The 57341-nt window shown below is 61.8% G+C and carries 57 protein-coding genes; 29 read left to right on the top strand and 28 right to left on the bottom strand.

Translation table 11 applies throughout. From position 1 onward, the window contains the following. The first annotated feature begins 121 nt into the window (after positions 1–121). The 3 genes from ARTB_RS20255 (at position 122) to ARTB_RS20245 (ending at position 2769) form a co-directional block, all read left to right on the top strand. The gene (locus ARTB_RS20255; protein ID WP_243182109.1) at positions 122–1465 is read left to right on the top strand and encodes a ParB/RepB/Spo0J family partition protein; all 1344 of its coding nucleotides are present in this window, start codon (positions 122–124) and stop codon (positions 1463–1465) included. Positions 1466–1921: 456 nt separating this feature from the next. Continuing rightward, the gene (locus tag ARTB_RS20250; RefSeq protein ID WP_243182108.1) at positions 1922–2623 is read left to right on the top strand and encodes a hypothetical protein; all 702 of its coding nucleotides are present in this window, start codon (positions 1922–1924) and stop codon (positions 2621–2623) included. 5 nt (positions 2624–2628) lie between these two features. Continuing rightward, complete coding sequence (locus ARTB_RS20245) at positions 2629–2769, top strand: hypothetical protein (protein WP_243182107.1); 141 nt, start codon at positions 2629–2631, stop codon at positions 2767–2769. 343 nt (positions 2770–3112) lie between these two features. Here the strand turns inward: ARTB_RS20245 and ARTB_RS20240 are convergent, their stop codons facing one another. Next, positions 3113–3412, bottom strand: a complete 300-nt coding sequence (locus ARTB_RS20240; RefSeq protein ID WP_243182106.1) for a hypothetical protein — start codon at positions 3410–3412, stop codon at positions 3113–3115. Between the two features lie 221 nt (positions 3413–3633). Between ARTB_RS20240 and mobC the strand changes: the two genes are divergently transcribed. The 10 genes from mobC (at position 3634) to ARTB_RS20190 (ending at position 16749) form a co-directional block, all read left to right on the top strand. Continuing rightward, positions 3634–4026 carry a plasmid mobilization relaxosome protein MobC gene (mobC, locus tag ARTB_RS20235; RefSeq protein WP_243182105.1) on the top strand — a complete coding sequence of 131 codons (393 nt, stop codon included), beginning with the start codon at positions 3634–3636 and terminating at the stop codon, positions 4024–4026. Between the two features lie 2 nt (positions 4027–4028). Continuing rightward, a complete protein-coding gene (locus ARTB_RS20230) occupies positions 4029–5645 on the top strand; it encodes a relaxase/mobilization nuclease domain-containing protein (protein WP_243182104.1) in 1617 nt (538 codons plus the stop codon). A 29-nt stretch (positions 5646–5674) separates the two neighbouring features. Then, on the top strand, positions 5675–6907 hold the full coding sequence (locus ARTB_RS20225; RefSeq protein WP_243182103.1) for a hypothetical protein: 1233 nt from the start codon (positions 5675–5677) through the stop codon (positions 6905–6907). Between the two features lie 204 nt (positions 6908–7111). Further along, positions 7112–7804: a hypothetical protein gene (locus tag ARTB_RS20220; protein ID WP_243182102.1), complete on the top strand. Its 693-nt coding sequence runs from the start codon at positions 7112–7114 to the stop codon at positions 7802–7804. A 636-nt stretch (positions 7805–8440) separates the two neighbouring features. Beyond that, positions 8441–8944 (top strand): hypothetical protein, encoded by a 504-nt coding sequence (locus ARTB_RS20215; protein ID WP_243182101.1) that lies wholly within the window; start codon positions 8441–8443, stop codon positions 8942–8944. Positions 8945–9400: 456 nt separating this feature from the next. Further along, positions 9401–12610, top strand: a complete 3210-nt coding sequence (locus ARTB_RS20210) for an RHS repeat domain-containing protein (protein WP_243182100.1) — start codon at positions 9401–9403, stop codon at positions 12608–12610. 1403 nt (positions 12611–14013) lie between these two features. Then, a complete protein-coding gene (locus ARTB_RS20205; RefSeq protein WP_243182099.1) occupies positions 14014–14616 on the top strand; it encodes a hypothetical protein in 603 nt (200 codons plus the stop codon). A gap of 5 nt (positions 14617–14621) precedes the next feature. Continuing rightward, positions 14622–15176 carry a hypothetical protein gene (locus tag ARTB_RS20200; RefSeq protein ID WP_243182098.1) on the top strand — a complete coding sequence of 185 codons (555 nt, stop codon included), beginning with the start codon at positions 14622–14624 and terminating at the stop codon, positions 15174–15176. Between the two features lie 609 nt (positions 15177–15785). Further along, positions 15786–16247, top strand: a complete 462-nt coding sequence (locus tag ARTB_RS20195; RefSeq protein WP_243182097.1) for a hypothetical protein — start codon at positions 15786–15788, stop codon at positions 16245–16247. 40 nt (positions 16248–16287) lie between these two features. Then, positions 16288–16749, top strand: coding sequence for a hypothetical protein (locus ARTB_RS20190; protein ID WP_243182096.1), 462 nt, complete (start codon positions 16288–16290; stop codon positions 16747–16749). 211 nt (positions 16750–16960) lie between these two features. Here ARTB_RS20190 and ARTB_RS20185 read toward each other — a convergent pair whose 3' ends face one another. The 13 genes from ARTB_RS20185 to ARTB_RS20125 all read right to left on the bottom strand — a co-directional run bounded on the left by ARTB_RS20185 (position 16961) and on the right by ARTB_RS20125 (position 30697). Beyond that, positions 16961–17893: a hypothetical protein gene (locus ARTB_RS20185; protein WP_243182095.1), complete on the bottom strand. Its 933-nt coding sequence runs from the start codon at positions 17891–17893 to the stop codon at positions 16961–16963. A gap of 425 nt (positions 17894–18318) precedes the next feature. Then, positions 18319–18915, bottom strand: a complete 597-nt coding sequence (locus ARTB_RS20180) for an RNA polymerase sigma factor (RefSeq protein ID WP_243182094.1) — start codon at positions 18913–18915, stop codon at positions 18319–18321. A gap of 324 nt (positions 18916–19239) precedes the next feature. Next, entirely contained in the window at positions 19240–19677 is a 438-nt protein-coding gene (locus ARTB_RS20175; protein WP_243182093.1) for a DUF4913 domain-containing protein, read from the bottom strand. A gap of 14 nt (positions 19678–19691) precedes the next feature. Further along, positions 19692–21464 (bottom strand): type IV secretory system conjugative DNA transfer family protein, encoded by a 1773-nt coding sequence (locus ARTB_RS20170; protein WP_243182092.1) that lies wholly within the window; start codon positions 21462–21464, stop codon positions 19692–19694. A gap of 24 nt (positions 21465–21488) precedes the next feature. After that, positions 21489–23060 (bottom strand): ATP/GTP-binding protein, encoded by a 1572-nt coding sequence (locus ARTB_RS20165; RefSeq protein WP_308197262.1) that lies wholly within the window; start codon positions 23058–23060, stop codon positions 21489–21491. After that, positions 23060–24568 (bottom strand): SCO6880 family protein, encoded by a 1509-nt coding sequence (locus tag ARTB_RS20160; RefSeq protein WP_243182091.1) that lies wholly within the window; start codon positions 24566–24568, stop codon positions 23060–23062. The genes ARTB_RS20165 and ARTB_RS20160 overlap by 1 nt, the downstream gene beginning before the upstream one ends. Further along, the gene (locus tag ARTB_RS20155; RefSeq protein WP_243182090.1) at positions 24555–25823 is read right to left on the bottom strand and encodes a hypothetical protein; all 1269 of its coding nucleotides are present in this window, start codon (positions 25821–25823) and stop codon (positions 24555–24557) included. The genes ARTB_RS20160 and ARTB_RS20155 overlap by 14 nt, the downstream gene beginning before the upstream one ends. Before the next feature lies 1 nt (position 25824). Continuing rightward, the gene (locus ARTB_RS20150; RefSeq protein WP_243182089.1) at positions 25825–26580 is read right to left on the bottom strand and encodes a hypothetical protein; all 756 of its coding nucleotides are present in this window, start codon (positions 26578–26580) and stop codon (positions 25825–25827) included. Between the two features lie 27 nt (positions 26581–26607). Next, positions 26608–26877, bottom strand: coding sequence for a hypothetical protein (locus ARTB_RS20145; RefSeq protein ID WP_243182088.1), 270 nt, complete (start codon positions 26875–26877; stop codon positions 26608–26610). 11 nt (positions 26878–26888) lie between these two features. Next, positions 26889–27566 (bottom strand): DUF6668 family protein, encoded by a 678-nt coding sequence (locus ARTB_RS20140; RefSeq protein ID WP_243182087.1) that lies wholly within the window; start codon positions 27564–27566, stop codon positions 26889–26891. 34 nt (positions 27567–27600) lie between these two features. Next, a complete protein-coding gene (locus ARTB_RS20135; protein ID WP_243182086.1) occupies positions 27601–29082 on the bottom strand; it encodes a chromosome partitioning protein ParA in 1482 nt (493 codons plus the stop codon). Positions 29083–29123: 41 nt separating this feature from the next. Then, positions 29124–29633, bottom strand: coding sequence for a hypothetical protein (locus ARTB_RS20130; RefSeq protein ID WP_243182085.1), 510 nt, complete (start codon positions 29631–29633; stop codon positions 29124–29126). Beyond that, positions 29630–30697 (bottom strand): CHAP domain-containing protein, encoded by a 1068-nt coding sequence (locus ARTB_RS20125; RefSeq protein WP_243182113.1) that lies wholly within the window; start codon positions 30695–30697, stop codon positions 29630–29632. Before ARTB_RS20125 ends, ARTB_RS20130 begins: the two co-directional genes overlap by 4 nt. A gap of 277 nt (positions 30698–30974) precedes the next feature. On the opposite strand from ARTB_RS20125, the gene ARTB_RS20120 reads away from it, so the two are divergent. From ARTB_RS20120 to ARTB_RS20085, 8 genes are all read left to right on the top strand, one after another. Next, complete coding sequence (locus ARTB_RS20120) at positions 30975–31643, top strand: hypothetical protein (protein WP_243182084.1); 669 nt, start codon at positions 30975–30977, stop codon at positions 31641–31643. Beyond that, the gene (locus ARTB_RS20115; protein ID WP_243182083.1) at positions 31640–32404 is read left to right on the top strand and encodes a hypothetical protein; all 765 of its coding nucleotides are present in this window, start codon (positions 31640–31642) and stop codon (positions 32402–32404) included. The genes ARTB_RS20120 and ARTB_RS20115 overlap by 4 nt, the downstream gene beginning before the upstream one ends. A 12-nt stretch (positions 32405–32416) precedes the next feature. Then, positions 32417–32725, top strand: a complete 309-nt coding sequence (locus ARTB_RS20110) for a hypothetical protein (RefSeq protein WP_243182082.1) — start codon at positions 32417–32419, stop codon at positions 32723–32725. Positions 32726–32965: 240 nt separating this feature from the next. Then, positions 32966–33169, top strand: coding sequence for a hypothetical protein (locus ARTB_RS20105; protein ID WP_243182081.1), 204 nt, complete (start codon positions 32966–32968; stop codon positions 33167–33169). Between the two features lie 374 nt (positions 33170–33543). Next, a complete protein-coding gene (locus ARTB_RS20100; protein ID WP_243182080.1) occupies positions 33544–35160 on the top strand; it encodes a hypothetical protein in 1617 nt (538 codons plus the stop codon). 90 nt (positions 35161–35250) lie between these two features. Beyond that, positions 35251–36399, top strand: a complete 1149-nt coding sequence (locus ARTB_RS20095) for a ParA family protein (RefSeq protein ID WP_243182079.1) — start codon at positions 35251–35253, stop codon at positions 36397–36399. Beyond that, positions 36396–36764 carry a ParB family protein gene (locus tag ARTB_RS21820; protein WP_243182078.1) on the top strand — a complete coding sequence of 123 codons (369 nt, stop codon included), beginning with the start codon at positions 36396–36398 and terminating at the stop codon, positions 36762–36764. Before ARTB_RS20095 ends, ARTB_RS21820 begins: the two co-directional genes overlap by 4 nt. A 145-nt stretch (positions 36765–36909) precedes the next feature. After that, complete coding sequence (locus tag ARTB_RS20085; protein ID WP_308197261.1) at positions 36910–37263, top strand: histone-like nucleoid-structuring protein Lsr2; 354 nt, start codon at positions 36910–36912, stop codon at positions 37261–37263. 142 nt (positions 37264–37405) lie between these two features. Here ARTB_RS20085 and ARTB_RS21890 read toward each other — a convergent pair whose 3' ends face one another. The 5 genes from ARTB_RS21890 to ARTB_RS20060 form a co-directional block, all read right to left on the bottom strand. After that, positions 37406–37807 carry an HNH endonuclease gene (locus ARTB_RS21890; protein WP_368859403.1) on the bottom strand — a complete coding sequence of 134 codons (402 nt, stop codon included), beginning with the start codon at positions 37805–37807 and terminating at the stop codon, positions 37406–37408. Positions 37808–38144: 337 nt separating this feature from the next. Then, positions 38145–38756 (bottom strand): recombinase family protein, encoded by a 612-nt coding sequence (locus ARTB_RS20075; RefSeq protein ID WP_243182076.1) that lies wholly within the window; start codon positions 38754–38756, stop codon positions 38145–38147. Between the two features lie 236 nt (positions 38757–38992). Continuing rightward, positions 38993–39262, bottom strand: a complete 270-nt coding sequence (locus ARTB_RS20070) for a restriction endonuclease (protein ID WP_368859402.1) — start codon at positions 39260–39262, stop codon at positions 38993–38995. A gap of 763 nt (positions 39263–40025) precedes the next feature. Further along, a complete protein-coding gene (locus tag ARTB_RS20065) occupies positions 40026–40973 on the bottom strand; it encodes a hypothetical protein (RefSeq protein ID WP_243182075.1) in 948 nt (315 codons plus the stop codon). Positions 40974–41280: 307 nt separating this feature from the next. Continuing rightward, positions 41281–42675 (bottom strand): hypothetical protein, encoded by a 1395-nt coding sequence (locus ARTB_RS20060; RefSeq protein WP_243182074.1) that lies wholly within the window; start codon positions 42673–42675, stop codon positions 41281–41283. Positions 42676–42987: 312 nt separating this feature from the next. Here ARTB_RS20060 and ARTB_RS21885 point away from each other — a divergent pair, with 312 nt between their 5' ends. Continuing rightward, positions 42988–43458, top strand: a complete 471-nt coding sequence (locus ARTB_RS21885; RefSeq protein WP_368859401.1) for a DUF5956 family protein — start codon at positions 42988–42990, stop codon at positions 43456–43458. A gap of 16 nt (positions 43459–43474) precedes the next feature. Here the strand turns inward: ARTB_RS21885 and ARTB_RS20055 are convergent, their stop codons facing one another. Continuing rightward, positions 43475–44068 (bottom strand): hypothetical protein, encoded by a 594-nt coding sequence (locus ARTB_RS20055; RefSeq protein WP_243182073.1) that lies wholly within the window; start codon positions 44066–44068, stop codon positions 43475–43477. A 23-nt stretch (positions 44069–44091) separates the two neighbouring features. Next, on the bottom strand, positions 44092–44730 hold the full coding sequence (locus ARTB_RS20050; protein WP_243182072.1) for a DUF6308 family protein: 639 nt from the start codon (positions 44728–44730) through the stop codon (positions 44092–44094). A gap of 692 nt (positions 44731–45422) precedes the next feature. On the opposite strand from ARTB_RS20050, the gene ARTB_RS20045 reads away from it, so the two are divergent. Genes ARTB_RS20045 through ARTB_RS20015 form a run of 7 tightly spaced genes read left to right on the top strand, consistent with a single transcriptional unit; the run spans position 45423 to position 53857 of the window. Next, on the top strand, positions 45423–45869 hold the full coding sequence (locus ARTB_RS20045) for a DUF1643 domain-containing protein (RefSeq protein ID WP_243182071.1): 447 nt from the start codon (positions 45423–45425) through the stop codon (positions 45867–45869). A gap of 28 nt (positions 45870–45897) precedes the next feature. Beyond that, positions 45898–46218: a helix-turn-helix domain-containing protein gene (locus ARTB_RS21815; protein ID WP_308197260.1), complete on the top strand. Its 321-nt coding sequence runs from the start codon at positions 45898–45900 to the stop codon at positions 46216–46218. After that, positions 46215–47996 carry a DNA methyltransferase gene (locus tag ARTB_RS20035; protein WP_243182070.1) on the top strand — a complete coding sequence of 594 codons (1782 nt, stop codon included), beginning with the start codon at positions 46215–46217 and terminating at the stop codon, positions 47994–47996. The genes ARTB_RS21815 and ARTB_RS20035 overlap by 4 nt, the downstream gene beginning before the upstream one ends. Beyond that, the gene (locus ARTB_RS20030; RefSeq protein ID WP_243182069.1) at positions 47993–49828 is read left to right on the top strand and encodes a DNA methyltransferase; all 1836 of its coding nucleotides are present in this window, start codon (positions 47993–47995) and stop codon (positions 49826–49828) included. The genes ARTB_RS20035 and ARTB_RS20030 overlap by 4 nt, the downstream gene beginning before the upstream one ends. Before the next feature lie 60 nt (positions 49829–49888). Beyond that, positions 49889–50683 carry a hypothetical protein gene (locus ARTB_RS20025; protein ID WP_243182068.1) on the top strand — a complete coding sequence of 265 codons (795 nt, stop codon included), beginning with the start codon at positions 49889–49891 and terminating at the stop codon, positions 50681–50683. Continuing rightward, positions 50680–51846: an AAA family ATPase gene (locus tag ARTB_RS20020; RefSeq protein WP_243182067.1), complete on the top strand. Its 1167-nt coding sequence runs from the start codon at positions 50680–50682 to the stop codon at positions 51844–51846. The genes ARTB_RS20025 and ARTB_RS20020 overlap by 4 nt, the downstream gene beginning before the upstream one ends. A 4-nt stretch (positions 51847–51850) precedes the next feature. Continuing rightward, complete coding sequence (locus ARTB_RS20015) at positions 51851–53857, top strand: hypothetical protein (protein WP_243182066.1); 2007 nt, start codon at positions 51851–51853, stop codon at positions 53855–53857. 31 nt (positions 53858–53888) lie between these two features. Here ARTB_RS20015 and ARTB_RS20010 read toward each other — a convergent pair whose 3' ends face one another. From ARTB_RS20010 to ARTB_RS19980, 7 genes are all read right to left on the bottom strand, one after another. After that, positions 53889–54200 carry a hypothetical protein gene (locus tag ARTB_RS20010; RefSeq protein ID WP_243182065.1) on the bottom strand — a complete coding sequence of 104 codons (312 nt, stop codon included), beginning with the start codon at positions 54198–54200 and terminating at the stop codon, positions 53889–53891. A 141-nt stretch (positions 54201–54341) separates the two neighbouring features. Then, the gene (locus tag ARTB_RS20005) at positions 54342–54869 is read right to left on the bottom strand and encodes a hypothetical protein (protein ID WP_243182064.1); all 528 of its coding nucleotides are present in this window, start codon (positions 54867–54869) and stop codon (positions 54342–54344) included. Positions 54870–55105: 236 nt separating this feature from the next. Continuing rightward, a complete protein-coding gene (locus ARTB_RS20000) occupies positions 55106–55390 on the bottom strand; it encodes a hypothetical protein (RefSeq protein WP_243182063.1) in 285 nt (94 codons plus the stop codon). 42 nt (positions 55391–55432) lie between these two features. After that, positions 55433–55807: a hypothetical protein gene (locus ARTB_RS19995; protein WP_243182062.1), complete on the bottom strand. Its 375-nt coding sequence runs from the start codon at positions 55805–55807 to the stop codon at positions 55433–55435. A gap of 13 nt (positions 55808–55820) precedes the next feature. Beyond that, positions 55821–56129, bottom strand: a complete 309-nt coding sequence (locus tag ARTB_RS19990; protein WP_243182061.1) for a hypothetical protein — start codon at positions 56127–56129, stop codon at positions 55821–55823. Further along, positions 56110–56442 (bottom strand): hypothetical protein, encoded by a 333-nt coding sequence (locus ARTB_RS19985; RefSeq protein WP_243182060.1) that lies wholly within the window; start codon positions 56440–56442, stop codon positions 56110–56112. The genes ARTB_RS19990 and ARTB_RS19985 overlap by 20 nt, the downstream gene beginning before the upstream one ends. Before the next feature lie 267 nt (positions 56443–56709). After that, a complete protein-coding gene (locus ARTB_RS19980; protein WP_243182059.1) occupies positions 56710–56874 on the bottom strand; it encodes a hypothetical protein in 165 nt (54 codons plus the stop codon). Positions 56875–57341 lie beyond the last annotated feature (467 nt).

Here is a 57341-nt window from a genome sequence, read left to right as displayed (position 1 = left end):
CCGTCGGCCGCCGAGCAAGCGAGCTTGCCAGCAACCAAAAAACAACGGGGGGAGAGGGGACGCTGGCCGGTCATCTGAGCCGCCCCACCCGCCGAATCCTTGGGCAAAAAGGAGCAACACCATGAACACCACACCCACCCTTGAAATGCTCGACCCGGCCGCCCTGACCGTGGACATCAACGTCCGCAAAGACGCCGCCCTGACCGCTGACTTCATCGCCAGCATCAAAGAGCACGGCGTGATGGAACCCGTCATCGCCCACCGCAAAGACGACGGAGGCGTGCATGTCCTGATGGGACAGCGCCGCACGCGCGCCGCCGTCGAAGCCGGGCGCACCAGCATCCCGGTGATGATCATCGAGTCCCCCGAGGAAGCCGACCGCATCGTGACCCAGGTCGTGGAGAACATCCAGCGCGTCGAACTGACCGAAGCGGACGAAGCGGACGCCTACCACCAGCTGTCCCTGATCGGCGTGTCAGCCGCCGCGATCGCCAAGAAGACCGGGCGCACCAAGACCACCGTGGAAGGGGCACTGAAAGCCAAGTCCTCCGACGCCGGAGCCGCCGCCCTGGGCAAGGGATACACCATTGATGAAGCGCTCATCATGGCCGAGTTCGAAGGGGACCAGGACGCGACCGAGGAACTGGAGTCCGTGATCGCGGACGAACCCGATCAGCTCCTGCACGTCGCACAGATGCTCCGGGACCGCCGCGACAACGCCGCCGCCCTCTCCGCACTCATCGCCGGACTCGAGGCCGACGGCAAGACCATCGTCGAGGACGCCGGGCACTACGCCAACGAAGAGAACCTGTACGTCTCGGCCGCGAAGCGGGCCGACGGGGAACCGGCCACCGACGAGGACGCCAACGCCTACCTGATCAGCACCGACTACCGGGGCCAGCACAAAGCCAACCCCGTCATCACCGGCTGGAAGGATCTGGGCTTCACCCCGAAGTACGAACGCTACGACGGCGGCACGCAGGCCCAGAAAGGCCCGATGACCGAGGAACAGAAAGCCGAGCGGAAGACCCTGATAGCCAATAACCGCGAGATGGAAAGCGCCACCAAGGTCAGGCGTGAATTTGTGAAGACCCTGCTGTCGCGGAAGACCGCGCCGAAGGGCTGGCAGTACTTCACCGTCCACGCCATCACCCACGACCCCGAAACCGCCAGCGGCTACGACGGCAAGGTCGCCACCGAGATGATCGGGGCCAAGACCGGGGAGAACACCGACCGGTGGGGCTGGAACCCGCTCCGGGACCACACCGCCAAAACCACCGCACGGCCCGAGTTCTCCCTCATCGCCCTGATCTGCGCAGGGTATGAAAAGACCATCCAGAAAGACTCATGGCGGACCGCCGAAAAGCGGCACTTCCACTACCTGAACCAGCTCACCGACTGGGGGTACACGGCAAGCACCGTGGAGCAGATCATCCTCGACAAGCACACCACCGACACCGACTAATCAAAACGTGGGCCGGGCGGCTGAATCCCCCAATGCAGCCGCCCGGCCCACTCACCCCAGCAGGGCCAGGAACCGTCCAGAAGTGGGGCGGTCCGCCGCCCAGGGCGAACCACAGCAGCCACTCACCAGCGACGGACCGCCATTAACCGCGACAAAGCAACCGGTGGACCGTCAGCCGCGGGACCAGGAACAACGAGGTACCGAGCCCGCGGCAGCACCACAAACCATTCAGCTAAGCTGGACCACATATTTCCTTTGCCCAAGGGAACACCAGGAAGGGCCGGCGCCCAACGGCGCCGGCCCTTCCGCCTTTAAGAGGATCCGCACCCGGGCATGTCTCTCCGCTTGGTCGCCCCCTCTAGACGCCGGAATCCGCGCCGAACGAAAGCACCAGGAGGCCCACGACCGTTCTCTTCGCCAGCAGAAGCGAACCCGGCACGCTGATAGCTTGAAATCATGCTTGCCAATGACATCATCATGAACTTCATTCCGAGCCCCGGTATCGGGTGGCTTGCTCCCGTTCTAGCCTTCGTAGGTGCACTTATCGTTGCCGGTATCGCAGCGGTCAGCCTATGGCGGTCAGATGTCAGGAAGAAGAAGCAGGAGGATAGGCGCCGCTGGGACGAGGAATTGGTTAGCACCGTTATCGACATGCTTGTTCTCACCGATGACGTTGCCAGCACCGAGAAGGCACTTCGCAAGAAAAAGAAGGCCATTCTTGCCGGAGACCTGCCCCAGGAGCTGAACCGGCATCTCATCCACATCCGTCTACTAAGCAACCAGACCTTGGCGGACCAGGCCCAGCATGTCGTGACGCACTACCTTTCGGAACGCATCTCGATGCACAAGTTCCTGTCCATGGAAGTGTCAGAAGGCAAGAAACTCGATGACATTACGGAGGTTCCTAGTTACTCATTTGGTAGCACTACAAGCGAGGCTTACCACGATGCACGCCGATACTTCCTGAACCTCTTTCATCAACTCCTGGTATCCGTGTCTGCCCAAAAGTTCACCGCCGAGAGCTCGGTTGACTGGAAAAAGATGGTGAAGCTGGTGAATGAGGCTGAGAAGGAAATGAAAAAGAAGGAAGAGGAACCGAGACACCGCACGCAGGACGAACCTATCCCAGCCACGGCAGTCCGGCAAAGGATCAACTAGATAGGATGTCCGCAAGCACAACCAAGGCAAGAATTGGGAGCCGGTTCCGCGAGAGTGACCTCATGGCGTACATCGAGGATGCGTTCGCGAAGACCGCCGAACGCATCGCCGCGGGCCAGGTCGGGGAAGAAGACGTGGCAGCGTAAGACTAAACCAGATACAGACATGAAGAAGGCCGGCCCCTGAAAAGGATGCCGGCCTTCTTCGCGTTTGCCCACTGAGCGGCCTGTGGTCTATGGCTGAAAAGACCTGGCCAAACGCCCGGGCCGACGGCGGGGGGCGCTGAGTCTTGGTCCATGGGAAACGTTGCCGCTGGTGACCGGCCACAACACAGGATGTGCACGGCCGCCGGTCCCGGTGGCGAGGTGCCAGTCCGAGGTTCCCTGGCGGTTGTGTGCAGCCGGTCAGCTGGGTCCCGTCGTCCAGATGTGTGCGGGAAAAGCAGCGGAGCGATTGGGCTTTTGCCGTGCCCATGTGGGCGAGGGGTTACTACTCGGAGCTGCCAGCAATGGGAGAGGACTCGTGCGTGGTCTTGCGGCCGCGCGGACGGCCGCCGGCCTTTTTGGCGGGGGCGTCCAGACCGAAGCCGCGCAGGTCGGATTCAGTCCAGTCTGTGCGCAACGCTGCGTGGTAGTCCTTGGCGTATTTCTGCTCTGCTGCGGCAAGCAGCTGGGCAGCCTCCTGGACCTCGACACCGCTGGCAGCGGCCCTCTTCACAGCGTTTACTTTGGTGTCCCTGGCGGCGTCGATTTTCGCGGCGGCTTTTGCGGCAATGTCGTTGATGTCCATGCCCAAACCCTACCGGCCACGACTGACACCCGAGAGTAGGTTTCGGAGAGCATGCGCGGAAGGCGAAAAAACCCTCAAAGTCGACCGTACGGAGCAAGCTATACACTTACACGGGTGTAAGTGGCTTGTCGCGCTCGACACTGGCGGTCGAGTGCGGCACACTGGTCAGTGTGGTCCCCGGTTCCGGGGTCGCTGCGCTGGGCCTTGAAGGGATGGATTGAATGTCGGATGAGGGATTCACTCACCGTTTCAATCTGTCGCGCCGACGTCGGGAGAACACTCCCGCCGGCACCAAGAAGCGCCGTGACCTGTGGGTCACTGTGGAAGAGGAAGCTGCGCTTGTTGCAAGGGCCGAACGCGAGAAGGTGACCGTCCCGAACTTACTGATTACCTCGGCATTGTCCGAGGCGCAGGAGACGACTACCGAACGGCGGGCAGCTATCGCGGAACTGATGTCCCTGCACAATCTGCTGGCGCGTTCTTCGAACAACATCAACCAGCTCGCACGGCAGGCCAACGCCACGAGCGAGTTCCCCGCAGAGGCGCACGAAGCGTTGAAGCACATCCGCTCTGTTGCGATGCGCATCGACGATGCCATAGACGGGCTGATGTAGAGATGATTCCGAACATCACCCGCGGTTCGCGCATGGGCGGGCTCATGGTTTACCTGGCCTCTACGGACGCCAATAAGACGAAGAACGCACACAGCGATCCGCACTTGGTAGCCGGCGACGCTGCGATCATGGCGTGGTACGACGACGGTGTTCTGGACCGCGACGATGCCCTGGCTATCGCCAAGCATCTGGACCGTCCGCGCAAGGCTTATGGCGTATCGGTGCAGATCAAAGACATGCAGTGGGATGCGGCCAAGAAGGAGCGCGTCCACGTCGGCTACAAGGACGCCAGCGTGTGGCACTGCTCGCTGAGCCTGCGTGCCGAAGAGGGCGCACTGACGGATCAGCAGTGGGGCGATATCGCCAATGATTTCGTGGACTCCATGGGCTTCACCGAAACCAGCGGAAAGGCCCGCTGCCGGTGGGCCGCGGTCAACCACGGCACGAGTGAAAACGGCAACCACCACATCCACCTGGCCGTGTCCCTGGTCCGCGAAGACGGCACCAAAGCATCGACCCACGGGGACTACAAGAGGGCGCAGGAATCGTGCCGTGAGCTGGAGGTCAAGTACGGGCTGGAACAGCTCTCTACCGTGCACGCCACCCGCGGCTACGACCGGGCCGAGAAGGCCACCGCTGTCCGGGACGAGCGGGAGATGCACCGGTCCTCTTTGGCCCGGAAAGTCCGTGCCAGCGCCAGCTCTTCCGCGACAGAGGGTGAGTTCGTCCGGCGTGCCCGCGACACCGGGATGCTGGTCCGACCCCGCTATGCGAAGAACACCACCGAGGTCATCGTTGGCTACTCCGTGGCCGAACGCCCCAAGCAGGGCGAGCGGCCTATCTGGTTCGGCGGCGGCACCCTCGCCTCGGACCTGAAGCTGGGTGCTTTGCGTGAAGAGTGGATGGACTCACCGCACCTTGCAACAGAGGCTGCAGCTGAGTGGAACGCGGCAGCCCGCAACAGGCGCACCGTGTCCAGGACCGGCCCCGAGAACGGAACACCTCCGGCGGAAATGTGGGTGGAGTACACCCGGAACGCGACCGCGTTGGTTGAGCAGCTGCGCACCCTGCCCCGTGATGATCACGCGACCTGGGCGAAGGCAGCGCGGGAAGTCTCCGGCGCGTTCGCGGCATGGTCCCACCGGCTCGAACCGACGCCGGGTCCGCTGGCGGCCACCGCCGCCGAACTGTCCCGCACCGCCCAGCTCCGCGCACCACGCCAGCACAGCAAGCCCGTCGCCCTGCCGTCCATTGCCGGCACTGCCATGTTGTTCATGGCCGCGTCCAGCAAGAACAAGACGGCCGCCCAGTCGGCGCTCATGCTGCAGTTGGTCAACACTGCCTTTGCCATCCACGAAATGCACCAACAGTCCGGACGGACCCGTGAAGCGCAGCGGCTCCGGGCCGTCGTCACGGAACAACTGAAGCCGTTCGCGGCGACGATGCCCAGGCCGGTCACCGTCGGTGCACCGGAACAGGCAGCGGCATCGAACTCCGTAGAACTTGGGCTGCGTGGCATGGCGCCCATCCGTCCAGGGTCAGCAGTGCCGAACACACCAACGCCGGCCAGGACCCGCCAGTACACGGGCCGTGATTCGGGCCCCGTACTTGACCGATAACGACTACCACCAACTGCAAGGGGAGCACGATGAGTGAATCAGACGGAATGGACGAACTGCTGGACGGCGGAATGCGGCAGTCCCTCATGATCGCGTCCCGCATTGCCGAGACGCTGGCCCGTCGCCGGCAGGAGTCCCAACGCAAGCAGGAACACCAGGATGCACAGGCAGCGCACGAAGCGCAGGCCCGCCTCACGACAGACCGCAGTGCAGCACACGCGGCGCTGGCACCGGTAGAGAAGGACCAGTGGTGGGACAAGGCCCGGCCCCATGACATCGCCACGGCCCACGCCGTCGCGATGAGCTGGAAAGACTACGACCCGACCGCCCTCGCGGCCTCGGAAAAGATCCGTAGGCAAGTCCTCACCCGCTACGGCATCGACACCCGCGACGTCGGCGCGGACGCCGCCTACCTGGAATCAGGGATCCAGACCATCACCACGGAAAAGGCACGGCAGGACGCACTGGAACGCAGCCAGGAAGAGACACGCAAGGCGGCCGCCGAACACGAGAAAGCCATGGGATTGCTCGCCGCGGCCCGCGCCGAAGAACTCCGCGCCCAGGCCGCGACACTGGCCCCGGAAATGGAACGCCACCAGGTGCCCGTGGAATACCTTGCCAACCCCGAGCTGGCCCAGGCATTGCAGACTGCCCACACCGCCAAGACACCTACAGCGGTAGAGGCAGCGGACGCCATCGTGAAGGAACGCATGTTCCTCATCGGCAAGGACGGCATCAACGGTCCCGACATCGACCAGCTCCGCAAAGAGACCACCGCGAACATCAACGGCGCCGGCGACGCGCACTTCGAGGATCCGGAGTTCGTGCAAGCAGCCAAGAATATGCACGAGGCCAGGCTTCTGGCCGCGGCCGGTGTCAAGAGCGAACAGTGGGAGTACCTGGAACAGCGGTACGAGCAAGCCGAAAAGGAACTCTTCGCCCGCATGGAAAGCGTCGGCCGCGAGATCGAGAACCGCGTCACCGGCAACGACAGCAGCCGGCTCAAAGACCAGGGACTGAAGACTGAGGCGACGTCGGCCGCCGACTATGGCTCAGCGGAACGCCAGGAAGCTTTCGCCGCATCCTTGGCCGGAACCGGAGCGAACGAAGCACAAGTCCGTGGGCGCGCCACCGCAGAACGCAGTGAGGGCACACACCCCCGCGCGGCGGTCACCATGGGCAAGAGTGCAGCTAAAGCCAAGAAGACCCGCACAGGGGCGGCCGTGGGTGCGGAACGGACCAAGAGCGGTCCGGCTCGCTAGGCAGTTGCCCGGTATCTGGACTCAGTCCGCTGAGCCTGGCATCGGAGTGTCTCACTGAACAACAGGAAGCCCCGATCGGGTCATCCGGTCGGGGTTTCTAAACTGTCTTTATGAACCGCTTTTTTGCCCCAATGTATGTGTTACTTTTCAACCAGCCTTTCATTTGGGGGAGGCGATCAATGCGGATCGTTTGAAAGGAAGAACGTGGTTCAAACACGAAGAAAATTCGGCGCGACTGTCATGGCAATCGGAGTCTCACTGGCGGTACTGCTGCCGACATCCGCCGTCACAGCAAATGCGGCGACCGAGGATAAAACCTCAAGTGCGGAAACCCAGTACAACGGGATTTACGTCGTCAGTGAGGCAGCCGTTGCTCCTGACGTGGAAGGCAAAGCCACGTTCATCCCGCTTCCGGAGAATGCGAAGCAGTCACTTGTTGTCCTTCCGGAGGTTGCTCGGAAGCTGAACCTCAAGCAGGGCAAGGTAGCTAAAGCCGATGAGGCTCGCGTTTTTGGTGAGCTTGGGGCGCCCGGCGGCAAGAAGAAATCCGAACCCACTGTCACGCCAATGGCAACAACCAGTAACTGGACGAATTTCAACGCCCCGCTCGGCGGCGGGTGGTCGGGTTCAATCCGTCGCAACACCTCTTTCATCGGGTCGGGCGGCAAGGTCTACAACTGGTACATGGATGGAGCCACCGGCACCTCGGTCTGCGCCCAGGGCGTCGGCTACTACCAGGGATACTACGGAAGCAGCTTTGGCATCTGGAGGACCTGGTACGACATTGGTTGCGGACGGGCTGCCACTATTCGCGTTCCGTGGGACGGAGTCTCTGCCTATCCCGAATTCAACGTAAGGTCGATCACCTATACGTGGGGTTTTGGGCAGTTCGAGTAAATCGGACGACTGAAACTGCATGAGAAATGGAGGGATGACATGTCATCCCTCCATTTCTTTACCATTTTGTGTGACAGCTTTGTCATGCATACTTGACCGGCCCGCGATATGCTTCTGGCTATTCATTACACAGCGGGAGCATGCAAGAGAGACATCACCACTGATCCGCGTTTCCGCCGAGCAGTCCAACTAAATGCGTGAGGACGGACGTTATGACTACCCCCGATGAACCGAACGGAAGCCTGGTTGGCTCCGAAGACGGTGGCGGACACAGCTGGCCACCCAAGCTTTCAGCTCACCGACTGTGTACTGTCGGCATCGTCCTCATCTGCGTGGGCGTATTGGGCGGTGAGTGGATCATGCCGGCTCTGGCTATCGCCATAGATTCCGCATCGGGGTCCACTGCTCAGATCGGGACGAGCCTCGTATTTGGCCTGGCAGGTCTCTTGACGAAGCTCATGCTTCCCCTGGGCATCGGCCTGTTTTCAGCATCCCTTGTGGTTCGAGCGTTGGACGCCAGCCCAAGATAACTGGTGCCCATATGCAATCGGGCGACGTTTGCGGCCCTCGGGCCTGTGAGCCACGCCCACCTTATGTCAGGATAATTTCAACGAGACAAGTGGGGGTCTGAAGACCATGGACAAGCTCAAGTACAGGAACGCCGCCGCCGCTCTGGCGCTAGGGTGCCTCCTTTCAAGTTGCGCGGCAGCTGGACAGCAGACCGCTGCGCAACAGCCGGCTGCGCAACAGCCAGCCGGACAACAGTTGGTGGATCAGGGGCTACCCGAATTCGGCTCCCTCGACGATGCCCTCCACGCCGTTGACAAAGTCCTGGGCTGCGAGAAGAAGCCCACGACGGATCCGATCATCAACAAGGCCATTGACGAGAAGGGGATCAAAGCCGAATATGCCGTGTGCTCCGGCCACGTCCAGATCGACTGGTTCAAGGATGAAGCGGGTCGGAAGGCGGACTACCAGGTGTACGCAGACGCCAAAACCCAGCCCGTCTCTGTCGTGACGGGAAAGAACTGGCTGGTCGTAGACCTCTCCGAGGCATTGCATGAGCCGGCCAGCGGGAAGGATCTGCAGAAACTCGCAAAGGAACTGGGGGCCGAGTACGCGGCTCTGAATCGGCCCTAGCCTCAGGGGGACATACCCCCGAAAACACAGAACCCCGTCCGGGCCATCCCGGACGGGGTTTCTTTTTGTGGGCCTCCAACGCAGCCTAAGGGCGCAGCCAAAGCCAAGAAGACCCGACCCGCGCAGGGGCAGCAGTTGGCTGAGCGGAGCAGAAGCGGGCCGGCCTTGTAGGGCTGACTGTGGCAAGTGTTTCCAGCCCCGGGAGGACGGTTGAAAATGACGGCACCCCCGTGATGTCTGGAGGGCTCGGCCTTCCGCTGAAGGTGGTACGTGACAGCCGGTGCAATATTTTGTCACGAAAATGACAAGCATACTTCTCTAGTCATTGGACAAAACCCGTGCCTAAAGTGAGCGCCATCACTCACTTCCAAGTCTGGGGGCACAATGCTTGTTGGGGGAAGGCGGCCTGCGCCGCAACGTTCAAATCGATCTGCCGGTGGCCATAGGCCGCCGGCTTTGTTGTTGCGGGGCGCCATCGCCTCCTGCCTGGGCATCGGCCTGCTGGCCGGGACCGCGGGCCCGGGCCTGGCAGTAGTGCCTGTCCCGATGGTCCTCCCCGGCGCCTCGTCCGGGGAACAGACCACCATCGGCGAGCTCGGCTCCCGGCCCGGGGCGACCCGGCTGCCGCTGCAGATCTCCGACCAGGTCACCGGCTCCGTGGACGTCGGCACCGGCAACCTGATGCTGTCCGTGAATGGGCTGGCCCTGCCAGGGGTCAATGCCGACGTTCCGCTCGGCGCGGTGTTCAACTCCCAGTCCACCGCCACAACCCAAGGGGACGCCGCACAACGGTGGACCCTGAACCTCGGCGGGACCGGTTCCCTTTCATCGATCCCTTCCGGCGTGCTCTACACCGCCGGCGACGGCTATTCGGCCCTGTTCACCCCGGTCTCCGGATCGACGACGGCGTTCACGGCACCGGCCGGGACGAAGGCCGACCTGGTGAAGTACGGGGACGGCACCTACACGCTGACGTCCAGAACCAACGCATCCGTTGTGACGTTCAACGCCGACGGGCGGGTGAAGTCCCTCGCGGACCGCAACGGCAACACGACGACGTTCACCCCGGGGACCGGGAAAATCACCGACATCAGCGGGAATAAGGGCGTGGGCGGCAAACTCGCCTACGACTCCTACTCCGGAACCCTCGCGACCATCTCCCTGACCAGCGGGTCAGCGACTCGGTCGGCTGCCCTGTTCAACGACGGCTACGGCAACTGGACCAGGTTCACCGATCCGGCCGGGAAGATCACGACCTTCGGCTACAACAGCGGAAGGATCTCGGCGATCACCCCGCCCACAGGCGGTAAAACCCTCCTGACCTACGACACCACCGGCCGGGTCACGCAGATCGAACGGGTCAACACCTCCGCCGGGTCCCCGGGGAACTCGATCACCCGGATCACCTACCCGACGAGCACCCAAACCCTCGTCGCCGGACCCAACACCGACCCCGCGGTTCCGGTCGCCTCGGGACCCCGCACCACGTACAACCTCAGCACGGACGGACGCGTCACCTCCGCGACGGATCCGATGGGCCGGGCACAGGGGGCGACCTACACCGGCGACTTCGACACGCTCACCGCCACCCAGGGCACCGGAACGACGTCGGGGACGACGACGAACACCTACGGGGCGAACTCCGGCCAGTCCATCACCGCCTCAGCCTCCCAGGGCGGCGCCGCCGGCCAGGCCGAGTACGCCAACACGGCCGTGAACACGAGGTACCTGGCCAGCTCGAGCACGGACGATGCCGGGAACAAGTCGCTCTACACCTACAACGGTGCCGGGAACGCGCTGACCTCCTCCGACGCCATGGCCGCCACGGCCACCCTGGGGTACAACACCAACCTGGACGGCACGGTTGTCTCCGCCCTCGCGCCGGGGAACGGGACGAACAAGACCCTGTACGGCTACAACAACCTCCACGAGCTCACGGACCTGACCCCGGTCACCGGCTCCTCGCTCGGGGCCAGGGCCTTTACCTACGATGCCTGGGCCCGGCCGCTCACCGCCACCGACGGCCGCGGTAACACCACCACCTATTCCTACGACGCCGTCGGACGGCTCATTGGCACGAGCTTCTCGGACGGCACCCCGGCCGTGGCGTACACGTACAACGCCAACGGCCAGGTCCTCACCCGGGTCGACGGCTCCGGCACCACCACCTACGGCTACGACCAGATGGGCCGGCTGACGTCCCGGGTGAACACCGCCGGCGGCGGGACCATCTCCTACGCCTACGACAAGGCCTCCAACCTGGTCTCCACCACGGACACCCGCGGCACCACCTCCTATGCCTTCGACACCTCGGGCGTCATGACCACGATGACCTACCTCTACAACGGCACGCCCCAGACCCTGGCCGTCGCGACCGATGACCGGGGCCGGCGCACCGATACCTGGCTGCAGGCCAGCGCGGACCGGACCACCTGGGCCGCGCACACCCACACCGACTACGACCGGACCGGACGGGTCACCCGCGTCCTCGCAGAGCAGGGGACAGGGGATGCCAGTAACTCCAATGTCGTGGACCTGACCTACTGCTATTCCGCCGGTTCCACAGCACCGACCTGCCCGAGCACCACGACGGCGGACCGGTCCAAGATCCAGTGGGTCAAGAACAACCTCACCGGAGCCGTCACCGCCTACACGTACGACAAGGCCGGGCGCCTCACTAAGGCCGCGATCACCGGCGGCTCATCGCCGACGACCTACCTCTACACCTACGATGCCCGCGGCAACCGGCTCACCGCCAGCGGCGGCACCGGGGCCAGCCAGAACTTCACCGCCAACCCGGCCAACCAGATCAGCACCGCCGGCTACACCTACGACGGGGCCGGCAACCTCACCGCCGACCCGAACGGCAGCTACGGCTACAACGGTGCCGAGCAGATGACCTCGGTCACCAAGGCCGGCACCACCTACAATTACACCTACGCCGGAGCCTCGCAGAACGAGGTGCTTTCCCAGACCACCCCGAACGGGACCTACAAGGTCATCTACGGCCGCACCGACGCCCAGGGCCAGCCCATCATCGAGCAGTACAAAAAGGACAACGCCACGGCCTACGTCGAGCACGACCCCGTCACCGGAGAAGCCCTGATGCTGCGCACCAGCTCCGGGATGCAGTCCCTCTACGTCTACGACGGCACAGGCAACCCGGCAGCGCTCATCACCAGTGCTTCCTACAGGGCATTCGCCTACGATTACGACCCCTACGGCGTCCCGACCATCACCGCGGACTCCGGCGGGCTCGGCACCTCCCAGAACCCCTACATGTTCAAGGCCGGCATCCAGGACCGCGTCACCGGCTGGGTCAAATACGGCCAACGCTGGTACAGCCCGACCCTCGGGCGGTGGACCCAGCAGGACACCCTCGACGCACCACTGAACCCCAAGAACGCCAACCGGTACGCCTTCGCCGGATGTGATGCCATCAACCACAGCGATCCAACCGGACGCAGTGTATGCGACGGTCTTACCGCTGCAGCGGCTGGGATAGGGGTTTTCGCCGCGGGCCTCTTCGGTTTGTCCGTTCTGGCTGATCTCTCCATCATTGCTCTTCCAGAAGGTGTGGCGCTCGGCGCCCTCTCAGGGGCGGCAGGGGCTGTCGCCGGCCTAACTGGCGGAGCAGCTTTCGTTGCATGCGCGGCAGGGTGGTGAACGATTGATCTACTGGCCACTTGTTCCGCTTGCCGCTGGTCTCATTCTGCTCGCCGCCTGCGCTCTCTATGTGAGGTCAAAGCGACCCGGCCCAGGACAGCCATACCAGGGATCGCGGATCGTCTTGATCTTCATAGGGCTTGCCCTGGCCCTGTGCGCCTCCGCTCTGATCGGGGTTTTTACGACACCCAGCTAATGCAACACGCCGTTGCTGCACCGATCACACTCAGATGGTGACCATGCCATTTGTCCCGCTCGCCGCCGGACTAATTATCTTCTGGGGTTGCTTCCTCTACGTGAGATCTATACGACTCGGCCCGGGAAAGCCCTTCTCGGGCCGGGGTGGGTGGCTGGGCTCGGGGGAGCCGTAACTGTCGTCTCATGCGTGATTTAGGGAGTGGCTTCAATGGGCAAGATAGTTACAGTGATTTCTCGGGCAACGTGGTGGCAGGTTGGCCTTCTTGTCGCGCTTGCCGTGGTGAGTCTCTTGGACCTAACTCCTCCACGTGTCGCGGGAGGAATATTGTTGTTGGCCTTCGCCCTTTTGATTGCTATGTGTAAGCTCCTCGCACGCGGCAACAGAGACGCGCCTCCCCAGGCATGACTTCTCCCAAGCCAGCAGAGAAGCGATTCTTTCCCAGTGTCGGAGGGGTCATCGCCGGGCTCCTCCCAGGGGTATTCGCACTATTCACAGATGTATCCCAACCATTTTGGATTGGCTTCAAGGTGGTCCTGGTAGCAGCGGCGCTGGGGTTCGCCGCTGCAAACATCATCGGGTTGGTCAAGCATCGTCGCTCATCTAGGGATGGAGCGAGGAATTACTTAGCTAGTGTCGTCGCACTCCCCGGGCCCCGACGGGGAGGCCGGGAGACCCCGGACCGATATGCGGTCCGAGGTCTCCCGAGGAAGTTAGGCCATGGTAGTGCCTTAAAGAAGGCAAGGGACAGAAAAGTCCTTGGAAGGAGCAGGAGTGAGCCTCCACTGGCGCGTGGCCAGGGCTGCCGCTCTTGGGGCGTAGTAAGAGGCTAGGGCAGGCAACTCCGATCTCACGCACCAAACACTACATGTGGCGTCTTTTCCACAATTTTTGCCATATCTTGTGGTTCTGACATCACCGATAACCATGATTACGTAAAGCTGTGCTCTCCGTGCACCTCGGTTACCGACTACGGCTCCCCCGAACACCACGAAAAGTTCGGGGAATCCCTGACAAACACCGGCGCGAACGAAACCCAGATACGCGCACTCACCGCAGCCCACAGCAAGGGGTTCCGAAAGGGGCAAGAACGGCCTCACGTGGTAGTTCTTGGTCCGAACGGCTGGGGCGGTCCCGCCCGATGGGCGACTCCCAGGTTCCAAACCGGTTTTATCCAGATCACATTTATGTCACAAATACATACTTATTGCTCATTCTGTTCATTCCGGGCAGATACTTCTGGTATGCCGGAACCGGCACTCATGGAACAAGGGGGATCCAGATGCTATTGCGCCGCCTTACGCGTATTTCCGCTTTCTTCGCCGCACTTCTCTTCATCACCGTAACCGCCCTGCCCGCCCAGGCATACAGCTGGTCCGGCTATAAATGGGGCTCCTCAACCCTTGCCGTCTACATTGATGGCGGTCAAAGCGGGCAAAATTCCAGTGGATGGTCAGCGGCGACCTCCAACTGGTCCAGCGCGACCGATATTAACCTCTATGTCACGACGGGGACCGCCAACATTTATTTGCGCCAGACGCGAATTAGCAATGTGACGTGGGACGGTATTACTTACCGTTCGACGGCTGGAAGCCTGTACCAGGCACCCATGAATGCGTACCTGAATTCGTACTACACCGACGGGTACACCTACACAACGACTCGCGGTGTTGCGGCACATGAGCTGGGACACGCGCTTGGGTTGGAGCACGTGGGCGGGTGCTACTTGATGAACTCGGCGACGCCCAATCGTTGCGGAATTTACTATCCAACAAGCGACGAAATCGCCGGTGTCAACGCAATTTACTGAAAGGGGTGACCACCATGAAGAAACTTCCATTTCTCCCATCAATGGCTGCGGTCTTTGTCGGAGCTTTACTCCTGAGTGGCTGCGCCTCGCCGCAGGCACAACCGCCGGCCAAGACTACGTCCATAAGCGCAAGCTGGGCCAAGGCATACCCGACACTGAAGGATCTCGCACAGAGCGCTGACGCAATTGTCGTGGGGACAGTTGAGAAGTCCGCACCGGCAGCAGCTGTTGATGGCATCCCCTTCACAGACGCTACGGTGACCGTTAAATCGTGGCTGAAGGGAACCAAACCGGCAGCGACCATAACGGTGCAGCAAACCGGCGGGGCGCTGAAGGACTCGGTTGTTGTTGTGGAAGGCGATGCGATTATGCAGCCAGGGGAAGAATCCATGCTTTTCCTCCAGAAGAACGACGATGGCACATACGTGGCACTTTCAGGGCCGACAGGCCGTTTGCCGGTCTCCGGCACGTCGGTCAAGAAGATGCCGGATACCACCCTCACCGAAGCAATTCCTGAGACGCTTCCCGAACTGATTGCCGCCGTTACACGACTTCTCTGAAACGACCGCCCAACCCGACAAGGGGTCGGCCGATTCACTCGACGCACCCCGGGCTCGGGTTAGTTTTCAATCCAGGGAAGAGCAGGGATGGCCACGCCATCCCTGCTCTGACCTTCTTGGCGGGATGTTGCCATCTCCGGCGCCAAATGTGGGTCCCGATGAGACTGCAATTTAGGTCCATCGTGGGCACAAATCAGACTGACATTCCCAGACCGGATTTGCAGTCTCACTCAGCGCTGGGCGCTGCTTCTGACAGCCTTGCCCACAGCACCGCTTGGCAGCCCGCCGGCCGCGGGCTCGGTTTGAGTTTGAACTCAACGATGTATTCAAGCATCACTGGACACTCGATTAGTTGGCGCGTAGCCAGCGTCCATGCTCGAACGTTTGCTCGCACTGGGCTGGCTCTCCACTTGACTTGTATTTTAGGGTGCCGCCCATCTCACCCCATAGCACGATTGATTGCGAATTTCACGACGGCTTAACACAGTATTTCCTCAAGACTTCATGATCTAACTGCGTGTTTTTCGAAACCTTGACATTCAGGTTTAGCTGATGGAATGAACCGCATAAGCGTCGCTCGGGGCGCGCATTATTTCTTTTGGGGGAAATATGATCGAGATCAAGAGTGCACTTGCGGCGATACTAGTAACCATCGGGTTGGTATCAGTTCCAGTCGCCGCCCAGGCGAATGGAACCAGTGCAAGTCCGAATGGTAACTACTCGGTTGATGGAGTATCTTTCTACAATTATGCCTTAGTTCAAACCTCTAACGGCTTCGCTACCGGATACACCTACAGTGCTCCGGTATCTAAGTGTGTCATTGCTGGCGGAATAGCCGTTCAAGCACGCTTGATTCAAAATTACCAACAGAGCGCTGAGGTTCTTGTTTCCAGCAGTGCGATGTCATACTCGGATCGAACGCTCTGTGGCGCCCAAACGTGGCGGACGTCTGCAAGTTATGCCGGAAAGGGAAACTTCTATAGCAAGGGAATATCTTGGGCTTTCAACTATTCCAACTATGCTTACGAAGGATTCGAGACATTCCCAACGGGAATGCAGACTGCAAACTGACCTAAAACAATCTTGGGGGAATGTTTTGAAGAAAATAAAAATGACCGCCGGCACGAAGATCATGACCGCAACCGCTGCCCTTCTGATCGCGGGGATTGGCATGGGATCAGTTGCGGCTGCCGCTTCCATCTCCAGCGATGCGCCAGCCACGCGTCTAGCCTCTGAGCCTCACGACAATAGGAACCGCGAGGGGCAGACCATCTTCAAAAGAAACGCAGCCGGCCAGACGTACGGATCGATCAAGAACGTAGACGGCGTGGTCGTAGAACCCGATTTAATCAAAGCCCTTGCGACCAACGGAGAACTGGGCTATGTCAGTAACGATCAACTAAAAAAAGGGGAAGGGCATCCGTCGTTGTTCAAGTCCCCAGCGGAAGCCTTGAAATGGCAAGAGTCTCAAGGAAAAAAGGCAGTCAGCATTCCGGTGTACGACGAAGCCGGAACCACAAAGATCGGTGAGTTTGTGATCGCTCCGGGTTCTGGGGAAGTCGCCGGGGGTTAGTTTTTCAGAATAACTCGCGACACAAAAGCGAACTGCCACCATCGGATGGACTCTGATGGTGGCAGTTCTTTTGGTGGCAGGGTGGCTTTGGACTCAAGCAGCGGAGGCTTGGTTTCCCGGCTACAAGCGCGTCTGCATCGTCATGCCGGCCGACTCTTCCATGTCTGTCCTCGAATGACGACTTCCTGATCGCGTGAGGGGCTCATCAAACTCAAGCTCCGGCCCATGGGGTGTAGCCCGTGAGGTCGTTGATTGGGGCACCAAGACTGCTGAGGACACTTGAGGCGTCGATAGTCCAGTCCGATCCGGCCCACTCCAGGTTCATTTGCCCGCTGACAAGTGAGCCTTTCAGTGAGATTGCCATCTGAACAATTGCCTTGTCCGGTCCATCCATGGTGATCCGGTATCCCTTGATCTGCGGAACGGGATCGGGCAGGGATGCCGCCCTGGTGTTCAGGCTGTCCAGTACCCAGACCTTTTCCGGGGAATCCACGGCGTATTTGGTAACGACCGCTGCGGGGCCGTCCTGCCAGGTCACGGAGAGCATATGGGCTGCGGCGAACAGGGCCCCGGAGGGGTTGTGCGCGAAACACTTGGCTATGCCACCGGTGGTCGTGGCGGGCCCGAACGTCGTCGGGGCGGAAGGGACGGCAACTTTACGGTCCAGTGCCCAAATTGCTTCGGGTGCGGTCCGCGGTATTCCTTGTTCCCCCTTAGGCAGGGCGCAAGCAGTGCTGCTACCAGGGCCGGTCGGAAGCTCGCCGGAGAGTACATTGTCGTTGTTCTCACCAGGCCCGCCTCTATCTGCTTCGACGACGAACTCACCCACGACCGTTTTGCCGGCCACGTCATAGACGGGGATGGGGAATGATTTTCCGCGGCGGGCCTTTTGCCAGTCGACTGCGTCCTGGGGGCTCCTAAACGTCCGCATGGCTGCCGTGCCGTCGGCTTCTTCCAGGTCAGTGCGGTAGGCGTAGCCCCGGATGCCATTGGTTGCCATAACAGAGACTAGGTCGGGTGCTCCGGTTTCGTTCTGGACGCCGTACGAGTTGCCGTTTTCGTTGCGGACCCAGCCTGTGGTTTCCTGCCGCACGTACTGTGCCGTCAGTCGCCAGCGCGCGTCTGGTTCGGTCGTGATGGTCACGCTCTCCTGCCCAGGGGAGAGTGGGACGGTGAGTCCGCTCCGCTCTCCGAGCGAGCCGACGTCGGCCGCTGCACAAGAGCTGCTGGCGGCTCCTTCGTATTCGAAACGCCCAGGAGTCAGGCAGACAATATCCATTTGGACGCCGGTTGCCCCGTCCGGTGGTGCCCCGAGTTGCACAGTCGCCGTCCCCGAGTGTGTTGCTGTCACCGGCGATGATAGCGGCGTAACGCGCAGGCTGCCGGGCGTCACGAACACCCCGGCAGCAGTTGCGCCTACCCCGCCGAGAAGTCCCGCCCCCGCAAGTGCGGCGGCACTAAGCCAACGCCGAGCCCGCTTCCGAGCACGGGCGGGTCCCGTGTCCTGAACCCGTGTCACAAGTTCCGCCCGGAGTGCTCTGCTGAAACGGTCATCGCTGCGAAGCTCGTTCATGGCCTTTCTCCTTCCAGTGCGGGTTTAGTCGTTGGGTGTCCCTGAAATGATTCGGACAGCGACGCCTTCATACGCTTTCGTGCCCGATGCATGCGCGTCTTCGCCGCGGTCGGCGTCAGGTTCAGAACGGTTGCCGCCGCGACGACACTGTATTCCTCGAAGATGACCAGAGTCACGAGCTTTAGATCCAGGGCGTTTAGTCCCCCCAGCGCACGGGCGGCAACCTTGTCCATCTCGTTCTGCAGATACGGGTCGCCGGCGGCATCTGATACATCGCTGTTCCGAGGGAGAGAGCTCAGCAATCTTCGGTAGCGAAATGCGGCCCTCCCGCTATTACGGGCCACATTGGTCGTCGTGACGAGCAGCCAGGGAAGTACGGAGGCCCCCACGAGCCGCACCTTCGCCCGCCGCCGCCAAAGTTCGAGAAAGGCCGCGGCCATAATGTCTTCAGCGTCATGTCGATCCCCGGCCAGCCGGTAGGCATGGCGAAAGACTCTATCGCGGTGTCGGTCGAACAACACCCCAAAGGCTCCGCCGTCGCCCTCGAGGCTTTGCGACCACAACTCCTCATCTTCAGATTCAAAGTTCCCCATGCCTTGTATTGTCCGGGAAAGGCCAAAAGGTTTCACAACCAGAGAAGTTTAAAAAAGAATCTGCAATTCCGATGAAGTTGACATTCCCGCCAGGTCAGACCGCGCCGCTGATTGAGCTCTTGAACCGGGTCCTAGGGCGGAAGGCAGCACCGCCAATCCTCAAGCCCTTCAACATCAGTTCACCCCCTGGCTCAGAGTTCAGCAGTGACCCCGCAACCTCCGCGCGTGGCCACCCTGAGAAGCCGCGAACGCGAGGGCGATGCCCAACTTAGTCAAGATTGCGGAGCCTGCTGGCAGTCTCCCCTTTACGGTCCCGCTGGGTTCCTACATTGCCTGAGTTCGCACGTCAGGGAACCAGCCCTCAGGTGCTTTCTTTGGTTCCAGATGGTCAGGGTCGCGATGTTCTTTCATGTCGCAGTTAAAGAACGGCCCTTGAGGGTTCAGCAGGTCGCCCATGTGAGCGTCTGCGTGGTCGCGCCACCAGACGCTCATTCCGGTGGCCGGGTCGAGGCGCAGGTGCTCCCAGGAACGCCACAGCGCCGCAACGCGGGAGACGGCTTCGGGGTGGAAGTACCACTCGATGCACCACTTCGCGGTCTTCCCGGTGACGCTGCGGACGTACGTCGGCAGCAGCTGCTCGTGAAGGAACTCCTCAGCCGTGCCATAGACGAGCTCCGGTGTCTTCTCCGGTTTTCCGTCTTCTCCCGTGCCGGGGTTGGGGGTCGGCGTGTCCGTGTCGAACAGTCCGAAATCATCTGCCATGGCTGTCTGCTTCCTTACCCGGTGACCCAGGGATTAGCGGCCGGAGCGGAGGGCACCGGGACGGCCTCCGGTTCCTCCGGGCGGGGGCTGTACTTCTTGATGGACGTCTCCACGGCGTCTTTGTGCCGGCCTGTGTACCAGGGCACGGTGCGGACCAAGGTGGCCGGGGCGCCGGAGGCGAGGACGACGGCGCGGCCGCGGTCGAGTTCGGCGAGGTTGGAGACGTCGAAGATGCGTTCCTTGCCTTCTTGGCGGGAGCGGCTGGAGCCGGACTTGCCGGAGGAGATGGAGACGTTGGTGTAGCTGTAGTCCCCGATGAGATCCGAGAGCGCCCGGAGGAACCCTTCTTCAGCGACGCCGCCGCCGTAGACCTTGACGTTCGCGGCTGACCAGATTTTCCGCATGTTCGCCTCACCCCACAGTTCGACGCCCTGGGACCAGGACTGCAGGATGCCCATGACGATTAGGCCCTTGGAGCCGTAGTGGCTGAACTGATCCGGCAGACCGGCCCAGCGGACGACGTTGGCCAGTTCATCGAGGGCGAACAGCGCGGGTTTGGGCAGGCGGCCGCCGCTGCGTTCGGCCCGTTCCTCCATGGCCTCAGCGATCGCCACCGTCAACGCCGTGGTGAGCGGGGACGCTGAGCCGGCCCCTTCCTTGGAGAGGATGTAGATCGTCTCCTGGGAGGCGGCGAAGGCGTGCGGGTTGAACTGCCGGCGAGGATCCGTGGCTACCGTCGCGCCGCCTGTCGGGGCGACCCAGCGCAGCGTGTTCCTGGACTTGAGGCACTGGATCATCTTCTCGGCGGTGCCGAAGATACCGTCGCGCTGTTTGTCGGCCAGCTCCAGCGTGGACTCCAGGCCCTTGTACTGCAGCTCGTAGTCATGCTCTTTCAGGATGTTGATAGGTTGCCGGTTCACCTGTTCGGTGACCCAGAAATAGACCTGCGTGATCGGCAGCTCCCCCAAGGCGGCGGCGAGGAAGTACGAGGAGAGGATGTCTTCGGCTTTGGGGTCGAAGTAGGCGTCCGGTTTGGACCCCGGGACCCGGGAGCCGACGGAGAAATGCTGGGTGAGTTTGTAGGCCTTCTCTTCGTCGGTGACGTAGGAGAGCGGGTTCCACCACCAGTCTGCTTCCTCCTGCGCGATCTTCTGCGGATCAAAGACCCATACCGGGGCCGTGAGCTCGCGGACGCCACGGGTGCCGTCCACCACGTCACGCTTGTTCGAGGTAGAGACCACGGCGCCGGGTGCGTCCAAGATGGCGGGCATGACCCGTGAGGTCGACTTACCGGTCCGGGGACCCCAGATATCGAGGCTGAGGTCTTCCCAGGACTGAATAAACGTCTGGCCGGTGGAGACAACCTTGCCGACCACGATGCCCGGAGCGTCCTTCACGCCCAGGCGCTCGGCAGTCGCTTTGGCGCCCTTCTCGGAGAACGCGGCCAGGGACTTCCCGCGGCCCAGATACCGGGCGGCCTTATCGACGCGGGCACGCTTGGACGCACCCTTCCTCCACGCCACGAGCACGACGATGGCCAGAACCAGGACAACGCCTGCCATGAGGGCAGCCGCGACGGTGGACTGGACGGGCCACGGCACCCGGCCCTTGACCAGCCCGGCGATCAGATCAATGGGATGTTTGGGCGGCGCGTCGATGCCGGCCATCCAGGATCCCAGGTGGACGGCCGCGTAGGTTCCGCCGCCGACCACGACGATGAAGCCGATGGCGACCCAGACCAGCAGGGCATCTCCCAGGCCCATTCCTTTACGGTTCGGTGCACTCACAGCGAACCTCCTTCAAGGGGCAGGTCAGGGGTCATTGGCTCGAGAAGCGTTTCCGGCGTTATCATGCCACTTTCCTTCGGTGTCGTTGACTCCATCCGGGCCTTGCTCAAGCGAGGTCAGTCCCACCAGGACAGGGATCCCGGGACGGCCGCCGACCTTGATCAGGAACTTCCCGCGTCCGGGAGGTTCGACATCGAGCCCGCGGGAGTCCCAGGCGGGCGGGTCCTGCCAGGAGATGAGCTTCTGCTGCTCCTGCCGGGACAACGGGATGGCGGAGGTCAGCAATGGCATTTCCGAAGCCGGGAGGCCGCCGCAGATGACCATGCCGGAGCGTTCCACGAAGCCGCGGGCCTTCATCCGGTCCTCTTCCGCCGGCAGCGCCAGCAGGTCGGACATGGTGTGGGAAATCATGATCTGCCCGACACCGACGGAGCGGTTCAGCCGGGTCAGGGCGTCTACCCGGTCCACCATGCCTTTACCGGCGCGCAGCGCCCGCCAGAGTTCATCCAGGACGACGAAGTAGTTCCGGCGCGGTTCCAGGCCGGCGTCCGCGAGGGCGTTGGCGACGTTGACGGTGCCGAAGCCGTAGGACCAGCACGCGAGCAGAATGGCAGCCTGAAGGTCGGTTTCGGTCTCGTCAATGCTGGAGACATCGAAGACCACGGCGCGGTCGCGCATCATGGGGTTGGTGGTGCGCCGGGAAAAGATTTCTCCGAGCTTCCCGCCGCCGGTCAGGCCCAGCAGGGTCGCCTCCAAGGCCCTTGTTTCCTGCAGATAGACGTTCATGTCGCCGCGGTCCAGGGCGACCTGGCGCAGCTCATCGGGTGCGGAGATGATCACGTCCAGCAGGTCTTTGAGGACGGGAACGCCTTCGAACCGGTCATCGAGGACGCGCAGGGCACGATCCAGGATGGTCTGTTCCTGATCGGTGGGCGGGTTGTTCCGGCTGATCGTGATCAGGGAGACGACCATGGTCAGGCGCCGGCCGTGCGCGTCGGCGCGGACCCGGGTCGCGTCCTCATGGTGGCCGCTGTCTTCGAGCAGCTGCGCCGCTTCGACGGCCTGGCCGGGATCAAGGATGTTCAGGTAGCCCACGCCGCGGCCGAGCCTGATGACCTGCCCGCCGAGCGCCTGGACGGCCTTGACGTGCTCGCCTTTCAAATCCCCGAGGATCAGGGGGTGGACGCCCTGGCCGGAGAGTCCGATGAACATCCGGCGGACCACGGTGGACTTGCCCAGCCCCGGCTTGCCCAGGATGAACGCCGACGGATTGGAAATCAGCCGTGCCCGCTGGAACCAGCTGATCGGGTCACAGCAGACCGTGGCCTGTGTTTCTTCATGGCGTCCGAGCGGGACGCCGATCATGGGCGAGGATGCTCCGGAGGAAAAAGGCCACAGCCCGCAAACCTGGACCGTAGTTCCCCGGTATTCCTTCACGGACGGCACGAGCTGGGCCATGCCGCCGCCGCGTCCGGTCCAGCCCCGGGCAGAAGGCCCGGGCTGACGCTGTTCCTTCTCAGCCTTCTTCTTCGGTGCGGCCGTGACCGGTGCTGCAGCCTTCTTGGCAGGGCGGGTGAAAAGTTTCATGCGGGCCATTACAGGGCGTCCTTGATTTCGGAGGGCAGGAGGCTGTGCTTGGGAAGGACCAGACCCAGGGGCAGGGATGCGGCGAACGCGGTGTCCTGGGCACCGTAGGCCCGGCGCAGCAGCACCCGGGCGGTACCGGAGGTCTGTTCCACGGCGGCCACGGCATCGGCGAGGCGTTCCCTGTCGGTCACGGTGGCGGTGACGACCATGCCGAAGTTAACCAGCCCTGCGCCCTGGGCTTCTTCCTGGGCGGTCTGCACGGCGGAGCGGGCATCGACCAGGGCACGGGCGGACGGGCGTCCCCCAGAGGTGATGCGGACGTTGGCGTTGTTCTGGTCCCGCTCGACCACGGCCGCGGCACGGGCCGAATCCATCGGACGGTAGAGCAGTGAAACGCGCTTGCGGTCGATGTCCCCGTGCGGGGCCAGCAGCCGGGACAGGACCGAGGAGTTCACCGACCCGCGCGGGGCACCTGTCATGGTCCACGAGACGGAGAACGCGCCCTCGTGCCGGTAGTCGTCCCAGGACGCCTGAGTTGCGGAGGGTCCGACTTCGCCCCAGGTCAAGGAGACCGGGGAACCGGCGGCGTGCGCTTGATCAATGATCAGGGCGGCCGGCGGATCGTAGGCAATCCGGACGACCTCGCAGAGTTCCTGCGCGGACATCGGCCGGGCGATGCCCGCGCCGGTGGACTGCAGCCGGGCCGACAGGCCGGGGATCCGGGAGGCGAGGTCACGGGCGACGTCCTCCGGTGTGCGCTTCTTCGAGCCTGCCCGCAGGGAGGCGTTGAAGGACAGGGACACCCAGGCCCGCACCGTGGCCGACCCTTCCGGGTACGTCTGTACGACCTCGTTGAGCACGTTCTTGGCAAACTCCGGGGCGTTCGGGTCGATGTTCATCGTGACCTCGTTGCGGAGCCGGTAGCCGGAGTCCGGTGCGGTCTCGACCGTCACCGCCGCGGCGTCCAGGCCCGCTTCGTCCCCGAGGCCGGCGAGCCAGCCGCCCCAGTTCGCCACCCACGCATCGACCTGTTCCGGGTCCACCAGGGACGCGCCGTCGGGTTCGGTGGAGAAGATCACGGTGTAGTGGCTGGTGGCCGGCACGTGCAGGAGCGCGAACGGGCGCTTGTAGGAGTCGGTGAATTCGTAGAGGGTGGACTTCGCCGCAAGTCCGGGCAGCTGGTACATGCCCCACTGCGTTACCCCGAGGGGGCCGGAACGGTAGAGGTTCGTTCCGGAGGACTTGGCGAGCCGGAAGCTTGTCCGTGTTCCGAAACGGTCAACAACGGACTGGCCGTGTTTGTCCTTGACCGTCAGCAGCAGGGCGGCCGCCCCGGCTACGGCCAGGACAGCAAGGCCCGGGAGCAGGCCCCAGATGGCGAAACTGATGATGCCCAGCAACAACCCGGCCATGACAATGCCGGTGCCGATAGCGCCGAGGTTGCCCAGCCCGGCAGAGCGCGGGACGCGCCAGTTGCCGTAGGACGGTTCCTTGTATTCGGTATTAATTGCTGCCACTGGGGCCCTCCCCGGTTGAATCCTGCGCGGTCTGTTGTGCGGCCTGGGAAACCCTGGACGCTGCTTGTGCTCCTACGGCTACGGCCATGCCGACCGGGCCGGCGGCCTTCGCCGCACCCGAGGCGGCGCCTGCGCTGCCTGCTGCAGCGGTGGTGCCTGACGCGCCGGCTGTGGCGGCGCTGGTGGCCCCGCCCGGACCGGACGCCCCGGGTGTCGGATGGCCGCCATTCCCTCTGGGTCCGGTTGTTCCGGTGCTGCCCTTCGGGGACGCGCCTGACTGGTTGGTTTGTGTACTGGCCGGTGTCGGAGCGGCATTGCCCTTACCGCTCCCGCTGCGGCCCATGGAGACGGCGCCTGTGGCCATGGCCCCCACAGCAGCTCCTGCTCCTGCTCCCCCGCCGGACGTGACCGCACCGACCATCGGTGTCACGAAACGCATCAGCGCCGGCAAAGCGAACAGCGCGACGATCATCAACGTGAAGCCCGTTATGGAAGTGATCAACGAATCCTTGCCGCTGTTACTACCCATGAGCAGGAATGCGACCGAGTAGACAATGGCTGCCGCAGGTTTGTAGAGGATGAACGCGATAGTCCAGCCAACTGCTTTCTGGAACCACTGCCTCCCCATCTCGGTGTTGGTGAAGGCCGCGGTGGTGGGAAGGATGCCCGCCAGGATCACCAGCATTCCGCTGCGGACCACCATTAAAACGATCTGGACCAGGGAGGCAATCAGCCCGATCAATCCCAAGATGATGAGGATAAACACCCCGACACCCGATTGATTTGCCAGCACGAGAATTTTCATCGACTCGGCAAAGCCCTTGCCGTCCGTGGACCGTTTGATGATCTCGGCCGAGAAAGCATCCGCGGCGATCACCAGGATCGAGATGACCCCCAGACCAAGGCCCGTGACCAAACCCAGCGTGATCAGGGACCGAAGCAGATCCTTCAGCGGTGCTCCGCGTTGTTCCCAGATCATCCGTATGCCACCGAGAATGACAGCGAGGACCGCCAGGGTCAGAGTCCAGACCATCAATTCGCTGTTCACCACGGAGACGACGGGACTCGGCGTCGCACCGTCAGAGCTGGCCAGATTCACCGTGGGCATGGACACCCAGAAAGTCGACAGAGTCGTCACCATCTGGCTCATGCCCTCCATGATGGCCTTCGCCATATTGCCCATGGCGTCGTCAGTCAGGTCCGCGAGTGCGTTCCCGAATCCACAACCTATGTCTCCCCATTTGCATTCGGCCATGTCAGATGCCGGCCCAGGGGATAAAGCCGCTCAGATCCCTGAGCTGTGACACGGTACTGAAAGTGACTCCGTCGTCTGTCGGTTTCACTTTCCAGTCTCCGTCCATCCATCGCATGGACAACGTTGAGTGGCCGAGGGCTCCGGTGTCTGTTTTGAAGGCCAGATCAACGTTGGCTTCAGCAGCGGTGTAGGACTTGATGAGAAATCCTTGAACCTGGATGGTGGTGTTGCTCCCGGAGGAATTGGTGCCTGCTTTTGTTTCTCGCATGGCAGCGTCGCGTCCAGCGCCGGGCACGAGCAATTTGTCAGCGAGCTTCATCTCAAGCTCGGCCGCACCTGACGAGCCCAGCGCAGCTGCATTCATTGCCGCGTAAAGGGCACCCGTTGGGGAGTGCGCAAAGCAGGACCGGAATCCGCTCTCGTCCGTCAGGCCCGGACCGAAGGTCTTGGGATCCGTGGGTGCGGCCATTTTTCCGATTAGCTCCCACTTGGACTTCGGCGCAGTTCCCAAAGCCGTTTCCGTGCCTGAGGGCAGACCGCAGACGCTCTTGCCTGCATCTGCCGTGGCACTGGGGCTGGCTGTGGCCGGGTTGGCGGCTGCTGTTCCTGGCGCTGGCTGGGCGGTGTCCTGTCCTTTGGGGAGCAGGAAGATGACGACGGCTGCTGCAATCAGCGCGACCACCAGCGCGGCAGCAATGATGAAACCGGGTTTGGTGAACGGATTGCTTTCGGTGGTGCTCTCTGTCGACTGGCTCATGGTGAACCTCCCGTTGTTGGTGCTGGTTTAGACGAAGGCGCGGACGATGCCGGAGGCGCCGGTGATGATGATGCAGCCCATCAGGACCCAGCCGAGCTTGCCGATGGCCTGGGCGCCCTCGCCGCGCTGGAGCTGGATGACCATGCCGATGCCGACGATGATCACGCCCAGGACGCCGAGGACCAGACCAATGCCGGAGGCCCAATTCAGGATCGTGAGCAGGCCACCTGCCTGTGCCGGGACAACCGGGGTGGGGTTGGGGATGACGCTTGTTGCAAGTACGGAGAAGGAGTTCATGGTGAGACCTTTCAGTTCGTGGTGCCGGGTGAGGTGGTGGTAGCCAGGGCGGCTAAGTCAGTGATGAAGCGTTGAAATTCACGGGCCGGCGGCGCGGTGGTGGAGTCTCCGTGTCGCCAGGCCTCGACCCAGGGCAGGGTCCAGGATCGAGGGGCTCCCCCGCCGACGATGGCGCCGAAGTCCCGAAGGGCTTTGGGAGTCTTCCCCGGTGCGTCCGCGAGAATGGCGAGGCCGAGCAGATCAAGGTCCGGTGCCGCGCCTGATGCCCACTGCATCAGGGCGCTCTGTGCCGCTGTCAGGCCCCGGATGTCTGCACGGCAGACCAGCAGCACCCGGGGCCTACTGCCGTCCTGGAGGACAGGCCAGCAGTGACCGGTCGCCCGTGCCCCGCCGATCAGATCAGCGATGCGGCTTTCACCGGATCCCCCATGGGCGCCGGTGACCCGTGCCCCGTCGATCAAGTCAGCGATGCGGCTTTCGCCGGATCCACCGTGGGCGCCGGTGACCCACAGCGCTGCAGAGCCGGAGACGGTGCGGCGGGCCAGGCGGTCTGCGGCGTCCGGTTCAACCATTCCGCGCAGTGGTGCACTGATCACGGCCTCCGGCGGCACGTGGGCTTCCGGCGCTGCGGTGTCCGCGCCGTCGGGCGGAGCCGGGTGGGTGATCCAGGGGTTCAGGGACTGTTGCATGGTTGCCTCCTTTCAGAGTCCGGTGGTGGGTGGGTTAGAAGCCGGCGGCGACGGCGGCCGCGGCCGTCAGCCATGCCCGCTGGGTGGCGGGCTGGAGGGCTTCATAGCGGATGGGTCCGTTGACCAGGGCCGGGTCGTAGGGAATCCGGACAACGGCGCGGACGAACGGGGCGAAGCCGTCCGCGATCCGCTGGGCTTCGTCCTTGGCCCGCTTCAGGGCCTCCCCGCTCATGCTGCGCTTGGCGTCGGTGGATTCCGAGACGATCACGACGGCATTGCGGGCCAGTTCCGCGTCGTGCCCGCCGCGGGATTCCAGGGTCTGCAGGGTCAGCCGGGCGGCTTCGGCGCGGTCCTCGATGGCGGTCACGGGGACGACGAGCTGGTTGGTGTGGTCGATCATCCGCCGCCAGTTCGCTGCCCGGGCGGTGTTGCCGGAGTCCATGACCACGAGCCGGTAGTAGCGGGTGAGGACCTGGTGGGCGATGTCGACTTCTTTGGCGGTGACTTCGTGGTCGCCTTCCTCGTTTTCATCCGAGCGCAGGACGTCGAATTTGTCGGCGGTCTGGTGGTGGACGAACTTGGCGATCTCGGCGGCGTTCGTTGACGGGGAGAGCAGTTCGGTGGAGGCGTCGATCAGGTCCAGGACGCTGCGGTCGTGGGAGCCCTTTTCTGTCCGCCACCCGAGGGTGCCTTGGGATTCGTTGTTGTCCCACGCGACGGTGGCGGCGCCGCTGTAGCGGGCGAGGATGGCCGAGAGCATGACCACGGTGGGGGTCTTGTTCGCCCCGCCCTTGCGGTTCACCACCGCGATCGTGCGGGGGCCGGGCCAGTGCTGGCTGACCGTGCGAATGTCCTCGCGCTCGGTGAGTTCTTCCTCGGAGGGGTCCATTCGGAGTCCCAGACGGGTGAGTGTTCCGCGCCAGCCCTGGGTGGCAGGTTCCAGGACCGGGGCGCTGACCAGGAACGAGGTTTCCTTCAAGCTGCGCCGCGTCGGCGCCGCTTCCTCAGTAGCGGCGGCGGCCGTCTGCGGTTCCGGGTTGGCCGGCGCCGGAACGGTATCGGCTGCGACGGGGGCGGGTGGCCACGGCTGGGTGTCCACCGGTGCTGCAGGGGCAGGAAGTGGCGCGGACTCTGCTGGAGTGGCGACGGGCTCCGGTGCGGGTGCGGGGACGGTATCAATGACGGCCGGCGCTACGGTCGCGGGTGCGGTTTCGGGGACTTCTGCTCGGCGGCGGGCCGGAGTGGGCTCGTAGGAGACGGATTCGATCTTGTTGTCCGGGTGGACGATGAGTTCGCCGTGGCCTTCGGGGTCTTCGATGCGGACCCGGACGGGGCGCTGGAGGGTCTGCGCTTCGCCGACGATGAGGGCCAGGGCGTTGTTGCGGAGTTCCTGTACGGAGTTTCCGGCGGGGACGATGCGGGAGTTGCCGGCGACGACGACCTCGGCGGTGCCGTTGTCGCGGACGATGGCCCGGATGTTGGGAAAGGCCATGACCTCGGTTGGTGTTGTACCCATGAGCTTCTTCCTTACGTGGGTGGGATGGGGGGGTGCGGCGTTTAGGACGAGGGCGGGGTGAGGCGGTTGACCTTCCACGGGGCGTCTTTGCCGGTGCGGAGCAGCTGGACCGTGTAGGTCCCGGCGTTGGTGGGGACCGCTGCCATGACGCCGAAGCCGTTGGCTTCATCGACGCTCAACGTGGCGGGGCCGGTGACGCGGCTGGCCGGGATGTTGGCCGGGTCCACGGCCGAGTAGTCGGCGGTGGCCTGCGGGGTCAGCCACCGGGCGAGGTCATTGGCCCACTGCTTTTCCTCCAGGGTGGGGCGGGCGAATTCCGTCATGGCGTTCTCTGCGACGTCCATGGCCTGGTCCTTGCTGGCCTGATCCCAGCTGATGCCGATCGTGGCCGGGATCGTGCCCCCGGGCGCCTGGGGTCCGCTGTTGGCGCTCAGTGAGACGGGCGCGGACGCCGTGGGCTGGCTGGTTGATGCCGCCGGCGTCGTGTTCGCCGCCGGTGCGCAGGACACGCAGAGCAGCGCCACGGCGAGCAGGGTCAGGGGCTTTTTCACGTCTTCTCCTCTTGGGTGGGCAGGTACAGGAACGCGCTGGGCGCTTCGTTGTTCACGGTCCGGGTGTAGTAGCTGTGGTCCGCCGGGGCAGGGTTGCCGTTGTAGCCCTCTTCGACGTAGGTGCCGTTGTCCTTGACTTCCTTGACCACCGCGACGTGGCCGAAATTCGGGTCCGCTCCCCCGGCACCGGGGGCGTACCAAACAACGGCACCGACCCGGGGTGTGTTGCCAGTGGGCCAGCCCTTGGCGTCCCAGCCGGCCTTCCACGTCACTGCGGAACCCAGCTGCTGCCCGTCCGGGCGGAACGTGCCGTTGAGGACCTTGAACGGTGCGCTGGTTGAACCCATCTGCTGGTTCACCCGCCACAGGGCGAAGTCCACACACTCGCGGTAGTACATGCCCAGCGGTGACGTGCTGGCTGTGTTCGCTCCGGCCTGCAACCAAGTCGGGGAGTTCTTCCACGGGTAGTCATCCCCCGCCCCGGACTGTCCCGGGGTGGCGCAGTCGCTACCCGGCAGGGAGAACCTTGAGTTCGAGAGCGCCTGAACGAGTTTGACGGCCTCGGGCCAGTACTTCCGGTAGTGATACGGGTCGGCGTTGCGCTGGACCTTGTTACCGGCAACGGTCGGTTCCAACAGCTCCCAGCCGGCCACGGCCTGCAGGGCCTTGATGAAGTTCGTCGCGCTGATGGTGGGGTTCATGCGGTCTGTGTAGGAGCCCCACGCACCGTTGTCGCGCTGCTGGAACAACCCGCGTGAGTCCGGGCCGGCACCGTCGCCGGCATCCAGCACCCGCAGGCCCGACTCGCCCAGGGCCACCATAACGCTGATCATCTGACCGTTTGCGGATAAGTTCAGTGCCTTGCCGGCGCCCATGATGGCGGCGGCATTTTTCAGCTGTTCCTGGGTGTAGCCCTCAACCTTGGTGTTGCCGTCGATGACGACGGAAACGGCAGGACCACAGTCGGCAGCGGGGGGTTTCGCGGGGGTCAGCAGCAGGAGCATGAAGAAGACCAGGCCGAGAAACATCACGGGTGCCGCGAGGACGGCTCCGGTGCTGAGCATCTTGGACGGCTTCACGGCTTCCCCCTGTGCTTCTGTGCTGTGTTGCCTAGCGGTCATGTCTCGTAGGTGGGCCCCGGCTAAACTCGGTGCAGAAGATACGATGGATTCAACCAAGTTTTGATCTATCGCAGATAGTTTAATTATTGGTTCAACCCTAGCAGGTATTGATCGCCCGTGCTTGTCTATGCCCTTTGTCTAAGGAGTGTCCGTGCCTGTCTCAGCCCCCGAATTTAGGGAGTGGTTGGAGGGGAGCGCCCTCAGCCCGTCACCTACTGCATTGAGCACGCTGACCGGTATAAATCGAGGCACCCTGAATAATCAGCTCAGGCGTGGAAATGTCGCCGAGTCCACGGTGATTGCCGTTGCAAGGGCTACCGGCACGAACGTCATCGATGCGCTCAGCGTATTCAGTCCGTACCGGACCATTCAGTCCCGGCCCATAGAGCCCTCTTCGGCAGAGATTTTGAGTCAGATCCATCACGCTGATCTCATGGCCGAGCTGCAGTTCCGTACCTCTCAAAAGCACTTTCCCCGTGAGATGCGCAAGGGAATCGACCTCATTGCGTTCCCTCATGACGGCTCTGTTCGGGCCTGGATCGATGCCATCGACCCGGGGGACATCCGTCAGAGGATGTCCGAGGAAACGGGCATGGCGCTCACCTATATCGCCACACAGCTCACTGAAAATAAGTTGAATCCCCATTTGGCGATTGCGGCGTCTCGGGCCGGTGGAGGCTCGTTCGCAACCGGCCTTGTGGTCACTGAACTGATCACGCCGACTGAGGGAGGGTGGCAGATCCGGGCGCGCGAGGACGAGCTGCTTGAAGTTCCCGATGATGCCTTAGTGGAGGCCATTTCCGCCCGTATTCATCTCTTGCAGAGGCGCGTCAAGCAGCGGAAGGAAGCCCGCGAATACGCGGAGAAAATGACGGAACTCCTGGGATGAACCCGCTCACCGTCGTCCCGGTAAGTCTCATGCTCATTCTCCTGGGCAGCCTGACATTTAAACGCATCAATACTCCGGTGCTGGGTCACCAGCACGCACTGCAGGGGAAAGCCAGGAGCATCGCTCTGGCGGGCATATTCCTGACGCTGGCCTATCTGCTGCTCCTGCCCCCGGTCTACATGGGCGTTGAGTTGCTCATGCCGCTGACCAATGGCACCGACCTGATCTCCAAATACTTTGCCCTCGTGGCCGTCGCGTTCCTGGGCGGACACCTCAGCGTTGCCTACGGATCACCGCTTGCGCGCCGGTGGACTGTCGGGGCGCCAGGGGCGGCCATGCTGGGAATCGTTGCCACAGCCCTGCTTGGGACCCTTCTGGCGACTGATGCCCCGAATCCGTCACCGCAGCTGCTGGATTACGCTTCGCAGCCGAGTGTGCGCCTGAATACGTGGCTCGTGCTGGCCTACGTCGCCTACATCGTTTTCCCGCTCATCAGGCCCGCCTACAAGGACTCACGCAAGAATCCGCTCCGTGTCGGCCGGCTCGCGTCTGGGCTTATTGCCGCCGGCTTTGCGCTGTCACTGATGCGCGCCTTCACCTATCCGGTCGAATTGGGCGCGACTGGCGACGTTACCTACCTCTTCATGATTGTTTCCTATGTCTCCACGGCCTTCGTGGTGATAGGCCTGGCACTCTTCGCCTATGCCCGGAAGAACCGCACGCCGCAGACCGAGCTTCGCTCGGCTCTCTCGATCGACTAGAAAGGCTGCCTCATGAATGCCACGCCGCAAGACGCCCAACTAGCCGTCAAACGCGTCCTCGCCAAGGTCCACAAGGAAAACGAGGCCGCCTACAGGGTCATCTTCGAAGCGGTGAAAATCTGCATCGTCTCCGGGATGAATCGACGGGAGGCAGCTAAGTTCCTTGGCGTGCAGGCTCGACGAATCGACCGTCGCGGACAGTACTTCCGATCACTCCTGGCAACCAGAAACCTATTCCGTGGCGCCTTGAACGCCGGCGGCGGCTCCTCGGCCGATGCTGCCGAGGTCGAAGCCATCGTTCGGCGGGCCTGGAAGCGCTAGTCTCGGGGCGGCAGTTTGATCCATAACTAAAATTTCTTGATTTTGTGGCATATTGGAACCATGTCGCCATCAATGTCTTGCACCCCAGTCGCGGACCCTGGCCCGCACGGGAATAGCGCGGTCGACCTGCGGGAACGACTGCCCGGAGATTGGTGCGACACGGCAGCGACATCCCACTTAAGGGAACCTGATTCCGGTTCCATGGAGAATGTCCATGGAAAACCAAGGAATGAGGACGCCATGCCACAGCCCTTCAAGGGAGACCGCCGGAACATCACCGTGCGGATGCAGGCTGCTGATGCCCAGAAGCTGCAAGCTTTCTCGGACATTACCGGCGACTCCAAGAGCGATGTTGTTGCTCGCTTGGTGATCGACTTCCTAAAGACCATCGACTTCGACAGCATCTCTGGCCAGGAGGCCCTGCCTATCGCTAAGGCCAGTTAAAAACTGAAGGCCCGCTTTCGCGGGCCTTCAAAAAGTATGACGTTCAGATCCACATCTTGGCGGATCAGCGATCTGAACTTATCAAGCTCCCCGTGAGGGGCGCTCCATTTGCTATACCCCGAAGGGACTAGCTGTTGTCTATGGTACCTGTAGCGGCCGTGTCGTCAACATCCGACGCACTACAGTCGGCGCGTCAAGTCACGCCCGAAATGACATGGGCACTTGCCCCATTAATCGCCGGCGCATCTACTTACCGCTTGGGACGCTGGATCGGCGGTCGCTTCCAGTACCCGCGGCCGCAGAACCCGCCCCGGATCACTGCGACGTTGCCGGCACGGCCGGCGGCTGTCCTCATTCATGGTGCAGATGGCTCCGTGGCTACTCTCTGCCTTGACCTGGACACCTCTAAAGCGCTGCAGGGAGTCGTCGATGATGACGCCCAACGGCTTGTGAACCTCTTGGAAAGCTGCGGTATCCGCTACGTCGCGGACGTCTCCCCGAGCGGCGGACGCCATCTCTACATCCCGCTCGCAGAAAGAATGAGCGGCCCGGAAGTCCGGAAACTTGTCGAAGCAATGACCCTCCTGGCTCCGAGTCTCGATCCAAGTCCGCACCAGAACATCACTGATGGCTGTATCCGGGTTCCAGGTTCCGCGCATAAATCCGGCGGTCACCAGATCCTCACCACTCCCCTGGCCACTGCATACGACATCCTGCGCCGCCGTAATCCCGCCAGCGCTGTCACCGCGCTCCGGCGGGCTCTGGCGCCCGAGCTCCAGCGCGCCCACGAGCTGAAAGACCGCACCGCCAAGATGGCCGCCGCCGCGACGGCGCACGGTATTCCCCCCATTCCCTTCGCCGGTATCCAGTCCCCCTTACGGGTGCTGGCCCGTACAGGGCTGTACGACACGGCCAAGTACGCCAGCCCTTCAGAGGCCCGCATGGCCGTCCTGAACCACTTCGCCTCCTGTGGCTGGACCCTGGACCAGGTCCGCCGCGAGCTGGGCGGCCAGTTCCCCGGCCTCGCAGCCCTCTACACCAGCACCGACCGGCAGGAACGCCTCATCTACGCAGAGTGGGCCGAGGCCTGCCGCTGGATCCAAAAACGGGGAACCCAGCCAGCAGACAGAAAGACTACCCGTATTAACGACACAAGCCTCCCAGAACCCACAGGGGGGGCCAGCAGAACCAGCAGTAAAGCTGCCCTACACCAGCTCGTGAACGATCTTGAAAATGTCCTCTACGCTGTTCTGGACCACAGACTGAAAGAACGCGGACGCGATGGCCTAAGCCTGCGCCTGCTGCTGCGTGCAGTGCTCGGCTACATGCGAACCATGGAAACCGATCTGTTGGACGTGGGTTGCCGTACCTTCGCCACTGCAATGGGCAAACACCACGGCACCATCGCCAGACTCCTCCCCCTGCTGCAAGAAGCCTCAGACGGCATCCTGACCAAAGTCTCCGATGCCCGCGGCCGAAACGCCGACGCCTACGTGATCCAACTCCCCCCGCACTTTGAACAACTCGCACGGGAACTCTCCTGGCGCAGCGGAAAAATCCATGGCATCCGCCCCGTCTTCCGCGCCCTGGGCGACGTCGCAGCCCTCGTCTACGAATCCATCGAACGCGGACGCCTCTCCCCCACCACAGCAGCAATCGTTCGGTCTACAGGACTCAGTCGCACGGCCGTCGAAACAGCTCTGGGCGCCATGAGCAGCTACAACATGATCGAACGCCGGCACGGGCACTGGACCATTACAGCCGGGACAAGCTTGACGGCACTAGCGCGCCGGCTCGGGGCACTGGACGACGCCGCAGAGCAGATCAGCCGCCATCGAAAGCAACGCGCAGCCTGGCACGCCTGGCTGGACAGGCATCTAGTACCTGAACTTGCAGAACACGAAGTGGAAGACCCCGACTCTGACCTTTACTGGATCCCTCCCTCCGAAAACGAACTGGACTTGGTCGGGACACTTTGGCGGGTGGCATAACGCTTCGCCGCGGGCAGACGACGGGAACCAGCACAAAGCCAGGACGTATGTGCTGGCTTCACTTGTTTCACAAGTGAAAAAAGCGAAGTCATGGAAACCAGCTTCACAAGTAAAGCCAGTTTTGCGGGGGAGTGTTACGTCAGCCCGGATACTCGGAGAGTTGCTGGTTTCACTTGTGAAGCAAGTGAAACCAGCAAACCAAGTCAACTTGTATTTACCTTTTTTACTGGTTTCACAAGTGAAAAAAGCGAAGACACGGAAACCAGCTTCACAAGTAAAGCCAGTGTTGCTGGCTACGCTTGGATCACTTTGGAAGGGGATTTGATGAAACACGATCTGGACCGCGGTGCCCTAGGCCGCGTTATCGCGGTAATCAACGGCAAAGGCGGGGTCTTCAAGACCAGCCTGGTGGCTAACGTAGGTGGACTCCTCGCCGAGGGCGGATCGCGTGTGCTCCTCGTGGATCTTGACCCTCAAGGAAACCTCGCCGAGGACCTCGGCTACGCCGACCAAGGTGACGGCGGCAGAAGTCTGGCGGCTTCGCTGTGTTTCGGGGGAGAACCCGACCTGCTGACCGGCGTCCGACCCAACCTTGATGTCATCGCCGGCGGCCCCCATCTCGACGATGCCGCGGCTTTCCTTGGAGCCAAAGCCCAGAAGGATCGTGACGCTGCGCAGCTGGCCCTGGCCAAACTGCTTGCCGGCGTCGCGGGGGAGTACGATCTGGTGCTGTTGGATTGCCCGCCAGGAAACGAGCCCCTGCAGGCTGCCGCGGTAGCTGCCGCCCGCTACGCACTGGTACCGCTGAAGACAGACATGTCCAGCCGTAAGGGTGTCGCCGCTGTCGCGGCGCGCATGGACAGCGTCGTCGGCCTAAATCCTTCTCTGGACCTATTGGGCGTCGTCCTGGTTGGTACCGGTACGAATTCCAAGCAGGTACACAAGGTCACCCGCGACCACCTCACCGCTGATTTTGGCACGGACGAAGTGCTGTTCCCGATGAGCATCCGCCATGCGGAGGCCACGGCCCAGGCGTGCCGTGAGCGTGGTTTGCTGGCCCATGAGCTCGAGCGGGAGCTCAGTAAGGGACCGAAATGGTGGGAGGTCCTGCGCGGTGAAGCGAAGGGCGGCAATGCTGGGCCGAAGTCGGCTTCCAGCGTGGCTGAGGATCTCCACGCAGTCGCCATGGAAGTGACGCGTCGGATTGCCGTTGCAGAGTCCCAGGAGGTCAACGCGTGAGCGCCGAACTGACACCCAGCCGCCCCGCACTCGGATTGCCCCCGCGGCGTACGGCAGCGCCGGCCGCCGAGGCGCCGCTGGCACGGATGCTCCCGGGGCACCGGCCGGAGACGTCGAAGAAGGCGGAGCCCAAAGAAGCCGAAACAGCGAATATGACGGTGAGTATCCCCGCCGCGCTGCGGAACCGGGCGCGGGCCGCATACCGGGCGACCAGCTACGCCGAAGGGGATAACACTTGGAGCCACTTCGTGGCGAAAGCCATCGAAGCAGAGACGGCCCGCCGAGAAGCCGAGCACAACGAGGGTTCGATGTACCCGTCCTGGGGTGAGAATCTTCCCGGGGGCCGGAAGCTCAAAGACAGCTGAACTATACGGCCGGCTGCTAGGGGAGGCTCTATGAACATTGACCTTCTGCAGCGGATGCCTAAGGCTGACAATACGATTCCGCGGGCCATGGCTAGCGTTTAAAGACGATAGAGGTAATGCTGTTGTCGGTTGGGGAGTCGGCAACATGACCCACCACGAAAAGGATCCAATGGCCCGCAGAGTACATGTCCAGCTGATCGATGATATTTCCGGTGAGGATGCCCAGGAAACCCTCCGGTTTTCCCTTGACGGCGCCGACTATGAAATCGATCTGACGGCTGCGAATGCGTCCGAACTGCGCGCGGCAATGGCACCGTTTAGGTACCAGGGCCGTCGCGTTGGCCGAGGCTCAGGGAGCCGGAGCGGTACGACCGGATCGACTGGCCCGGAAGAGACTCATAAGATCCGGGAGTGGGCCACCGCCAACGGGTACAGCCCCCGATCCCGCGGAAGCATTAGCCGGGTCATCAGGAAAGCCTACGAGGATGCTCATGCCTAAGCGATTGTGGGATCCAACGCTGGGTGGCGGCATTCTGCGATCGCTCGGTCTCTGTGTACCTAGTGAATCCTTCCGATCATCGGTGCGGGCACTGGTGGCCCCGCCAACACATGGCCGATCGCAAGCTTGTCCGTTGGGAACCTCAGTCCCGTCTGGCTCCTTCGGGGCCTAGGAATCGGGTGCGGGCATCTTCCAAGATTTGTTGGTCGTAACCGTCGTACGGGTGTTCTCGCCTGATGTTGCACCATCGGTGTGTGGCTCGGAGGTTGTCGAAGTCGTCGCTGCCGCCCTCGCGGACAGGGATGATGTGGTCGACCGAAGGGGCTCGGTCGTGGAGTGGGTGAGCATCGCGGTCAATGGGGAGCTGGCAGATCTCGCAGATCCAGCCAGCGCGCTCGAGGATGTGGTCTCGATTTCTCCGAAATTCGACCGTGACCTTCCGAGTGTGTCCGCGTGAACCGGTTGAGCGCTGCTGCGGGTCTTCGCCCCGAGCCCGGGCGCATTCGAAGCACTGGCATTCTGTCGGCCGCCCGGCGTTATCCATCTCAGCACGGCGGCAGCGCTCGTGTGCTTCAGCGAATGCTAATTCGCGTTGCTCGGCTTCCGCGCGCAGATCGTACGTCGGCCAGAACCAGATCCTGTCGGGGTCGCCGTCCCGGCAAAGCGGGCACTTAGAGGACGCCCTCGTGGAACGGTACAGAAGTGAACAGTCCCTGGAGCAGTAGAGCCGGTTACGGAGGTGGCTCTGAATGGTGAGCCCGCAGCCTCGGCACGTCCACTCAACGAGCTCCGGTTTGGGTCTGACCATCAGAAGAGAGGCATTCGTGATTCACTCATGCCGTCATTATCGCGTGCACGGTCCGCCACCAACGCTGGGCTCCTTAGACGTTCTCCTGGTTCTCGGCGGTCAGCGTCTCTGGTGGACGGGGTGGCAGGTAACGGTAGAGGCTGGAGCGGGTGATACCGGTGGCTTCGACGATCTCGGAGATGGACTGATTTTCCTGGTCGCGAAGGTGTGCTGCGTAGGCAAGCTTCGCTGGATCGATCACGCTGGGCCGGCCGATCCTTTTGCCTTTAGCAGCAGCAACGGCACGCGCGTGGGCTGCGCGTTCGATCGCGTAGGTTCGCTCCATTTGGCCGAAGAGTGCGAGCATCACAACTGCCAACTGCGACATGGGATCTTCTGGATTGGCGGAATCAACCCGGATCGGGTCAGCCAGGTTCCGGACTCCGACACCGCGGCCTGCCAGGTCGTGGATGAGGTTCAGAGTGTCCCGGACAGTGCGGCCCAGCCGATCCAGGGTATGCACAACGATCACGTCCCCATCGCGGGCCTGGTCGAGTGCTTCATGAAGTCCGGGCCGGTTTGTGGTGGATCCGGACTTCTTGTCCACGTAGATGCGCCGGGCAGGAATGCCCTCGCCGCGTAGTGCGTCGATCTGCCGGTCGAGGTCCTGTTTCGCGGTCGAGACGCGGGCATACCCAATTTCCATGGATTCACTGTACCGATACTTATCCTGCACGCTCCGCGCGGGACGTCAAAAAGAAGATAGTTTTGGAACGAAATGTCGTGGCGTGTCGCAACTCTTCGAAGAACCAGCCCCGGGCGTTCCACTTCCTAGGAACTGAGACGCCACGCCACCTTAAGCAGCTAGCTTTCAGTCCTGAATAATCTGTGTCGAGGATTCGAGCCTGCAGTGCCCTGCGGCATGGTGTGCCGCCAGGAGTCCTAGACGATGAGGCTCAGCAGACCCAGCTTCAGCGCCCTTTCCCCCTGGGGGGAAAGGGCGCTGAGCGTTCCTTGCTCGAAGCTGTAGGTGAAGAGCGCAGCCCCGGCCCTCCGGCCTACGTCCAGCGCCGCCTCTGAGTACCCGCTCAGAGAGAAGACCAGGGGGATCTTGCCTTCGATGGAGGCAACCCCAACGATTTGGCGGACGATTCCAGGGGAGACCGGTTCGGCATGGTGCTTCACTTCTCCCACGAAATGCTCGCTGTCCACGTCAATTCCGCCGTCTCGCGTTGCCTGAGAAACTTTGCATCCGGTGGCGCCAAGGTACTGCATCCAAGCCTTCGCGAGGAACTCTGCCTGCCGGGGAGAGCACACAGTCATCGGTTCAGGCCTACCTCCCTGCGGTTCCCACAATAAATCGCCTCGGTCAACGGTCGCGGATGCTACTGGCACGCTTGCGGCAGGCCGGCTGAGCTCCCAACGGGCATCTCCGAATAGTTGTTCTGAACACTCATTTAGCCACTCGTTTACGTCTCGGCGCGCGAAAAACTGCGGATCGTGCGTTTCGTAGTACCGCAAAAGGTCTTGCCGGTATTTCTTACTAGATCCGAAAAACCCAGGCTCTTTTGGCTTAGGAGGCATGTGGGCCGGCCGGGGATACAACCCGTCAGTCATCTTTGACGCCCATGCCGCGATGTCGCGCCGACGGTCCTCCCAACTGCTGCCGTCTTTGGCCATAATGGCGGCGCGCTCCCGCATCATGTCCCACAGGGGCTTGAAGTACTGGCGATCAAGCCGATCCGGCGGGTGATACATGGAACGCTCCTAAAAGTGCTCAGTACAGTCGCTTCCCTGACGGTCAAGGAGGTGCCGTCAAAACATTACTGGAGGCAGCGTTGGTCCATCGCTCGGGGGTGCATACTATTTCTGTTTGTGCCAGAAAAGGCATGCATAGTGTGGCAAATCCAGCGAGATGGTGCCTCTTCTACCAAGCGGCACATCTGGGTGTGACTGGGGCCAGCGCTGTCGGGCCTCAGCGGGGCCAGCGCCGGCGGCTGGGAACCTGAATGACGGGAATTTCATGGGGCTCCAGTGGGCGTTGGGGAACGGGGCGGAGGTTGTATGGGGTGATGCGGTCCTCCTCGTGCTCTTTTTCAATTGCTTCGGCAGTGCTCTCGTTGGTCCGGCGAATGCAGTCGACGGACCAGGCCAGGAGGACGTCCAGACGATTGACCTCCGCCTCGGCTGCCAAGAGCCGCTCGTGTGCGGTTACGGAACGATATCCGCACCACTGGCGGAGAAGCTCATGCACGGGTTTCTTCCAGCGGACGTAGAACTCGTATTCGTACCGGGGCGAGGTTTCTACTGGTTTCCGGGTTTCCCAGTCCTCAGTCGTGCCGCCTCGCTTGGATTTTTCCCGAACGTCGGCCTCTTCTGCCATGACCAGATCCAGAACCGGAGTTGGATTCTTGCGACAGGCCATCTCCACTACAGACAGGGAGGCGAGGGGTGAAAGGCATGGCTTCCCGTCGTAACCGATCCAGGAATGCTTGGCCTGGAAAGCGGACAGGGGCTGGCCTGTAAGTGTTTCAAGTGCCGGTTGATCGTGGACAACCAGGGCATCGTCGACGGGAGCGACAAATAGCTCGGCAACTTCCGAAGGGATGACTAGCTCAAGAGCTGCCCACATGGCTGAGGACTCGTTCTTGTCGATGGACTCTGCTTTCAGACGACTCCACCCATCCATGGTGGTGTCGTACTCGGCAACCTCGTTCCATGGCACCTTGAGCCGTCCACGAGGCACATTTTCTTCCTTGCCGGAAGCTTTCCCATCCAGGTGACGGATCTCAACCCGAAACCTACGCGCCTCTTGGTGCAACGCCAGAACTTGCACTCTTTCGGAGGGCGATTCGTCACGAAGTCGGTAGGCCCATTCCTGTCCTGGGAGGGGGGTAAGAAAATCTTCTGTGTCCGGGTCCATAGACGCTCATTATCCATCTCCGCAACGTCTTCTGGGCGCCCGGTGGCCCACGTCTGAAACTGGCAATGTCTGCTTCAGCGTCTAGGAATTGGAACACCGTACCCGCATCGTCTGGCGTTTCATGCCGAGTCGTATTCTTGGCGTGCTAAGCCGTTCAGCTTTCAAGACCTGCGCAGGGCCGGTCACAAACTAGGGGTACGTCGCTGAGGTGCCTCGACTACCGGCTCGGGCAACGTTCCGAACGGCCAAAGTGGAAAATTTACCAAACGACATAAGCAGTTCTCTCCGACTAGGCAGCGTAGAACCTCTACTCGGTCATTGCCCGTGTCCGTTCCTGCCCACGCTTACCCTTGATCTGGCGCACATGGTCCCATTCGCGCGCAATTCCTGCTGCGACCGCAGCAGCGCCGCCGCTGAGATCGGTTTCATCCAGGAACAGCACCGCGAGGCTTGTCTCCTGCATGTAGACAGCCGCCGCGCGCCGCGCGGCCTTACCGACATTTTTCGCGGAAACGAAGAGAATGACGTTGCTCTTGAGCGACTGAGCTACGCCGACCTCCCGGTCAATAATCTCGCGGCCATTGATTGCCGAGGCCTTACTCTGCAGTTGGATCAGCAGGTAGGGGTCGTTGGACGTCTCGGCCACCAAATCGACTTCTGCACCAGAAGTTTCCTTGCCACGGAGACGCCAGTCGAGGAAGCGCGCCCCGATCATTCGTATGACCTGGATGCATACGCCCTCCAGAGCGAGGCCGCGTGCGTGGTTGGTTTCGTTCTTCACGTCGTTGACGACCGTGAGTAGATCCCTGAGTGGACGGCGGAGCGAAGCAGGGTCGGGGAAGTGAGTCTGCTCCAGCACCGTGTTCATGAGCGGTTCGCTGATGGTCTTCCGGAACTTCTCGGTAGGTGTGACGCGACTTGACTTTGCACCACGGCCGCCGGTGGCCTTCTCGACCTCGATCCAGCCATCCTCGGCGAGGCTCTTAACCACGCGCTCAGCGAAGGTCTTGGTGTCGAACCTGATAGCGGGGGCCTGCCCCTCCGCGAGGGAACGCACCTTAGAGGCCATCGGTGATTCCTCGTCGGTGTAGGTGGCCAGCGCGCGCAGGAATGCTTGCTGCGGCTTGGTGAGATCCACAATCTCGGATATCTCGGCCGTGGAGGCGCCCGTGAGCTTCTTCACTACGGCCGAGTCGATCGTCCAAAGGCCCTTGCCAGCGATGAAAACCCCCGCACGCTCCAGCAAGAGGCGCAGTGGGTTGATGTTCTCTCCGCTGTCACCTCCCGAGCCGATGCCGACGGTGGTGAGCTCTTGGGCGACAGTCTCAACCTTGACATTGACTCCACGGGACTGAAGTGAATGGACTGCTTCGACGACCTGCAGACCGTGGAGGTTCAGGAGAATGTGCTGGCCCAGCCGCTCGTGGAACGCTGTCTCACCTTGGGTTTTGAGCAGATCCTCACCAAGCGCAGTGAGCGCGTACTCCTTATCCCCAGTCACTAAGCCATAGGAACGCATCGCTAGGAATGCGTTCATGCCGAAAGTTCGGCGGTCATCACGATCGGTGAAGAAGGTGTCCCCGATCGCGCGATGCAAGGCCTCCCTGTTGCGAGGGTTGTCTCGGACCAGTCCCAGCGCTTGGCGTAGGTTGATCTGGTTTGGGCTGATCTGCTTCCCGAACGGAAGACGCTCATCTGACACAAAGGAATACTCTAGCGACCTGCGGCAAAAGACCGCGGATCCCTGGCTGCTGACCACTAGGTTCGCCGTAGCTCTCGTCGAAAATCGGGTGGAGATGGCTGACCAGGGTAACCAGCCCGTTCAGCTGGTTGTCTCCCCAGCTGGCTGGCAAGCCATCAGCTGACGCTACGGGCGACGTCCGACTTTATGATGCGCTAAGCGGAGGGATGAAAAGAGATGCCAGCAGCATCGTGCGGACACCTCGACGGTGGCTTGTTCTGCTAGGGCTTGGTGTTCCGGACTGATGGCAAAGGCTGCGTGGCGGTCTCCTGAATGGTTTGCGCGCAACGGCAAACTGAGGGAATGATCGAACAATCTTGGACACAGGTGCGGCAACGGCCGGAGCCGGAGGGATGGGTCGAGATACCAGCGAACGGTTGGGGAGCCTTGGTGGCGTGGGCCGCCGGCCCGATGAACACCTGCAGAGAGCCCGCCACAGCGGGGGAGCGGCACACTGAGATTCTCATACTGGCCAACGGGGCCGCCGTGCACCAACCTAGCGCCCTCAGCGATGCAGACCTCGAATCGCTCGAGGATGGTATTGATGCCTACTTGGCTGCAGCCAGTATTCCTGCGATGCCGCGTGGTTACGCGTGGTTCATTCGGCGACCGCGAAAGTGCGGCACGGACGTCGTCTTCTGGTCGGTACTCACCGAAGGAGTCCGGGATCTGGAACCCTTTGCGGAGCATCCCCTGGAATTCCGCTTGGTCCTGGGCGGAGTGCTGGCAAGTCTCTATGCCTGATGAATCAAGAACATCCTCAGATCAACTTTGCTTCTAGCAGGATTTTCATTCGATCTTCGGCGTCGCGGTTGTATAACCAGGATCCGACCTCGAAATGTCCAATGCGCAGTGTGGGGTCCCAGCCATGCGCAGGTGGGAGCACATCGGCCAGCATGTCCCGGAACGCTCGTTGGTAGTTGCGTCCCCCTTCCATGGGGAACAGCGGAGGCCGTGGTTTGCTGAAGCCGCCGCCTCGGATCTGTTCATGCGTTGCACAGCGGATCGTCCAAGATGCTTTGTCGTAGGCGAGTTGAAGCGTGTCAGGGTAATTCTTGATCGTCTCCTCCCTGAAACGGTTGAAATGCTGGCCCTCGTCGTACTCTATGACCCGCTGCCTGCCTGAGGGGCCGATCCAGACGGCATCCAGTCGCCGTCGTTCACGAACCGGCATCTCATCGGGAAGCTCTGATCCGGTCAGTAGCCGGTAAATGCTTTTTACTGTCTGCCATTCCTGCCCGCACTCAGTCCTACCTGGCCTCTTTAGCCAGGAGGGACACACCTCCCGTCGCAGGTTAGCGCCGATGACATGTTCAATGAGGTCGAGTACGCGGTTCTGATCTTCCCTGGCCATCGCCATACTCTCCGGGGCTCGTTCTACGGTCGCTTTCCGAGTTCCCAGCCGATAATGTCCAGAGCTCGCACCGGGGTGATCTTGGGGCCAGGGGCTATCAGTGCTATTTCCTGCCACTGCTGCATATGTGCCAACAGGTCCGCCTGCAAAGCTGACAACCAGGCCCGCCGATAGCCGGCCCGGCTCCTGCCCACTTCCTCTGGGACCGGCGCACCCGCACATTTCGTATAGCAGTAGTAGATGTTGTCATCGAACAACGGAATTAGCTCTGGCCGCTTACGGTGCAACACCTTGGAGAGCGTGGTCAGCCGGACGTACTTGGTCGGCTGCTCCTCCAATACCCCAAAGAGGTTAACAAGGCCCTCGATGGTTTCAGGGCCAGCCGTTGCGAGGTCGCCGTGAAGCGATGGGTCCTGCAGTTTCTCGTTGATGCGCGGGAGCAGGGCTTGAAGCCCGTTATAGACGGGAACCGGGTTATTGGAGACGTTGAGCAGCACTATGGCGAGTAGATCCTGCTGGGCAACTTCTGGTGTGTCGGAGCCGGGGTAGCCGTCATAGGCCGGATAAGCGGAGGTTTCTGGGCTGTCCACCAGGTAGTTCTTGGCACGGGCCAACGCCGACTTGAAATCAATCGTGGCGCCGCCAACTTTCAAGGTCGTCATGGCGCCACCCTACTCGGGAGGTGGGCAGGACGGACCGGACGACGCAGCTCCGAACGCTGACAGACGAAGGTCGCACCAAACTCGCACCCGGTCCCACAAGCTCGGCCCCGAATATGAGAGAACCAAGGGACACGACCGAATCTTCAGGAGGAAAAAATGAACGCTTCACCGGCTGGACTTCCCTGCAGCCATGTGGGCTGCGGTGCTGAAGCAATGGACCTAGTTCCTGTTGTCTTGTCGAGGACCAACACCCTTGGCTGTCCGCCCACACCACCGCTCTTTCTCTCGTGCCAGTTGCATCTGGACGTTTTTTGGGAGCGATATGTTGCGGGAATCATGCTTTGGGTAATGTCCCTGGGACCTGGACCATTGTCGGTGGATGCCGCGGAATCCTTGCGCAATGCCGCCCGGCTCATTGGGTCCTATCACTGTCCCAAATACAAGGCCATTGCCGCACATCTCGCTGGCCTCGCATGCTGACCAGTAAGACGTTGGCTCGAAGACGACCTGACTTTAGAGACTGCCGACCGACTGGCTCTCTCGCCCCAGTTCCGCTTCCGTTATTCTTGGATGTCCCAATAGGCCGGCGGCGACGCAGCTGCTTCTCTGCAAGAGCATGCAGCTGGCCGCGACCAACGACATAGAGAGGCCGATGAATGGCCGCCCTTATGGCATCCAAAGGATTCACGGCTGTGCTGTTCAACCCTCCGCTGTCTTCTGGTGCCCGAACCATCGCCCGTGTCGCCCTTGCCGCTAAGCTGCTTGGCCATCACGAGGTGGTGATTGCGAATCTCTTTCCGGTCCCCACAAAGAGTGTTCTGGAGGTCAACACAATTGGGAAGGACTTTGACCTCTGGCTATCGGCGCGCTCGGATATTGCCGAGCGTCTAGCAGCTGGTGGGGACGCGCTGCTGGCTTATGGATGCCAAGAGCCGGTCGGGGAAGTGCGTGCTCATTTCCGGGCCCAGATCGCGTGGCTGCGACAAGAGTTGCATGACTCCGGCAGCACAATATGGTCGGTGAGCGATCAGCCTCGACATCCGTCCAGGTGGCAACGCCATACAGCACGAAGCCACCCGGACTTGCCTTTTGGCGAGGCTTTGGAGCTTTCCCTGCGGCGGCTGCCCCCGGCCATATGAGGCGAAAGTCTCAAAGAGGCGGGACCAAATGCGTGGCGTGTCGATTTCGAGGGGCACTCGATCAGCTCATAGCATAGGAGCTGTGCACATCCTTCAAGACAAAGCCCCGGAATCGCCCACCGAATGCGGTCCCACTCCCTCTGAAATCGCTGCGATGGTTCGCCTGAATCGCGAGAACGCAGGGTTGACCCAGCATCAGCTTGCGACTCGCATGGGGTCTACTCAGTCGATTGTTGCCCGCTGGGAGAGTGGAGAGCACGAAATTACCATGGCCAATCTAACCAGGATTGCTGACGCCCTGGGCGTCGTCTTCGTTGTCCGCTTCGGCGCGAAGGGCAGCAAGAAGTGAGCGGCGCCGTAACCGAGCCGTACAGGCGGGAGATCGTCGGTGCGAAGGGTTCAATCTTCTACAGGGCACACAGCTATCACACGAAGGTTCCGCCCGAGGGTATCGTTCCGGTCATCGAGCACTACACCAACCCCGGCGACACAGTATTGGACCCATTTTGCGGTTCAGGGATGACCGGAGTTGCGTCCCTGTTGACGGGGCGAAAAGGGGTGCTGTCGGATTTGTCGCCCGCGGCCGTCCATATAGCTTCGGGTTACACGGTACCCAATGATCCTGCGGCTCTGGCTGAGGCTGCACGTGCCTTGCTCGCAGATCTGGCAGATCTTGAGCAGGAGCTTTACGGGACAAAGTGCGGGCGCTGCACAGGTGATGCCCGAATCGAGTACACCGTCTGGTCCGATACCGTTGTCTGCCCAGGATGCAGTCACGAAGTACTTTTTTGGGATGCCGCGCGGCAGCCAGACGGGACGATTTCGAAGAGCCTAGTGTGTCCCCTTTGCTCCGCCAGCTTCCGCAAAGGGGACACGGAGATACGCCCCGGTGCTCCTGTGCTGGTCTCAGTCGGCTGCCTGAGCTGTCGTAGCCGTGAGCAGCGGCCATTGACTCCGGTCGAGATGAAAATCGCCCACCAGGCCCATCGAAGCGACATCACTGACTGGTATCCCACCGCTCCCTTGGAAAGCTGGCGTGAAATGTGGCGCGGGCAGCACGGCAAAATGGGTATCGCCACAGCTGCTGACTTTTTCACTGATCGCAACCTCCGCGCCCTGGCCGCCGTCTGGAAGCAAGCCAACGCTTCCCCGGAGCGACTCGGGCTCCGGTTCGCCACGACCGCCATCGTGAACCGAGCTTCCCGCCGATACCAATGGAACCCCAAGCGGCCTACAAACGTGCTCTCAGGCACGCTGTACATCGCATCAATGACCTACGAGTTCAACGTTTTCTCGCTGCTACGTAGAAAGCTGAGCGCCGTCATTCAACTCGCAAAGAAGGTGGGTGAGACCCAGGGCCAGTGCAGCGTCACGCGTTCTTCTGCCACAGACCTCAACCACCTGCAGGACCAAAGCATTGACTATGTCTTCACCGATCCCCCCTTCGGCGCCAACATCTATTACTCTGATGCTTCCTTCCTGTGGGAGGCATGGCTTGATGACTTCACGGATACGACCAACGAAGCGATCGTATCCACGTCCCTGACGGCGCAGAACGGCGGCAAGACTCTTAACGACTACGAAAAACTGATGGCGGCGAGCTTTGGAGAGATCGCCAGAGTCCTCAAGCCGGGTGCATGGGCGAGCGTTATGTTCCATAGCAGCGACGATGCCGTGTGGAGCAGCCTCGAACGCGCCATTGAAAGTGCGGACCTGACACTCGAATCGGCGGTTGCTTTCGATAAGTCCCAGCCAAGCTTCAAAGGCGTTAAACAGATGACGAACCAGGAGCGCGTGTCCAGCTTCGACCTCGTACTTCATCTCCATTCCACTGCCGGAGGTGTGGCCAGACGAAGGCAAGCCATCACGGCGTCAGTTGCTGAGCAAGATGTTCTTGAGGCCATTGCTGGCCACCTTCAGACCGCTACTACACGGCAGCGAAGCACGCCCTATCTCCATTCCTTCGTCATGAGGTTGTTGTTAGAGCGCGGCGCATCCTTTGCCGGTTACTCATACGGTCAGGTGGAGGTCCTCTTGTCAAAGAACTTTCTGTTCGAAAAGGGCGCATGGAGTCGTGCGCAGACATCCCACAGCCCCGCCAGCATCAAGATTGAAGGAACAGTATGAGCCTGACCGCCGACATCGCCGAGGCGAGTATGGAACCCCGCCTCACGGACCTGCTTCGGGACACCGCAGGGCCTGCGCAACGGCCCATTCCCACAGACACTTCGTCGTCTAAGGGAAGCAGCGCTTACCAGGTACATACCTACCCGACAAAGGTTCCGCCCGGTGCGATTGAGCCTTTCATCCTGGCGAGCAGCGAACCCGACAGCCTGGTCCTGGACCCATTCTGCGGATCGGGGATGACTGGGCTTGCCGCTCTCAACACAGGCCGGCGGGCCCTGCTGTCAGATCTTGCCCCTGGCGCTGTTCATCTCGCCCATAACCACAGCCATCCGGTACCGCCGACGGTCCTCGCGGCAGCCATGGTCTCTCTGACTACGGCCCTGACCCCCACAGAGACGGCGCTATATGCGTCGAATTGTCCGACGTGCGGCCGTCTGGAGCGCTTGCGCCACCAAGTTTGGACGGACGTCCACACCTGCACCCAATGCGCAGAACCCATTCGCGTCTGGGACCAGAAAACTGAAAGTGGCAGTAGTTCACGTACTCTTACCTGCGGAAAATGCGGCAACGAGCAGACCCGTTCCGGTCTTAGTGGCGTGCCCAGTAAACCTGCGGAAAAAGCTGTCGCCTGCGGTTCATGCCGCAAGCTTCAAAGAGGACCCGCGGACGAAAATGACCTGACCCTGCTGGCCTCACTTGCCCGGCAGCCAGTCACCCGGTGGATGCCCAGTGTTCCGTTGGGTCCCGACCGGGAAATGTACCGCCGGTCAGCACTGCATCTCCGAAACGTCACCCAGGTAGCCGACTTCTGGAATCACCGCAGCCAACTCGCGCTCAGCGAGTTGTGGCACTACATCACCACACAAGCGGACCCAAAAGTGCAGTCCGCTCTGAAGTTCGCCTTTACCAACACCGCCTGGCATTCAACGAGAATGCGGCGCTATAACGCTTTCGGCGGCCAACGTCCCCTCACCGGAACCCTCTACATCCCCCAGCTGATCGCTGAGGGCAACGTTTTTGAAATCTTCCGCCATCAGGTATCCCAGGTCAGCCGCTTCTATTCAACCCATCCAGCCTTGGAGAACCTGGCAGACGACACCGACCGTGCTTTCGCCCGCCAATCGTCCGCTACAGACCTTTCCTGGCTTCCAAGCTCAAGCATCGACTACGTATTTACCGACCCGCCCTTCGGGGCAAACCTGTTTTACGGCGATTGCAATGTCGTTTGGGAATCCTGGTTGGGTGATGTCACAGATCTCACTGAAGAAATTGTTGTCAACAAATCGCTTCCATCAACTGCAGGCGGCAAGTCTCTGGATGACTACGAGAAACTGCTTTCCAACGCATTCTCAGAAGTCCGCAGGGTCTTGGCACCAGGCGCTCGGGCTAGCGTGGTCTTTCACAATGCCGATGACAAGGTGTGGTCCGCCTTGCTCGCGGCCACTGACCATGCAGGACTCGTCCAAACGGATGTGAGCGTTCTAGACAAGCAGCAACGCTCAATGAAGGGCTACAAGGGTCGCAGCGGCGCAGAGCTTGTACCGTTCTTCGACCTCGTAATCACTTTCACGGCCGGAGCCAAGGGCGACGTGCAGAACCTCAACGGTGCCGGTGAAATCGCCTTGGACGCTATCCGCCGCCACCTAAGCAATCTGCCTCAGGGGGACAAGAACGAAGTCACCCATCAACGTAGCCTCGAATACCTGTACTCGCTGTCCATTGGGGCCGTCATTGCCAATGGCTCCAAACCCACGGGCCTGTCATTCAAGGCTCTCGAGGAACTGCTGAACTCCAACTTGGCTAACAGGGAAAGGCACTACTACCTGAGGTAAAGCGCCCACCCAGTCGACGCAGTTTCTCCGTCGACTGGGCTTATCTGTACTGTATGCAACGTGAGCGCCCTTGATGTCGTCCTAGAGAAGTTCAGCGAAGCAGGATGGACTGTTGCCGCGCGCGAAAGCGTCGGTGGTGGCCGGAGTGTCAATCCGACGCGCGTTGATATCGCCCGCGGCAAACGGCGGTTTTCGTTGCTCGCCTACGCATGGAAGATCACGCACGAAGGCAAAGGCCGATCGGGCACGAACTATCGCATCCAAACGACGCGCGCTCACGAAGATGACTTGCTCTATGAAGCTGGCCGTCAGACGGTCGGCTTCGGTGTGGACGAAGATCGGCAAGTCATCGCAGTCTTTGATGGCTGGACGAAACGCGCCACGGGCCGTTCCTCCAGCGTGCATATCGAGAGGGCAACACTGGACAAGGCTGCTGCGGACGGGTTCGCGGTAGAGGATCCTCATTGGGACGGCCGGGCAGCTGCACGCTACTCAGACGTCCACCAGCTGTTGCGGTGGATCTCAGACCAACGAGAAACCCGCACTGCTGCCGTTCAACCACTTCACTTCAGTGTTGACGGAGACCAAGCCACTGTGGTGGCCGACCTTTGGAATTCGGCCCCGGCGGCCTGGCTACGACGACAGGACCTGCTTGTTGTGGCCAACCGGGACGGCAACGACCTATTGGACAGCGCGCTTTGGCAGATTAAGGATCTCAAGGTCGCAACAGTAGTGAAGGAAGGCCGCAATCCGCGTCGTAATGTGACCTTCACTTGTCGGCGCTACGGCCGCATTACCACTACCAACAAGGCCACATTCCTGGCCGGCCTGACAAAGAGGGAAACCCCAAAGTGAGCCTTTCCGATGATGTAAACCTCTATGAGTTTGAAGAGAACTACCGTGCAGCCGAGAAGGTTTCACAAAAGCACCTGGAGTCCGCCAACGTGGCTAAGTTGACGGCTCAAGCACTGGAACTCGCTGAAGCCAAAAACCTGTTGCTTCCGGACGCTGAGTCTTTGCTGGAACGCTGTGTAATCGCCCTCCTTGGAGGCCACATTGTGCTTCAGGGCCCTCCCGGAACCGGTAAGACCACCTTGGCGTACGTGCTGGCGGAGACTTTCAACGCAACGGCCCACCTGGAAACGGCAACCGCGGACTGGAGCACGTACGACGTCATAGGCGGGCTGCACCCCACATCCAAGGGTGGGATGGAAACGCTGGTCCCGTGGCTGGGGCATGTCCCTCGAGCCGCCTTAGACTGCGCGACCGTGATCAGCCGGCAGGCAGATCCGGAAGAGAGCGAATCCCATCAAGCGCATTGGCTCATCATTGATGAGTTCAGCCGGGCCGAAATCGACAAGGCCATCGGCCCCCTCTACACGGTTCTGGGCGGCGGGGGAGACGACGTGCCCCTGCCGCTGTGGTTCGGAGACTCTGAAGAGACAAACGCGGTTTGGTTGCCAAAGCGCTTTCGAATCATCGCAACAATGAACACCGTAGACACCAACTATGTGTACACGTTCTCCCAAGGGCTGAGTCGACGGTTCCAATTCGTCTACGTCGGAGTACCCCAAAAAGACCAGCTTGTGGCAGAACTCGAGCAGGCGCGGATCAGCGCGGCGAAGTGGTACAAGGACACGTATGGGGGCGACGAGTTCAAGGCAGAAGCCTTCGTCGCTGATCCGAAAGTCGCGCATGCTACTTCCATTTTGATTGACCTGCTTTCAACCCTCCGATACGGAGACGAAGCCACCGGACGCCCAGGCTGGCCGCTGGGCACGGCGCAAGTGGTGGATGTCTACCGCCAACTCGCACTCAGACTACCCACCGCCCCGAGTGAGGAGACGGCGCTGATTGCCGCCCTTGATCTGGCCCTTGCCGATCGAGTCATCCCGCAGGCAGGAAACCTCACTAAAGTTCAACTGGACGCGACCGAGACTTGGCTCCAGACAAAGCCGCTTCCTCGCACGCAGGATGCACTGCAGCATCTTCGGATGGCCTCCAGCACGGGCTACTGAGCAGATGGTGCAGACGAGCGGTGAAGAACTGGCTGACGCTGATGTAGAAGCCGAGGGCGGCCACTTTACAGGTGCTGGTCGTCGTGCGGCCATCAACGCATCCTTGCCTTTGCTGGCGACCTACTTCGCTGATGCCCCCACCTGGGAGTTGGAAGTCAGCCAACAACTTGCCACAACGCCCGATGAAATGGTCGTTGATGAGTTGGCGACGGCCGTGAGGCTGCGGGCTTCGTTGGCGGCCGCGGAAAGACTGTTGCGGATCCTGGGAGAAATAGCGGCCCGCCCCACCTTCCGCTACACGCAAGTGAGTGCTGAGTCTGTAGGGCAAATCCGTGGTCGTCTGGACTTGTCGCGTTACAGCCGAGAACAAGGGCGGATAGCCGTTCCGAGACGGTACCCAATTCGCTTGGTGGAACGTGAGAGTGCCACTCCGGAAAACGTTCTGGCGTCCTACGCAGCGCATTGGATCAGGAGGGATTTGGCAACCATTCCCCGAAATTTCCTTCCAGCCAAATCGCCGGAGCTTAGGGATCTCCAACGCCTCCAGGATGGACTGACTCGAAGTCTTGGCCTACCGCTTCTTTCAGGAACCAGCGCAGCCGCGCTGAACGTGTGGCGGCGTTCGGCGCTTCCAGACCTGATGGAACGAGTCAACGCCCGGCTCGAGGCAGGGCACATCGCTTCTCCCGAACCCTACAAGGAACTGGCTGACTGGGTTGCCGCCACGCGCAATGGCACCGCGGTTGCCGATGTAGGAGACCGCGAATGGAGTTTCTATGATGCGCGCTTTGACACCAAATTGTTTGAGATCTGGTGCTTGCTGAAGCTAGCAGATGCCATCACAGCGCTCATCGGGGCTCCCGCCATGGCCGCCGAGAGTCTTGCCCAGCGTCACCGCGGGCCAATGTACACATGGAACATCGGAGCCGGCAGCCTGAAACTACACTTTCAAGCTTCACTCGCGGCGCTGACCGAGGGCGGGGTGCTGTGGTCTTTCGAACCCGGCCCGGGAAAACTGCAGGGCTTTCCTGACCTAGCAGTTACAACGGATACAGTCGCCGGCAGGGGACTGGCCATCTTCGACCCAAAGCTGAGGCGCAGGCCAGGGAAAGTACCCACCGAGGAGCTATACAAACTGCTGGGCTACTTCGGTAACTTAAAGCACTCAAAGCCTCCGGTAGGAGCAATTTTCTACTACAGCCCGGGAAAAGCGACCGATTACACTCTCATCAGCGATGATGGCGGCGAGCTCCACGCGCTCGGACTAGACCCCGAAGCTGGCGCTATGACACCCTTCGAGGCAGCGGCACACCTGGCGGTCAAGGCAGCTGGCTTGGGGGAGCGATCCCTGTCTCTTTTGAAATCGCCGCGACCGGAAGACTCCGTCGATGCGGGCGAATTCAGGGCAGCAATTCATCAGGAGGTAGCTGTTGACGCAATGCAGCGAGAAGCCGACAGAATACCGCCTACAACGCTCACACCCACCCGGAAAGCAACCGCCACGTCGCTGCGCGCCATTTGGCCGCAGCTAGATCAGCAAGCCCAGACGATGATCGTCACAGCCGAATACTTCGGACTCAATGCCCCCGGAAATGCAGACCATTCAGGCCCGTTGCTAGGGCTGGCAGCAGCATTCGAAAGGGTATTGAACGAACAAATTTTCCACCCCGCTGCGGCAAAGTATGGTGCGGCCATAAACCTTACTCAGACATTGGGTGGCCGTCTTCACACGCTCGACGGCGCCCTACGCGGGCGCAACGAACCTGAGGCCAAAGCCATCGCAGGATTCCTGAAAAGCCAGCAGAATATAGACACCCCCAGCCTGCAGGCAATTCTTCGCGATTCGAAAAATATGAACCGGCTGTACCGCATACCGGCTGCCCATTCAGACATCGTGACATTTGAAACCTGGGCGGACGGCCGCGACATCATCCTGGATCCCCGTCAGGGGTTGCTGGTCAGACTGATGAGGTCTTTCGGGTTGGCTGAGACAACGCCAGCTACCTCCTGAAGGAACCCCCGTGTAGTGGTGAGCCTGCTGTCTAGAGCCTGTCTATCCAGGTCTCTTCTTCCCTGTTGTCCCAAGCGGAACCTCCCACAATCTTCGGCCGAGCCTCTTTGCGCTGCCGGATGAGGCTAAGCACGCGATGTGCATCTGTGGCGTGAAGATCCCGAAGAGAGTTCACAGGGCGAACCACGCACGACTCGATGACGGCCTTCCGCTCTTTTTGCTCGTTGATACCGGCATCGGCGAAGGCTGCCCGTAGCTGAGCAACTTGCTCATCAGTAATGGGCATGTGCTGTAGCGGCGCTTGACCTTCTGGCTCGTCAATTTCAAACAGTGAATCAGTCATCCGATCAGCGTATCTTTTCCGTTGCCGCTGCCACGGCAGCGGCAACAATGAGCCCGGCGAGACGGGTACGGACCGCGGCCAGGGGGAGGGTGGATTCCGCCCGAACCGCCTCCCAAGTCTGTTCACTGATGGCGCAGGGATTCACTGCCTGTCTGCCCACCGTTCGTGGGCGGATTGCCGGCTGATTCCTACGGCTCGGCCAATGTCGGCCCAGGACGCTCCCGCGGCCTTCGCCGCTGCAACGGTCTTGTCCAGTCGGTGCCCGGCCTGGTTGTACTCGCGCGCTGCGGCCTTCACCCCGGCCACAGCTTCCAGCGGTGCGAGGTGAGTCTTCCATTCGTCGTGGATGGCGTTTTCGACTTCGTTGGAAGCATGTGCGAATTCGTCGTAGGCAAGGTATTCCCGGCGGCGGCTGAAGTCCGCGGCCTCCGGCGACGTGACACGCTCCCACAGTTCGCCTCGCCAGCCGCATTGGCAGGCCCCGCGCCAGCCGATGATCTCGCTGTCCGGGACTACTTCGTAGTCCGGCATCATCCTGTCCGGCTTGTAGTGGCCGGTGATGCCCTCCACTAGCATTCCTTCGCTCGTTGAAGAGCCGGAAAGCCGTCCATCCGGCGCGACGGCGGCCGCCCACCCCTCGTGTTCGTTGTCGTCTGATACCCAGCCCATTGCCAGCCTTTCTGCCAGAGTTTCGTGACATCAGTGTGTCAGGGAACCCTGACAATAACTAGGACGGCGGTGAAGCTGCCCTGCTAGGTCGCGGAGCCACTTAGATCCCGCCCCATTGGGTTTCAAACGGCAAGGCCGTGTAGGACTTCGCCCTGCAGCAACTTGGGGTGTCATGGACCAGGGCGGCTGCTGTCGGCGTTGTAAGGTCAACCGACAGTCTTGCCCAAGTCACCGGTCTAGTTGCTGTAATCGAGGCTTTCCAGCGATTCGATTTCCGCGACGTCGAGAAGCCCCATAGCGTCTGCTCCGGTGGCCCGGGCCAGATCGTCAAGGGACTTGAAGTGCGCCCGGGCGAGGGTGATGGCCACGAGCTCCAGGTAAGCGGTGCCGTTGCGGTGGCCGAGGTCGCCAAGATAGTCACGCATGCGCCTCTCCATGGTGCCGGGTCCTTCGGCCTCTTCCGCGGCGAGGCGCGTCAGTGTGAGTGCCGCGAGGTCCGGACGGTCATAGATGAGTCCCATGGGCCAACGCTACGCACCTGACCGGCTCGGTCAAGTGACTCCCTACCGCCAGCGGTAGGATTCCAGCGCGCGCAGCAGGGGAGCGGGGCCGGATTTTAGAAGGTCGACGGGGCTGGTGCCGGCCAGGTCCCGGGACGGGGTGACCATCCAGACGGTGAAGTAGTTGTGGGGGATCTGCAGTTTCATCGCGCGCTGAAAGAGCGCCGTAACGGTTGGTTGGAGTTGTCCGCCGGGGAGGAACTGGAATCCCGGGCAGAAGGTGCCGTCGTCGATGAAGACGCGGACGAGCTGCCGCATGACGGGTTCGGGGTCTTCCATCAGTTCCGCGAGCCGGCGGCGCACCTGCGCGAGGGTTGGCAGGGTGAACTCGGTCCGGATCGCTGCCCAGGTACGATCGCTGATGGGTTGGGGGTTCAATGTCGCTACCGGTCTAGTCGCTGATGTTTTCCAGCAACCACTGGGTGGAGAGCGGGTTTCGGCGCAGCGTGAAAGTCCGAAGGGTCGAGTTCGAGCCGAGACGGACCTGCAGCCGCCAGTATTCGATGCTCACGAGGTCGCCGCTGCCGACGGCCGCCGCGCGTCGGGTGTCCCACCAGGAGTCCCGGGTGAACCAGTGCACCGGGTCGGCGGCCACGGCCCAGATCCGGCCCTCGTGCCGGACAGCCAAGGGTGTGCCGGCCGGGGTGAAGCGGACGTCAACGGCAACGTCCAGGGTTGTTTCATTCGCTACTGCTGTCACGGTCTACGCGCTCTCCCAAGTTCCTGGTCATCATTTCTTCGCGGCGGGTGACCGCCGAACTCCACACCCAGGTCCGGTAGGTCACCGGACCGTCCTTCCACGTCACTTCCGCGGCTTTGGCCGTCCAGGCGTACACCTCGCCGTCGACCAGCTCGGCGCAGTTCGGAAACCTGATCCACGCCTTCACCGGGATCCCGGGGAAGCCGTTTTTAGACGGGAAGTGCTCGAAATCGAGCTCTTCCACCGTCAGCCCAATCGGAGACGCCCGCCGCGCATACTGCGCCTGCAGCCTGCCCGCCTGCTCCGGTCCCATACCACCACTTTAGAATATATGTTCGAATCGACACGCCAGTAAAAAGCGCAATCATGCCGAATTGCATCTGATGCATGATCACGCTGACTTAAGTATGGACGGTGGCTACGACAGCCCGCGATCCTCGCGGCGAGGACGGGTTGAACGCCAGTGGGGACAGCCTGAGCTGTGCGGAGGGCTCCACCTGCCCACAATGGGCACAACCCGTCCCAAAGCCCTGAGTTCGCTTCGCTCAACTCAGAAACCGGACCTGCGCTGCCGCGGCGGCTAGGCGTCTGCTGCGGGAAACTCCCGCAGCGTCGCCGCGGCGGCCCGGACTGCTGCCGGGTCCGCGTTCCAGGGCCGGCCGTTGCGGGTGCAGGCATGGAAATTCGTTACTTCCGATGCCTCGGCGGCCGCCGTCAGCTCCGCCCACGCAGCCTCGAGTTCCACAAGCTGTTCGGCTGTCAGTGGCTCAGGGCCAGATGGGGGCGTGATGCCAGCAGTTGCCGGGCGTTTCCTGAAAAGACTCCGTAACCCCATGCGCTGCCCCTTTTCATCGGATTGGTCCGCCAGGAGGTGCTGCTCGGGGAGGTATACCTGCAACCGGCGGGACCCGTCCACCATAGCAAGGCCCCTGATTTCCGCTGCGCTCCAACCAGGTCTTGGGCGTCCGCTGGCGCGGCCGGCTGTTGGGTCCAGGTACGCCGTCGCAGAGCTCCGTCGCACCCGGCCCTGTCTTGTCTACGACGTCTTTTGGTTGCTGTCCTCCGGATTCTAGGCGTCCGCTCCACCCCGTCTAGCCCCGGTCGTTCCTCCCAGGGCCTGCGGTGCAGGAATTTCCCTCCGGCGCTCCTGCGTCGCTGATTTCCTCCGGGAATTTCCTCCCCCTTGCCTTCGGTAGACAGGGCTCCGTCGGC

The sequence above is a fragment of the Arthrobacter humicola genome (assembly GCF_022803015.1).
Classification (GTDB): domain Bacteria; phylum Actinomycetota; class Actinomycetes; order Actinomycetales; family Micrococcaceae; genus Arthrobacter; species Arthrobacter humicola_A.
Note: the sequence above shows the minus strand (reverse complement) of the source record. Positions and strands in the feature narration are given on the sequence as shown.

Bases quoted from the DNA above. Each gene is read 5' to 3' on its own strand.
- ARTB_RS20105 (WP_243182081.1), top strand. From the start codon at position 32,966: ATGCCACAGCCCTTCAAGGGAGACCGCCGGAACATCACCGTGCGGATG.
- ARTB_RS20085 (WP_308197261.1), top strand. From the start codon at position 36,910: ATGACCCACCACGAAAAGGATCCAATGGCCCGCAGAGTACATGTCCAG.
- ARTB_RS20180 (WP_243182094.1), bottom strand. From the start codon at position 18,915: ATGGGGAACTTTGAATCTGAAGATGAGGAGTTGTGGTCGCAAAGCCTC.
- ARTB_RS20075 (WP_243182076.1), bottom strand. From the start codon at position 38,756: ATGGAAATTGGGTATGCCCGCGTCTCGACCGCGAAACAGGACCTCGAC.
- ARTB_RS20015 (WP_243182066.1), top strand. From the start codon at position 51,851: ATGGTGCAGACGAGCGGTGAAGAACTGGCTGACGCTGATGTAGAAGCC.
- ARTB_RS20175 (WP_243182093.1), bottom strand. From the start codon at position 19,677: ATGGCAGATGATTTCGGACTGTTCGACACGGACACGCCGACCCCCAAC.
- ARTB_RS20155 (WP_243182090.1), bottom strand. From the start codon at position 25,823: ATGGCCGAATGCAAATGGGGAGACATAGGTTGTGGATTCGGGAACGCA.
- ARTB_RS20095 (WP_243182079.1), top strand. From the start codon at position 35,251: ATGGAAACCAGCTTCACAAGTAAAGCCAGTTTTGCGGGGGAGTGTTAC.
- ARTB_RS19985 (WP_243182060.1), bottom strand. From the start codon at position 56,442: ATGGGACCGGAGCAGGCGGGCAGGCTGCAGGCGCAGTATGCGCGGCGG.
- ARTB_RS20230 (WP_243182104.1), top strand. From the start codon at position 4,029: ATGATTCCGAACATCACCCGCGGTTCGCGCATGGGCGGGCTCATGGTT.
- ARTB_RS20225 (WP_243182103.1), top strand. From the start codon at position 5,675: ATGAGTGAATCAGACGGAATGGACGAACTGCTGGACGGCGGAATGCGG.
- ARTB_RS20125 (WP_243182113.1), bottom strand. From the start codon at position 30,697: ATGCTCAGCACCGGAGCCGTCCTCGCGGCACCCGTGATGTTTCTCGGC.
- ARTB_RS20005 (WP_243182064.1), bottom strand. From the start codon at position 54,869: ATGGGCTGGGTATCAGACGACAACGAACACGAGGGGTGGGCGGCCGCC.
- ARTB_RS20135 (WP_243182086.1), bottom strand. From the start codon at position 29,082: ATGGGTACAACACCAACCGAGGTCATGGCCTTTCCCAACATCCGGGCC.
- ARTB_RS20165 (WP_308197262.1), bottom strand. From the start codon at position 23,060: ATGGCCCGCATGAAACTTTTCACCCGCCCTGCCAAGAAGGCTGCAGCA.
- ARTB_RS20110 (WP_243182082.1), top strand. From the start codon at position 32,417: ATGAATGCCACGCCGCAAGACGCCCAACTAGCCGTCAAACGCGTCCTC.
- ARTB_RS20150 (WP_243182089.1), bottom strand. From the start codon at position 26,580: ATGAGCCAGTCGACAGAGAGCACCACCGAAAGCAATCCGTTCACCAAA.
- ARTB_RS20000 (WP_243182063.1), bottom strand. From the start codon at position 55,390: ATGGGACTCATCTATGACCGTCCGGACCTCGCGGCACTCACACTGACG.
- ARTB_RS20245 (WP_243182107.1), top strand. From the start codon at position 2,629: ATGTCCGCAAGCACAACCAAGGCAAGAATTGGGAGCCGGTTCCGCGAG.
- ARTB_RS20055 (WP_243182073.1), bottom strand. From the start codon at position 44,068: ATGGCCAGGGAAGATCAGAACCGCGTACTCGACCTCATTGAACATGTC.
- ARTB_RS20145 (WP_243182088.1), bottom strand. From the start codon at position 26,877: ATGAACTCCTTCTCCGTACTTGCAACAAGCGTCATCCCCAACCCCACC.
- ARTB_RS20215 (WP_243182101.1), top strand. From the start codon at position 8,441: ATGGACAAGCTCAAGTACAGGAACGCCGCCGCCGCTCTGGCGCTAGGG.
- ARTB_RS21815 (WP_308197260.1), top strand. From the start codon at position 45,898: ATGCGTGGCGTGTCGATTTCGAGGGGCACTCGATCAGCTCATAGCATA.
- ARTB_RS20030 (WP_243182069.1), top strand. From the start codon at position 47,993: ATGAGCCTGACCGCCGACATCGCCGAGGCGAGTATGGAACCCCGCCTC.
- ARTB_RS20255 (WP_243182109.1), top strand. From the start codon at position 122: ATGAACACCACACCCACCCTTGAAATGCTCGACCCGGCCGCCCTGACC.
- ARTB_RS21885 (WP_368859401.1), top strand. From the start codon at position 42,988: ATGGTTTGCGCGCAACGGCAAACTGAGGGAATGATCGAACAATCTTGG.
- ARTB_RS20195 (WP_243182097.1), top strand. From the start codon at position 15,786: ATGATCGAGATCAAGAGTGCACTTGCGGCGATACTAGTAACCATCGGG.
- ARTB_RS20190 (WP_243182096.1), top strand. From the start codon at position 16,288: ATGACCGCCGGCACGAAGATCATGACCGCAACCGCTGCCCTTCTGATC.
- ARTB_RS20115 (WP_243182083.1), top strand. From the start codon at position 31,640: ATGAACCCGCTCACCGTCGTCCCGGTAAGTCTCATGCTCATTCTCCTG.
- ARTB_RS20140 (WP_243182087.1), bottom strand. From the start codon at position 27,566: ATGCAACAGTCCCTGAACCCCTGGATCACCCACCCGGCTCCGCCCGAC.
- mobC (WP_243182105.1), top strand. From the start codon at position 3,634: ATGTCGGATGAGGGATTCACTCACCGTTTCAATCTGTCGCGCCGACGT.
- ARTB_RS20250 (WP_243182108.1), top strand. From the start codon at position 1,922: ATGCTTGCCAATGACATCATCATGAACTTCATTCCGAGCCCCGGTATC.
- ARTB_RS20050 (WP_243182072.1), bottom strand. From the start codon at position 44,730: ATGACGACCTTGAAAGTTGGCGGCGCCACGATTGATTTCAAGTCGGCG.
- ARTB_RS20010 (WP_243182065.1), bottom strand. From the start codon at position 54,200: ATGACTGATTCACTGTTTGAAATTGACGAGCCAGAAGGTCAAGCGCCG.
- ARTB_RS20240 (WP_243182106.1), bottom strand. From the start codon at position 3,412: ATGGACATCAACGACATTGCCGCAAAAGCCGCCGCGAAAATCGACGCC.
- ARTB_RS21890 (WP_368859403.1), bottom strand. From the start codon at position 37,807: ATGGATAACGCCGGGCGGCCGACAGAATGCCAGTGCTTCGAATGCGCC.
- ARTB_RS20065 (WP_243182075.1), bottom strand. From the start codon at position 40,973: ATGGACCCGGACACAGAAGATTTTCTTACCCCCCTCCCAGGACAGGAA.